The 56989-nt window shown below is 70.6% G+C and carries 53 protein-coding genes and 1 tRNA gene (2 of these 54 cut by a window edge); 18 read left to right on the top strand and 36 right to left on the bottom strand.

The genetic code is table 11. The features are described from left to right. The 6 genes from H9I49_RS13700 to H9I49_RS13725 form a co-directional block, all read right to left on the bottom strand. A protein-coding gene (locus tag H9I49_RS13700; protein ID WP_188030914.1) for a helix-turn-helix transcriptional regulator crosses the window boundary here: on the bottom strand, nt 1-966 show its 5' portion. The gene continues 663 nt to the left of window position 1, outside the view; 966 of the gene's 1629 nt are visible here — the first part of the coding sequence; it begins with the start codon at nt 964-966; its stop codon lies beyond the left edge, outside the window. A 66-nt stretch (nt 967-1032) separates the two neighbouring features. Continuing rightward, nucleotides 1033-1917: a carboxylating nicotinate-nucleotide diphosphorylase gene (nadC, locus tag H9I49_RS13705; RefSeq protein ID WP_188030915.1), complete on the bottom strand. Its 885-nt coding sequence runs from the start codon at nt 1915-1917 to the stop codon at nt 1033-1035. Next, nucleotides 1914-3689, bottom strand: coding sequence for an L-aspartate oxidase (locus tag H9I49_RS13710; RefSeq protein ID WP_188030916.1), 1776 nt, complete (start codon nt 3687-3689; stop codon nt 1914-1916). The genes nadC and H9I49_RS13710 overlap by 4 nt, the downstream gene beginning before the upstream one ends. Nucleotides 3690-3701: 12 nt before the next feature. Then, nucleotides 3702-4124 (bottom strand): aspartate 1-decarboxylase, encoded by a 423-nt coding sequence (gene panD, locus H9I49_RS13715; RefSeq protein WP_223128669.1) that lies wholly within the window; start codon nt 4122-4124, stop codon nt 3702-3704. An 82-nt stretch (nt 4125-4206) separates the two neighbouring features. Beyond that, on the bottom strand, nt 4207-5118 hold the full coding sequence (gene panC, locus H9I49_RS13720) for a pantoate--beta-alanine ligase (protein ID WP_370587569.1): 912 nt from the start codon (nt 5116-5118) through the stop codon (nt 4207-4209). Beyond that, nucleotides 5115-6023: a DUF2520 domain-containing protein gene (locus H9I49_RS13725; RefSeq protein WP_188030918.1), complete on the bottom strand. Its 909-nt coding sequence runs from the start codon at nt 6021-6023 to the stop codon at nt 5115-5117. Before H9I49_RS13725 ends, panC begins: the two co-directional genes overlap by 4 nt. Before the next feature lie 23 nt (nt 6024-6046). Between H9I49_RS13725 and H9I49_RS13730 the strand changes: the two genes are divergently transcribed. Together H9I49_RS13730 and H9I49_RS13735 are read left to right on the top strand one after the other, a co-directional pair. Further along, nucleotides 6047-7105 (top strand): SAM-dependent methyltransferase, encoded by a 1059-nt coding sequence (locus H9I49_RS13730; protein WP_370587570.1) that lies wholly within the window; start codon nt 6047-6049, stop codon nt 7103-7105. A gap of 5 nt (nt 7106-7110) precedes the next feature. After that, complete coding sequence (locus H9I49_RS13735) at nt 7111-7674, top strand: copper resistance CopC family protein (RefSeq protein ID WP_188030919.1); 564 nt, start codon at nt 7111-7113, stop codon at nt 7672-7674. Nucleotides 7675-7713: 39 nt separating this feature from the next. Here the strand turns inward: H9I49_RS13735 and H9I49_RS13740 are convergent, their stop codons facing one another. Then, nucleotides 7714-8109 carry a glyoxalase/bleomycin resistance/extradiol dioxygenase family protein gene (locus H9I49_RS13740; RefSeq protein WP_188030920.1) on the bottom strand — a complete coding sequence of 132 codons (396 nt, stop codon included), beginning with the start codon at nt 8107-8109 and terminating at the stop codon, nt 7714-7716. A gap of 111 nt (nt 8110-8220) precedes the next feature. Between H9I49_RS13740 and H9I49_RS13745 the strand changes: the two genes are divergently transcribed. After that, nucleotides 8221-9423, top strand: coding sequence for an NADH-quinone oxidoreductase subunit D (locus H9I49_RS13745; RefSeq protein ID WP_188030921.1), 1203 nt, complete (start codon nt 8221-8223; stop codon nt 9421-9423). Nucleotides 9424-9431: 8 nt separating this feature from the next. Next, nucleotides 9432-9659 carry a hypothetical protein gene (locus H9I49_RS13750; protein ID WP_223128670.1) on the top strand — a complete coding sequence of 76 codons (228 nt, stop codon included), beginning with the start codon at nt 9432-9434 and terminating at the stop codon, nt 9657-9659. Between the two features lie 6 nt (nt 9660-9665). Here H9I49_RS13750 and H9I49_RS13755 read toward each other — a convergent pair whose 3' ends face one another. The 6 genes from H9I49_RS13755 to ftsH all read right to left on the bottom strand — a co-directional run bounded on the left by H9I49_RS13755 (nt 9666) and on the right by ftsH (nt 15201). Then, nucleotides 9666-10085, bottom strand: coding sequence for a hypothetical protein (locus H9I49_RS13755; RefSeq protein ID WP_188030922.1), 420 nt, complete (start codon nt 10083-10085; stop codon nt 9666-9668). Nucleotides 10086-10201: 116 nt separating this feature from the next. Continuing rightward, complete coding sequence (locus H9I49_RS13760) at nt 10202-10684, bottom strand: DUF3180 domain-containing protein (RefSeq protein WP_188030923.1); 483 nt, start codon at nt 10682-10684, stop codon at nt 10202-10204. Beyond that, entirely contained in the window at nt 10681-11568 is an 888-nt protein-coding gene (folK, locus tag H9I49_RS13765; protein ID WP_188030924.1) for a 2-amino-4-hydroxy-6-hydroxymethyldihydropteridine diphosphokinase, read from the bottom strand. Before folK ends, H9I49_RS13760 begins: the two co-directional genes overlap by 4 nt. Then, nucleotides 11565-12470 carry a dihydropteroate synthase gene (gene folP / locus H9I49_RS13770; RefSeq protein WP_370587571.1) on the bottom strand — a complete coding sequence of 302 codons (906 nt, stop codon included), beginning with the start codon at nt 12468-12470 and terminating at the stop codon, nt 11565-11567. Before folP ends, folK begins: the two co-directional genes overlap by 4 nt. A gap of 46 nt (nt 12471-12516) precedes the next feature. Further along, complete coding sequence (gene folE / locus H9I49_RS13775) at nt 12517-13089, bottom strand: GTP cyclohydrolase I FolE (protein WP_188030925.1); 573 nt, start codon at nt 13087-13089, stop codon at nt 12517-12519. 3 nt (nt 13090-13092) lie between these two features. Next, a complete protein-coding gene (gene ftsH / locus H9I49_RS13780; protein ID WP_188030926.1) occupies nt 13093-15201 on the bottom strand; it encodes an ATP-dependent zinc metalloprotease FtsH in 2109 nt (702 codons plus the stop codon). A gap of 347 nt (nt 15202-15548) precedes the next feature. On the opposite strand from ftsH, the gene H9I49_RS13785 reads away from it, so the two are divergent. Further along, nucleotides 15549-17732 (top strand): translation factor GTPase family protein, encoded by a 2184-nt coding sequence (locus tag H9I49_RS13785; protein WP_223128672.1) that lies wholly within the window; start codon nt 15549-15551, stop codon nt 17730-17732. Between the two features lie 60 nt (nt 17733-17792). Here the strand turns inward: H9I49_RS13785 and H9I49_RS13790 are convergent, their stop codons facing one another. The 5 genes from H9I49_RS13790 to H9I49_RS13810 all read right to left on the bottom strand — a co-directional run bounded on the left by H9I49_RS13790 (nt 17793) and on the right by H9I49_RS13810 (nt 23146). After that, entirely contained in the window at nt 17793-18617 is an 825-nt protein-coding gene (locus tag H9I49_RS13790; protein ID WP_188030927.1) for a DUF1028 domain-containing protein, read from the bottom strand. A gap of 28 nt (nt 18618-18645) precedes the next feature. Next, a complete protein-coding gene (gene hpt, locus H9I49_RS13795) occupies nt 18646-19197 on the bottom strand; it encodes a hypoxanthine phosphoribosyltransferase (protein WP_188030928.1) in 552 nt (183 codons plus the stop codon). A gap of 134 nt (nt 19198-19331) precedes the next feature. Continuing rightward, nucleotides 19332-20330 (bottom strand): tRNA lysidine(34) synthetase TilS, encoded by a 999-nt coding sequence (gene tilS / locus H9I49_RS13800; protein ID WP_188030929.1) that lies wholly within the window; start codon nt 20328-20330, stop codon nt 19332-19334. A gap of 21 nt (nt 20331-20351) precedes the next feature. After that, entirely contained in the window at nt 20352-21455 is a 1104-nt protein-coding gene (locus H9I49_RS13805) for a zinc-dependent metalloprotease (protein WP_188030930.1), read from the bottom strand. Nucleotides 21456-21577: 122 nt separating this feature from the next. Further along, nucleotides 21578-23146 (bottom strand): D-alanyl-D-alanine carboxypeptidase/D-alanyl-D-alanine-endopeptidase, encoded by a 1569-nt coding sequence (locus tag H9I49_RS13810; RefSeq protein WP_188030931.1) that lies wholly within the window; start codon nt 23144-23146, stop codon nt 21578-21580. 155 nt (nt 23147-23301) lie between these two features. Here H9I49_RS13810 and H9I49_RS13815 point away from each other — a divergent pair, with 155 nt between their 5' ends. Beyond that, nucleotides 23302-23820 carry an inorganic diphosphatase gene (locus tag H9I49_RS13815; protein WP_188030932.1) on the top strand — a complete coding sequence of 173 codons (519 nt, stop codon included), beginning with the start codon at nt 23302-23304 and terminating at the stop codon, nt 23818-23820. 120 nt (nt 23821-23940) lie between these two features. Here H9I49_RS13815 and H9I49_RS13820 read toward each other — a convergent pair whose 3' ends face one another. After that, nucleotides 23941-25437, bottom strand: a complete 1497-nt coding sequence (locus tag H9I49_RS13820) for an MFS transporter (RefSeq protein ID WP_188030933.1) — start codon at nt 25435-25437, stop codon at nt 23941-23943. 7 nt (nt 25438-25444) lie between these two features. Further along, the gene (locus H9I49_RS13825) at nt 25445-25639 is read right to left on the bottom strand and encodes a hypothetical protein (RefSeq protein ID WP_188030934.1); all 195 of its coding nucleotides are present in this window, start codon (nt 25637-25639) and stop codon (nt 25445-25447) included. Between the two features lie 113 nt (nt 25640-25752). Between H9I49_RS13825 and H9I49_RS13830 the strand changes: the two genes are divergently transcribed. The 3 genes from H9I49_RS13830 (at nt 25753) to H9I49_RS13840 (ending at nt 28185) form a co-directional block, all read left to right on the top strand. Next, on the top strand, nt 25753-26418 hold the full coding sequence (locus H9I49_RS13830) for a TetR/AcrR family transcriptional regulator (RefSeq protein WP_370587572.1): 666 nt from the start codon (nt 25753-25755) through the stop codon (nt 26416-26418). Between the two features lie 79 nt (nt 26419-26497). After that, nucleotides 26498-26962, top strand: coding sequence for a MarR family transcriptional regulator (locus H9I49_RS13835; RefSeq protein ID WP_188030936.1), 465 nt, complete (start codon nt 26498-26500; stop codon nt 26960-26962). After that, nucleotides 26959-28185 carry an MFS transporter gene (locus H9I49_RS13840; RefSeq protein WP_223128675.1) on the top strand — a complete coding sequence of 409 codons (1227 nt, stop codon included), beginning with the start codon at nt 26959-26961 and terminating at the stop codon, nt 28183-28185. The genes H9I49_RS13835 and H9I49_RS13840 overlap by 4 nt, the downstream gene beginning before the upstream one ends. A gap of 264 nt (nt 28186-28449) precedes the next feature. Here H9I49_RS13840 and H9I49_RS13845 read toward each other — a convergent pair whose 3' ends face one another. Further along, nucleotides 28450-29781 (bottom strand): nitrate/nitrite transporter, encoded by a 1332-nt coding sequence (locus H9I49_RS13845; RefSeq protein ID WP_188030937.1) that lies wholly within the window; start codon nt 29779-29781, stop codon nt 28450-28452. A 16-nt stretch (nt 29782-29797) separates the two neighbouring features. Then, a complete protein-coding gene (locus H9I49_RS13850; protein WP_188031237.1) occupies nt 29798-31225 on the bottom strand; it encodes an NAD-dependent malic enzyme in 1428 nt (475 codons plus the stop codon). Nucleotides 31226-31489: 264 nt separating this feature from the next. Here H9I49_RS13850 and H9I49_RS13855 point away from each other — a divergent pair, with 264 nt between their 5' ends. After that, nucleotides 31490-32728, top strand: coding sequence for an MFS transporter (locus H9I49_RS13855; protein ID WP_188030938.1), 1239 nt, complete (start codon nt 31490-31492; stop codon nt 32726-32728). 54 nt (nt 32729-32782) lie between these two features. Here H9I49_RS13855 and H9I49_RS13860 read toward each other — a convergent pair whose 3' ends face one another. From H9I49_RS13860 to H9I49_RS23975, 9 genes are all read right to left on the bottom strand, one after another. Continuing rightward, nucleotides 32783-33277: a GNAT family N-acetyltransferase gene (locus H9I49_RS13860; protein WP_188030939.1), complete on the bottom strand. Its 495-nt coding sequence runs from the start codon at nt 33275-33277 to the stop codon at nt 32783-32785. Nucleotides 33278-33656: 379 nt separating this feature from the next. Beyond that, nucleotides 33657-34010: a fumarate reductase subunit FrdD gene (frdD, locus tag H9I49_RS13865; RefSeq protein ID WP_188030940.1), complete on the bottom strand. Its 354-nt coding sequence runs from the start codon at nt 34008-34010 to the stop codon at nt 33657-33659. 15 nt (nt 34011-34025) lie between these two features. Beyond that, complete coding sequence (locus H9I49_RS13870) at nt 34026-34433, bottom strand: fumarate reductase subunit C (RefSeq protein ID WP_188030941.1); 408 nt, start codon at nt 34431-34433, stop codon at nt 34026-34028. Beyond that, nucleotides 34430-35173, bottom strand: a complete 744-nt coding sequence (locus H9I49_RS13875) for a succinate dehydrogenase/fumarate reductase iron-sulfur subunit (protein ID WP_188030942.1) — start codon at nt 35171-35173, stop codon at nt 34430-34432. The genes H9I49_RS13870 and H9I49_RS13875 overlap by 4 nt, the downstream gene beginning before the upstream one ends. Before the next feature lie 3 nt (nt 35174-35176). Further along, a complete protein-coding gene (frdA, locus tag H9I49_RS13880) occupies nt 35177-36916 on the bottom strand; it encodes a fumarate reductase (quinol) flavoprotein subunit (protein WP_188030943.1) in 1740 nt (579 codons plus the stop codon). Nucleotides 36917-36931: 15 nt separating this feature from the next. Next, complete coding sequence (locus H9I49_RS13885; RefSeq protein ID WP_188030944.1) at nt 36932-37156, bottom strand: hypothetical protein; 225 nt, start codon at nt 37154-37156, stop codon at nt 36932-36934. A 371-nt stretch (nt 37157-37527) separates the two neighbouring features. Further along, the gene (locus H9I49_RS13890) at nt 37528-38115 is read right to left on the bottom strand and encodes a GNAT family N-acetyltransferase (RefSeq protein ID WP_188030945.1); all 588 of its coding nucleotides are present in this window, start codon (nt 38113-38115) and stop codon (nt 37528-37530) included. 444 nt (nt 38116-38559) lie between these two features. Further along, complete coding sequence (locus tag H9I49_RS23970) at nt 38560-38928, bottom strand: winged helix-turn-helix domain-containing protein (protein ID WP_370587573.1); 369 nt, start codon at nt 38926-38928, stop codon at nt 38560-38562. Beyond that, complete coding sequence (locus H9I49_RS23975; RefSeq protein WP_188030946.1) at nt 38925-39668, bottom strand: hypothetical protein; 744 nt, start codon at nt 39666-39668, stop codon at nt 38925-38927. Before H9I49_RS23975 ends, H9I49_RS23970 begins: the two co-directional genes overlap by 4 nt. 580 nt (nt 39669-40248) lie before the next feature. Between H9I49_RS23975 and H9I49_RS13905 the strand changes: the two genes are divergently transcribed. The 3 genes from H9I49_RS13905 (at nt 40249) to H9I49_RS24475 (ending at nt 41505) form a co-directional block, all read left to right on the top strand. After that, nucleotides 40249-40521, top strand: coding sequence for a hypothetical protein (locus tag H9I49_RS13905; RefSeq protein ID WP_255523932.1), 273 nt, complete (start codon nt 40249-40251; stop codon nt 40519-40521). Between the two features lie 589 nt (nt 40522-41110). Then, nucleotides 41111-41290 carry a hypothetical protein gene (locus H9I49_RS23985; RefSeq protein WP_255523933.1) on the top strand — a complete coding sequence of 60 codons (180 nt, stop codon included), beginning with the start codon at nt 41111-41113 and terminating at the stop codon, nt 41288-41290. Between the two features lie 29 nt (nt 41291-41319). Beyond that, the gene (locus H9I49_RS24475) at nt 41320-41505 is read left to right on the top strand and encodes an MFS transporter (protein ID WP_370587590.1); all 186 of its coding nucleotides are present in this window, start codon (nt 41320-41322) and stop codon (nt 41503-41505) included. Between the two features lie 257 nt (nt 41506-41762). Here H9I49_RS24475 and H9I49_RS13915 read toward each other — a convergent pair whose 3' ends face one another. Further along, complete coding sequence (locus H9I49_RS13915) at nt 41763-42854, bottom strand: LacI family DNA-binding transcriptional regulator (protein ID WP_188030947.1); 1092 nt, start codon at nt 42852-42854, stop codon at nt 41763-41765. Between the two features lie 377 nt (nt 42855-43231). Between H9I49_RS13915 and H9I49_RS13920 the strand changes: the two genes are divergently transcribed. The 5 genes from H9I49_RS13920 (at nt 43232) to H9I49_RS13940 (ending at nt 51132) form a co-directional block, all read left to right on the top strand. Then, a complete protein-coding gene (locus H9I49_RS13920) occupies nt 43232-44563 on the top strand; it encodes an ABC transporter substrate-binding protein (protein WP_188031240.1) in 1332 nt (443 codons plus the stop codon). Continuing rightward, a complete protein-coding gene (locus H9I49_RS13925) occupies nt 44563-45522 on the top strand; it encodes a carbohydrate ABC transporter permease (protein ID WP_188030948.1) in 960 nt (319 codons plus the stop codon). The genes H9I49_RS13920 and H9I49_RS13925 overlap by 1 nt, the downstream gene beginning before the upstream one ends. Continuing rightward, on the top strand, nt 45519-46406 hold the full coding sequence (locus H9I49_RS13930; protein ID WP_188030949.1) for a carbohydrate ABC transporter permease: 888 nt from the start codon (nt 45519-45521) through the stop codon (nt 46404-46406). Before H9I49_RS13925 ends, H9I49_RS13930 begins: the two co-directional genes overlap by 4 nt. A gap of 95 nt (nt 46407-46501) precedes the next feature. After that, the gene (locus H9I49_RS13935; protein WP_188030950.1) at nt 46502-48796 is read left to right on the top strand and encodes a glycoside hydrolase family 65 protein; all 2295 of its coding nucleotides are present in this window, start codon (nt 46502-46504) and stop codon (nt 48794-48796) included. A 44-nt stretch (nt 48797-48840) separates the two neighbouring features. Next, nucleotides 48841-51132: a glycoside hydrolase family 3 N-terminal domain-containing protein gene (locus H9I49_RS13940; protein WP_370587574.1), complete on the top strand. Its 2292-nt coding sequence runs from the start codon at nt 48841-48843 to the stop codon at nt 51130-51132. A gap of 1167 nt (nt 51133-52299) precedes the next feature. Here H9I49_RS13940 and H9I49_RS13945 read toward each other — a convergent pair. The 4 genes from H9I49_RS13945 to H9I49_RS13960 all read right to left on the bottom strand — a co-directional run. After that, nucleotides 52300-52806: a hypothetical protein gene (locus H9I49_RS13945; RefSeq protein WP_188030951.1), complete on the bottom strand. Its 507-nt coding sequence runs from the start codon at nt 52804-52806 to the stop codon at nt 52300-52302. A gap of 731 nt (nt 52807-53537) precedes the next feature. Continuing rightward, nucleotides 53538-53614, bottom strand: a tRNA-Thr gene (locus H9I49_RS13950). A 126-nt stretch (nt 53615-53740) separates the two neighbouring features. Further along, nucleotides 53741-55483 carry an alpha/beta hydrolase gene (locus H9I49_RS13955; protein WP_188030952.1) on the bottom strand — a complete coding sequence of 581 codons (1743 nt, stop codon included), beginning with the start codon at nt 55481-55483 and terminating at the stop codon, nt 53741-53743. After that, nucleotides 55414-56989 carry the 3' portion of an alpha/beta hydrolase gene (locus H9I49_RS13960; RefSeq protein ID WP_188030953.1) on the bottom strand. It continues 158 nt past the right edge of the window, so the window shows 1576 of its 1734 coding nt (coding positions 159-1734); the start codon falls outside the window, past its right edge — the gene reads right to left on this strand; the stop codon is at nt 55414-55416. Before H9I49_RS13960 ends, H9I49_RS13955 begins: the two co-directional genes overlap by 70 nt.

Raw genomic sequence — 56989 nt, forward strand, 5'->3', positions numbered from 1 at the left:
CGCCAGCGAGAGCAGCGCGGAACCGGGCTGGGGGTCGTAGCCGTGCTCGGCGCTCATCCGGTATGCGGCGTCTGCGCCCCGAGCGTCGCCGCGCAACCGCAGCAGGTCCCCCTGCTCGCAGGCCGCTTGGCCGATGGCGGGTGACCCGCCCCCCAGCCGGTACCGCTCGATCGCGGCCGCCAGCTCGTCGAGCGCCTCTGCCCAGGCGCCGCGGGCGCGCATGACCTGCGCGCGGTGCAGGGCGCACTGTCCGGTGAAGGTCACGAGCCCGGGCTGGTCGACGCACCAGCGGTGCAGCTGCTGGGTCCACTCGGCGACACGCCGGTAGTCCGAGACCTCCTGGCAGCCCTCGATGGCGGTGCAGTAGACGTTGCCGAGCAGGACCGGTGGGATGGTGCGGTTCGTCGCCTCGAGCATCGAGTCGTCGAGCAACGAGAGCCCGTCCGGCACGCGTCCGCCGTAGATGGCCATGCGGCCCTGGGCGCAGAGGCCCACGGCCACGAGTCCGCGGTCACCGTGTCGGCGTCCCGTCTCGGTGACCTCCTGCGCACAGGCCATCCCCTCGGCGAAGCGGCCCTGTCCGAGGTGCGTGAACATCCGCGAGAAGGTGAGGTAGCCGGACTCGAGACTCCCGGCGGGAAGGTCGGCCGCGAGGCGTTCGCCCCGTGCGAGCCACGCGGACGCCGTCGAGTGGTCGCTCGTCTGACGCAGCACCATGGAGAGGTGGAACGCGCAACGGGCCGCAGCGGCGGCGTCACCGGCGTCGCTGTGCGCGTCGAACGCGCGCCGGTAGCGATCGACGGCGTCGTCGAGCCGGGAGAGCAGCTGGGCGGCCGCGCCCGCCGCCTCGAGGTCGTCGGGGGTCAGGCCGTCCGGGTCGACGGCGGACCAGCGCTCGAAGGCGGCGGCCCACTCGCCGCGCTCGAACTCGGCCCTGGCGCGTAGCAGCTCGTCGACGACGCCCATGGCTCACCCTCCTCCAGTCGAAGGGTACGCGCGCATGCGTACGCGTGAGCCGTCAATCGCGACCGGTCAGTCGACGAGGTCGAGGGCGATGTCGACGATGGGCGAGCTGTGCGTCAGGCCACCGACGGACACGAAGTCGACGCCGGTCCTCGCGTAGTCGGCGACGACCTCGAGCGTCAGCCCCCCCGTCGCCTCGATCTCGACGGGCTCGCCTGCGGCGCGGAGCAGCTCGACCGTCTCGCGCAGCACGTCGAGCGACATGTTGTCGCACATGATGAAGCGCGCACCGGCGTCGTACGCCTCCCGGGCCTCGGCCGGTGTCGTCACCTCGACCTGCACGTCGACGTCGGGGAAACGCTCGCGCACCAAGGCGTAGGCCGCGGCGACCGACCCGGCGGCGAGCTTGTGGTTGTCCTTGATCATGGCCACGTCGTACAGGCCCATGCGCTTGTTCGTGCCGCCGCCGCAGCGCACGGCGTACTTCTCGAGCCAGCGCAGGCCGGGCGTGGTCTTGCGGGTGTCGAGGACCATCGTCGACGTACCCTCCAGCGCGTCGGCCCAGCGTCTCGTGTGCGTCGCGACGCCGGACAGGCGGCTCATGACGTTGAGGATGGTCCGCTCGGCGACGAGGATCACCTGGGTCGGCCCCTGCAGCCGAGCGATGACGTCGCCGCGTTCCAGGCGCGCGCCGTCGTCGCTGACGACCTCGACCGAGGGCACCTCGCACCGGATCCGCTCGGCCACCGCGTCGAGCACGAGCCCGATGACGGGCACGCCCGCGACGACGCCGGGACCCCGCGCGACGATCTCGGCCGTACGCATCTGGCCGGCCGGGATCGTCGCCAGGGTCGTCACGTCGACGCCGTCGGGACCGAGATCCTCGCGCAGTGCCACGTCGACGAGGTCACGCGCCCACTCGAGCGGGAAACCGCTCAGCCCGTCATTCGTCACCGGCGGCCATCCATTCGTGAGTCATCATGTGCCACAGCCTTTTCGGCCGCGGTGTGGTCGAGATCCAGCCCGTCCAGGTTGGACCGCGGCACGGGGACGAGCTCCACCGCCAGCGCACCCTCGACGGAGCGACGCAGGTGGATGTGGTGCAGGAACCGCTCGTCGTCGCGGTTCGGGAAGTCCTCGCGGACGTGACCGCCGCGGGTCTCCTCCCGCAGCGTCGCGGCGTACGTCAGCGCCTGCCCGAGGTGGAGCAGGTTCGTGGTCTCCCAGCTCTTGGGCCCGCCCATGCGCTCGGGGTCGGCCGTCGCCGCGCGTTCGGCGACGGCAGCCAGCGTCGCCTGCGTGGCGGCGAGCGACTCCGCCGAACGCACGGTGCCCGCGCCCGCCGTCATGGCCCGCTGCACGTCGAGCCGGCGCTTGCCGCGGACGAGCTCGGGGCGGCCGCCGGTCTCCGCCGGGGTCGTCTCGGGCAGCTCGCCGGCACCGAGCCGCGTGGTGAGGTCGTCGGCGATCCGGCGGGCGAACACGAGCCCTTCGAGGAGTGAGTTGCTCGCCAGGCGGTTGGCGCCGTGGACGCCGGTGCACGACGTCTCGCCGCACGCGTACAGGCCCTCGAGCGAGGAGCGGCCCTGGAGGTCGGTGCGGATGCCGCCGCTCGCGTAGTGCTGCGCGGGAGCCACGGGCAGCAGCTGCGTCGCCGGGTCGAAGCCGAGCTCGCGACAGCGCTGGACGATCGACGGGAACCGCTGTTCGAGGAACTCCGCACCGAGGTGGCGGCAGTCGAGGTAGACGTGGTCGGCGCCGGTCTCGCGCATGCGGCGGATGATCGCGCGTGACACGACGTCGCGGGGAGCAAGGTCGGCGAGCGGGTGCTGGCCCTGCATGAAACGCTCGCCGGCCTCGTCGACGAGGAACGCGCCCTCGCCGCGCACCGCCTCGGAGATGAGCGGCTGCTGACCGCGCGAGCCCTCGCCGAGCCACAGCACGGTGGGGTGGAACTGGACGAACTCGAGGTCGGCGAGGACCGCACCGGCACGGAGCGCGGCCGCCATGCCGTCGCCGGTCGCCACGGACGGGTTCGTCGTCGAGGCGTAGATCTGGCCGAGGCCCCCGGTCGCGAGCACGACGGCGCGGGCGTGCGCGGCACCGACACCGTCGACCTGGCCCTCACCGATGACGTGGAGCGTCACGCCGCAGACGCGCTGGCTCGCATCGGTGAGCAGGTCGACGACGAGGGCGTGCTCGATGACCTCGATGCCCGGGTCGTCGCGCACGCGGTCGAGGGCAGCGATGAGGGCCCGGCTGATCTCCCGGCCGGTCGCGTCGCCGCCGGCGTGGAGGATGCGGTCGCGATGGTGGCCGCCCTCACGGGTCAGCGACAGGCCCCCGCTGTCCCCGCGGTCGAACTCCGCGCCCAACGCGATGAGGTCCCAAACGGCATCCGTGCCCTCGCGCACGAGGGTCTCGACCGCGTCGACGTCGCAGAGCCCGACGCCCGCGACGAGCGTGTCGTGGATGTGCTCGGCCGGGCTGTCCTCCGGGGACATGACGGCCGCGATCCCGCCCTGCGCCCAGGCCGTCGATCCCTCGTCGAGCACCGTCTTCGTGACGAGCAGGACCCGGGCCACGCGGCGCCGCAGCCGCAGGGCCGTCGTGAGGCCGGCGATGCCCGACCCGACGACGATGACGTCGGCCGTCGTGGTCCAGCCGGGCGCGGGTGCGCGCAGCCGCCGCGGGACGGTCACGTCCTGGAGCCCACGTGGCGGCATACGGCTGGCCTCTCAGTCCTGGTACTCGTGATGACGCTCGGTGACGGCCGAGGTCAGCAGACCGAAGCCGTCCGGGACGTCCCCTGCATCGTGCCCGACCTCGACCACCCGGTTGTGGTCGTCGACGAAGACGACCTGGGGCTCGAAGGTGCGTGCCTCAGCATCGTCCATCGCGGCGTACGCGATGATGATGACCGTGTCACCGGGCGAGATGAGGCGGGCGGCCGCGCCGTTGATGCAGACGATCCCCGTGCCGCGCTCCCCCTCGATGGCGTAGGTCGTCAGCCGGTTGCCGTTGTCGACGTCGACGACGTCGACCTGCTGGCCGGGCCACAGGTCCGCGGCATCGAGCAGGTCACGGTCGATCGTCAGCGAGCCCACGTAGTGCAGGTCGGCCTGCGTCACGGTGGCGCGGTGGATCTTGGAGTGGAGCATGAAACGCTGCACGATCAGGTCTTCCTCGGGAGGTCGGTTCGTGTGGTGGAGGTCGGTGAAGGTCCTTGTGCGAGAAGAGGTCTCACGGGTGGGAGAAGATCTCGAGGGCGCCGCCGCCCGGCCCGACGAGCACCGGCAGGTTGTCGATGAGGCGAGTCGTGCCCACGCGTCCGGCCACAGCGAGCAGCGCCCCGCCCCGGTACCACTCCGGCACGTCCTCGAGCGTGTCCGGGTGGACGAGGACGAGGTAGTCGATGAGGGCGAGGGGCTCGCGCACGAGGACGGCGCGGGCGGCGCGGCGCACCGCCGAGGGGCCCTCGCTCGCTGCCGCCGCGCCGGCACGCAGCGCGGCCGACAGGCAGAGCGCGGTCTCGCGGTCGGACGGCGTGAGGTAGGTGTTGCGGCTCGACATCGCGAGTCCGTCGGGCTCGCGCACCGTCGGCACCGACACGACCCGCACCGGGAAGTCGAGGTCGCGGCACATGCGGCGGATGAGGAGCAGCTGCTGGGCGTCCTTCTGCCCGAAGTAGGCCGCGCTGCACCGCGACAGGAGCATGAGCTTGGCGACGACCGTGAGCATCCCGTCGAAGTGGCCGGGGCGGGCCTGCCCCTCGAGGACGTCGCCGAGCGGCCCGGCGGAGATGCGAACGCCCGGGTCGCCTTCGGGGTAGACGACGTCGGGCGTGGGCGCGAAGACGAGGTCGACACCCGCAGCCGTGCAGATCTCGAGGTCGGCGTCGAACGTGCGCGGGTAGCGCGAGAGGTCTTCCTTGGGCCCGAACTGGAGCGGGTTGAGGAAGATCGTGACGACGACGTGCTGGTGGGTCTTGCGGGCCTGGTGGATGAGCGTCGCATGCCCCTCGTGGAGGGCACCCATCGTCATGACGACCGCGACGTCCTCGTCCTGCAGCGCGGCCCGGGCCTCGCGCAGCTCCTCGCGCGTGCGAGCCACCACGGGTCTCGCGGTCGCGGTGCCGCTGGGATGGTCGGTCACGTTTCGTCCTCCTCGTGCGCGAGCAGCTCGAGCAGCGGGTCTGCGACCGAGGCGCGGAGGCGTCCGCTCAGCAGGGCCCGCTGTGCCGTCGCGCGAGCCAGCGCGAGGTAGGTCGGGAGGATGTCCGGGGCGACCTTGCGCAGCATCGCGACGTGCCCGGCCACGGTACCGGCATCGCCGCGCGCCACCGGCCCGGTGAGGGCTGCGTCACCCCGCTGCAGGGTGTTCGCGACCGCGGCCGACAGGAGCGGCTCGAGCACTCGCGCCGGGTCCTCGACGCCGGCCTCGCCGAGCAGCTGCATCGACTGGGCGACGAGCGTGACGAGGTGGTTCGACCCGTGCGCGAGGGCCGCGTGGTAGGCGACGCGGTCCTCCTCGGCGATCCACACGGGGTCGCCGCCCATCTCGATGACGAGCGCCTCCCCGACCGGGCGGGCGAGGTCGGAGGTGGTGACCCCGAAGCAGCAGTCGGCGAGCCGCTCGAGGTCGAGCGCCGTGCCCGTGAACGTCATGGCAGGGTGCACCGCGAGCGGCACGATGTCGCTGTCGGCGGCCGCCTCGAAGACCGAGATGCCGTGGGCCCCGGACGTGTGCAGGACGAGCTGGCCCGGCGTGAACGTGCGGGTGGCGCTCAGCCCCGCCACGAGGTCCTGGAGGGCGTCGTCGGGCACGGCGAGCACGACGAGGTGGGCACCCGCGACGACCTCGGGCACCGGCTTGACGGGCACTCCGGGCAGCAGGGTCGCGGCGCGTTCGAGGCTCGCCTCGCTCACGGCGGAGACGCCACTGACGGCGTGGCCGGCGCGGATGAGGGCGGCCCCGAGGACGGCTCCGACGCGTCCGGCGCCCACGACGCCCACGTCGAAGCGCGCGGGACGCTCGTGCGGGGTGCTCACCCACGGCACGCTATCGCCTACAGTCCGTGGGCGTGGATCCCGTTCCCTGGCGTGACGCGTGGCACGAGGCGCTGTATGCCGTCGACCGCGGCTTCTACGTGGTGCGCGGTGGCCCGGCGGCGCACTTCACGACGGCCGCCCACGGCCCCACCGGGGCGGCGCTCGCCCGGGCGCTGCTCGCGTTGCCCGACCACCCGGTCCGGGTCGTCGTGGACCTCGGCGCCGGCCGCGGCGAGCTCGCCACCCATCTCGTGGCCGCCCTCGAGTGGTCAGTTCCGCACGCGCCTGACCGTACGGAACCGACCACTCGACCGGCAGGTGACCTCGAGTGGTCACTTCCGCACGCGCCCGGCCGTACGGAACCGACCACTCGAGTGGTGGCGGTCGACGTCGTCGACCGGCCGGAGGGGCTCGACGACCGTGTCGAGTGGCTCCGCTCCCCCGGTGGCGCCGCCCTGCCGGACGCGTTGCACCACCTGGACGACGCCCTCGTGATCGCCCACGAGTGGCTCGACGTCGTGCCGTGCACCGTCGCGGAGGTGGGCCCCGACGGAGTCCTGCGTGAGGTCCTCGTCGACGCGTCGACCGGCGAGGAGCTGCTCGGGCCACGCCTGTCCGGCGCGGACCTGCGCTGGGTCGAGCAGCACTGGCCCACGAGCCAGCCGGGCGACCGCGTCGAGGTCGGGCTGGACCGCGACCGCGCCTGGGCCGACCTCGTCGCTCGCGTCGGTTCGGGCACGCTCGTCGCCGTGGACTACGGCCACACGGCACCGGGCCGGCCGACCCGGGGGACGCTCACGGCATACGCCGGCGGTGGGCTCACCGTGCCCGTGCCCGACGGATCGTGTGACATCACCGCGCACGTCGCGATGGACACGCTCGACGCGGACGTGGTGCAGACCCAGCGCGATGCCCTCAGGGCGCTCGGCCTGAGCGGCGCCACGCCCTCGCACGAGCTCGCGACGTCCCAGCCGCTCGCCTACGTCGCGGGTCTCGAGCGCGCGAGCGCCGAGGCGCGGCTCCTCGACCCGGACGGATTCGGGGGCTTCTGGTGGGCTGTGAAGAGCATTCAGCGAGCAGTCGTACCCTGACCGTCATGCGTCGTCTCGCCTCCACGCTGCTCGCCCTCGGACTCGCGACAGGACCCGCCGCCGGGCTCGTCATCGTCGACGGAGGCGTGGCGGCCGCCCACGACGTCCTCGAGCGGACGAGCCCTGCTGCCGGCACGACCGTCGACCGGATGCCGCAGACGGTGAAGCTCACGTTCTCCGAGGAGCCGCTCGACATCGGCACGCAGGTCGTCGTCAGCGGGCCGGGGGGACCTGTGTCGTCCGGCGCCCCGAAGATCGACGGTCGCGACGTGACGCAGGCCGTGTCACCGAGCTCGCCCGCCGGCGACTACACCGTGTCGTACCGCGTCACCTCCGACGACGGCCATCCGGTGACCGGCACGTTCGGCTTCCACGCCACCGTCGGCCTCGACGGCTCGACGGCGACCGCCGGGCCGAGCGTCCACGTCAGCCCGGACTCCGCCGGCGCGGACGAGGCCAAGGGCTCGCCGTTCGTGCCGATCCTGCTCACGATCATCGGCACGGTGGTGCTTCTCGCGATCGCCGGCTACCTCCTGCTCCGAGGCCGCGAGGCGGACCAGCGGGCCTGAGCCTTCAGCCGCCGATGAGGCTTCAGCCGTGCACGAGCCTCAGTCAGGCTCGGGCAGCGGCTGGTTGAGGAACCAGCGGTGGCCGAACGGGTCATGGAACACCGCGAGGCGCCCGATCGGCGGGTTGTCCTCCGGTCCCCGGTCGAGGCTCGAGCCACCCTGCTGCACGCGGCGGCACACGGCGTCGACGTCGGACACGGTGAGGTGCAGCGTGACGGCGTTGCCGCGGGACGGGTCCGGCGGTGCGACACCGGCCGACTCGAACTCGTCGGACATCATCCAGCTGGCGCCGTCGACGGCGAGCTCGCAGTGCCCGACGCGGCCGTCGTCCATGACGATCGGCTCCACCGTCACCTCGGCTCCGAGGTGCCGGCGGTACCACTCGATCGCCGCTCGTGAGTCGGCCACGCAGATGTACGGGGTCAGCTCGCTCATCGTCCCTCCTCCGTCGGACCGGGTGCTCGCCTGCCCACTCTGCCGCACGGACGACCCGGCCGCGCGCTGCCCGGATCGGACCGCCGGCCACCGACACGGCATACTCGGGGAATGCCCGACCAGCTGACCGAGCCTCCCGCGGCAGCACGTCCCGAGCGCCAGCGTGCCCTGACCGTCGGCGTCGGTGCGGGCGGGCTCGCGACGGCCGACATGGTGCTGAACATCGGTCCGCAGCACCCAGCCACGCACGGCGTGCTGCGCTTGCGGATCGTCGTCGACGGCGAGCGGATCGTCAGCGCCGAGCCGATCGTCGGCTACATGCACCGCGGCGCGGAGAAGCTCTTCGAGGTGCGCGACTACCGGCAGATCCTCGTGCTCGCCAACCGGCACGACTGGCTCAGCGCGTTCTCCAACGAGCTCGGAGTCGTCCTCGGCGTCGAGCAGATGCTCGGCATGGAGGTGCCGGAGCGTGCCGTCTGGGCGCGGACGGCGCTCGCCGAGCTGAACCGGGTGCTCAACCACCTGATGTTCCTCGGGTCCTATCCCCTCGAGCTCGGCGCCATCACGCCCGTCTTCCATGCGTTCCGCGAGCGCGAGGAGCTCCAGGCCGTCATGGAGGAGGTGTCCGGCGGGCGCATGCACTACATGTTCAACCGGGTCGGCGGCCTCAAGGAGGACCTCCCGGCCGGCTGGATGGGACGCGTCGACAAGGCCGTCGCCAACGTGCGCAAGCGTCTTCCCGACCTCGAGCGCCTCATCGTCGGCAACGAGATCCTCGAGGCGCGTACCCGCGGGGTGGGCGTGCTGCCGCGCGCCACCGTCGAGGCGTACGGCGTTTCGGGTCCCATCGCGCGCGCGAGCGGCCTCGACGTCGACCTGCGTCGTGACGCGCCCTACCTCGCCTACGGCGAGCTGTTCGGTGACAAGGGTCCCGGGCGCGTCGTGACCCGCACCGCCGGCGACTGCCTGTCGCGCCTCGAGGTGCTGCTGGAGCAGGTGCACGTCTCCCTCGACCTCGCGGAGGCGTGCCTCGACCGGCTCGTGCAGCTGCCGCAGGGGCCGATCAACGTCAGGCTCCCCAAGGTGCTCAAGGTGCCCGAGGGCGAGATCTACAGCGCGACGGAGAACCCCCTGGGCTTCAACGGGTACTACCTCGTCTCGCGCGGCGAGAAGACCCCGTGGCGGCTCAAGCTGCGCTCGGCGTCGTTCAACAACATCTCGGTGCTCAGCGAGATGCTGCCCGGCCAGCTCATCGCCGACATGGTCGCGATCCTCGGCTCGATGTTCTTCGTGGTCGGGGACGTCGACAAGTGAGCCGACGTATGCCGTCCGCTCACCTCTCGCGCGAGAGCGTCCTCCGCGCCGTGGCGGTCACCGTCATCACGGCGACGATCACGCTCGCTGCGGCGTGCTCCGACGAAGACACCGTCGACACGATCCCGCCGCCGTGGCCGACCCGCACGACGACGCCGGACGGCCCACCCCAGCCGCCCTCCGTGGAGACGACGACCGCCCCGACGTCGACGATCTCCGTCGCCGCAACTACCTGAGCCGGTTCAGTACGACGGAACTCCGACGACCATGTCGTCCAGCTCGACCACGTGGGCCGTGAGGGCCTCCCCGCATGCGCCTCCGCCGATCCCGATCTCGATGGTCGCGCCGTCGACGCCGATGAGCCTGTCGGCGGCGTTTAGTCCGATGGGTGGTTCCGGTAGTCCCGGAAGCGGCTGGACCGGCGCCGGCGCGCGCCACTCCAGCACACCGTCCGCGGCGGCGATCACAGAGATCGGGTGCGAGAGCCTGTCGATGGTGAGTCGCCAGACCGGCAGCGTCACGGCGCCGTCGTTGGTCTGTACGAGTGCCTCCGACTGCACCGCCTTCGTGACCACGAGCCGGGACTTCGCTGCCGGGACTTCGCCGCAGCTCCCGGCAGCATCCGAGTCGGCGCCCAGGGCGCGGTCGAGCGCCGCCTGCACGCCGATGACGTCGAGGGCCGGGCTCCATCGCTTCCGGTCATCCTGCCCGTCCCGGTGTCATCGCCGGCACCCCGGCCGCGATCTCGAGAGATCGCGCCCCTGTGGGGGCGTGGCGTTCAGACCAGGTCGGCGTCCTTCTCGTCTCCGTCGTCGCGGGGGCGCAGTCGGCACCACGTCTGCACGAGCATGCCGGTGGCCGACAGCAGCAGGGCGACGACGGCGTGCAGCACGAACGGCCAGATGCGTGCCCGCTGCGAGTCGACGTCGGCGTCGGGCAGCAGGACGAGCACGTTCGCGACGTACCACCCGACGAGCACGGCACCGGTCAGCGCGCCGGCCTGCCCGAGCACGAGGGTTCGCGCGGCCCGTAGGGGCGTGATCCCGGGGTTGGGTGAGCCGTCGCGCACTTTGCGCACCTGTCGGCCGGCGACGAGCAGCCCGCCGCCGAGGAAGAGCATCGCCGCCGCACCGATCCAGCCCGGCTCGGGCACGCCGCTGCCCCCAGACGCGAGCCAGCGCAGCGCGAGCCACGCGAGCACGGTCATCGTCATTCCCGCGAGCACGAGGGCCGTGACGCGGATGCCGGCGTGTGGTCTCACGGGTGCTCCCATCGGGGACCGGGACGCACGCCCGATCGGTCGAGATCGGCCACAAGGTCGGCCACCGGTCGTATGCCGCCGTCCCCGGCTCCCACGCGCAGCGTGGCCCTCGGGTCGGCATCGGCCCACGGCACGAGGACGAACGCCCGCTCGTGGGCGCGGGGGTGTGGGAGCGTCAGCTCGGGGTCGTCACTGACGACCTCGCGCGGACCGCCGGGAGTGCCGTACTGGATGAGGTCGAGATCGAGCGTCCTTGCACCCCAATGGACTTCGCGGGTGCGGCCATGCTGGGACTCGATCCGGTGGAGGGCGTCGAGGAGCGCCTCCGGGTCCGTCGTCGCACGTCCGACGGCGACGGCATTGAGGTAAGGAGGCTGCTCGGGCCCGCCGACGGGGTCGGTCTCGACGATCGACGAGACGGACGCGACGGTCAGGCCGGGCAGGTCGCGCAGGGCCTGGACTGCAGCGGCGAGGGTCTGCCCGCGGTCGCCGAGGTTGGAGCCGAGCGCGACGACGACGTGGGCCGCGTTGGTGCGCTCGAGGCGTACCTGCACGTCGGTGAAGGAGTGTCCGACGGGCGCCTCGGGCTTGTGCACGACCACCTCGACCGACTCGACGAGGTCGTGGCGAAGGACGTCATCGGCGATGACCTCGGCGAGCCGTTCGATGAGGTCGAACGACGGGCCCGTGATGCGGGCGACGACGTCGTCGGCGACTGCGGCGTAGTTGACGGTGGCGGCGAGGTCGTCGGTGCGTCCGGCGCGCTCGAGGTCGCACAGCATGGTCAGGTCGACGACGAAGGTCTGCCCGTCGCGCTTCTCGAAGTCCAGCACGCCGTGGGTGCCGCGGGCCGAGACGCCCTGCAGCACAATGCGGTCGGTCATCGGGCGAGGTCCTCCGGTTCGTCGGCGGGGGCGTGGTCGAGGGCAGCCTGCACGACCGCGAGGACCCGTACCGTCGAGGCTACGTCGTGCACGCGCACGCACCACAGGCCCGCCATCGCCGCCATCACTGACGTCGCCGCGGTCTCCACGTCACGCTCAGCCGCCGGGCGTGGTGCGGCACCCTCCTCGCGACCCAACCGGCCGAGGAAGGTCTTGCGGGAGGCGCCCAGCAGGATCGGGTGGCCCAGGTCGTGCAGCACCGGTAGGGCCGCCATGAGGGCCCAGTTGTGGTCGGCGTTCTTCGCGAAACCGAGGCCCGGATCGAGGACGAGGAGGTCCTCGTCGATCCCGGCACGGACGAGATCGTCACGACGCGACCCGAGCTCACGGCACACGTCCTCCACGACGTCGTCGTAGGACGCGCGCGACTGCATGTCGGTGCTGTGCCCGCGCCAGTGCATGGCGATGTAGGGCAGGCGGTTGGCCGCGACCCACGGCACCATGTCGGGGTCGGCGAGGCCCCCGGAGACGTCGTTGACCATCGCGGCCCCGGCGTCGACGGCCGCGCGCGCGACCTCGACCCGCATCGTGTCGATGGACACGACCGCCCCGTCGCCGACGAGTGCCGTGACGACCGGGACGACGCGGCGCAGCTCCTCGTCGACCGACGGCCGCTCGGCGCCCGGTCTGGTCGACTCGCCGCCGACGTCGACGATGTCGGCGCCGGCCGCGAGCACCTCACGGCCGTGGGCGATCGCAGCGTCCTGCTCGAACCACTCACCGCCGTCGGAGAACGAGTCGGGCGTGACGTTGACGACGCCCATGACGAGCGTTCGGTCGCGCACCCGCAGAAGGGTCGACGCGTCGAGTGCGGTGCGGTCTCGTGGAGCGGGCGCGGTCATGGGCGCCATTGTGTCGCGGGTCGGGTCGCGGTCGGCTCGCCCGAGGTCACTTGTTGCCCTCGAGCATGAGCGCCATGGCCTCTGCTCGAGTGGCCGGGTCGCGCAGCTGCCCACGAACGGCCGACGTGATCGTCGAGGCGCCCGGCTTGCGGATGCCGCGCATCGACATGCACAGGTGCTCGGCCTGGACGACGACGATGACGCCGCGCACGGACAGGTGCTCGACGAGCGCGTCGGCGATCTGCGAGGTGAGGCGCTCCTGCACCTGCGGGCGCCGCGCGTACACCTCGACGAGCCGAGCCAGCTTGGACAGGCCGGTCACGCGACCGTGCTTGTCGGGGATGTAGCCGACGTGCGCGACCCCGTGGAACGGCACCAGGTGGTGCTCGCACGTGCTGTAGAGCTCGATGTCGCGGACGATGACGAGCTCCTCGTGGTCGATCGAGAAGGTGGTCCGGAGCACGTCCTGGGCGGTCATCTCGAGGCCGGCGAAGATCTCCGTGTAGGAGCGCGCGACCCGGGCGGGCGTGTCCTTGAGCCCCTCGCGGTCGGGGTCCTCGCCGATGGCGAACAGCAGCTCACGAACGGCCGCCTCCGCGCGCGGCTGGTCGATCGCCACGGGTCAGCTCTTCTCGCCGGGCGTGACCGGGCGGTCGTCGGGCACCTCGATGATCTCCTCCGGCGGGTGCTCCTCGGCGAGCGGGTGCGCGCCGACCGAGGCGGCCTCGTCGATCTTCTCCTCGATCGCCTTGTCGGCAGGCACCGGCGGCGGCAGGTGGCCGTGCGGGCCGCTCGCGCCGTTCTGGCCGGCCGCGATCTCGGCGGGCGTCAGGACGGGCGGTCGGTCGCCCGGCACGCGTGCCTGCGACGAGAGCCAGGTCGGGCGCGCGGGCGTCTTGGCGACGGGCTTGAAGATCTCGGCCAGCTCGTGCTGGTTGAGCGTCTCCTTCTCGAGCAGCTCGAGCACGAGGTGGTCGAGGATGTCGCGGTTCTGGTTGATCGCGGCATAGGCCTCGTCGTGCGCGGCCTCGATGAGGTTGCGCACCTCCTCGTCGACGATGCTCGCGACCTCCTCGGAGTAGTCGCGCTGGTGGCCCATGTCGCGGCCGAGGAAGACCTCGCCGTTGGACTGGCCGAGCTTGATGGCGCCGATGCGCTCGGACATGCCGAACTCGGTCACCATCTTGCGGGCCATGCCGGTGGCCTTCTCGATGTCGTTGCTCGCCCCGGTGGTCGGCTCGTGGAAGACGATCTCCTCGGCGACGCGGCCACCGAGGGCGTACGACAGCTGGTCGAGGATCTCGTTGCGGGTCGTGGAGTACTTGTCGTCGACCGGCATCACCATCGTGTAGCCGAGGGCCCGGCCGCGCGGCAGGATGGTCACCTTCGTCACCGGGTCGGTGTGGTTGAGCGACGCGGCGACCAGGGCGTGGCCACCCTCGTGGTACGCGGTGATCTTGCGCTCCTTGGCCGACATGATGCGCGAGCGCTTCTGCGGGCCGGCGACGACGCGGTCGATGGCCTCGTCGAGCGCCTTGTTGTCGATGATCTTCTTGTCGGTCCGGGCGGTCAGCAGCGCCGCCTCGTTGAGGACGTTGGCGAGGTCGGCACCGGTGAAACCGGGCGTCCGGCGAGCGACGGCGAGCAGGTCGACGTCGGTGGCCATCGGCTTGCCCTGGGCGTGCACCTCGAGGATGCGGTGGCGGCCGATCATGTCGGGCGCATCGACGGCGATCTGGCGGTCGAAACGCCCGGGACGCAGCAGGGCCGGGTCGAGGATGTCGGGACGGTTGGTGGCCGCGATGAGGATGACGTTGGTCTTGACGTCGAAGCCGTCCATCTCGACGAGCAGCTGGTTCAGGGTCTGCTCGCGCTCGTCGTGACCGCCGCCGAGGCCGGCGCCGCGGTGCCGGCCGACGGCGTCGATCTCGTCGACGAAGACGATGGCCGGCGCGTTGGCCTTGGCCTGCTCGAAGAGGTCACGGACGCGGCTGGCGCCGACACCCACGAACATCTCGACGAAGTCCGAGCCGGAGATCGAGTAGAACGGCACGCCCGCCTCGCCCGCGACCGCGCGGGCCAGCAGCGTCTTGCCGGTGCCCGGCTGGCCGTAGAGCAGGACGCCCTTGGGGATCTTGGCGCCGACGGCGAGGAACTTGGCCGGCTCCTGGAGGAACTCCTTGATCTCCTGGAGCTCCTCGATGGCCTCGTCGCAGCCGGCGACGTCGGAGAAGGTGACCTTCGGGGTGTCCTTCGTGGCGAGCTTGGCCCGCGACTTGCCGAACTGCATGACGCGGTTGCCGCCGCCCTGCATCTGGCCCATGAGGAACCAGAAGAGCGCGAGGATGATGATGATCGGCAGGATCGAGAACAGGAGCGAGCCGAACCAGCTGGGCTCGTCGATCTGGTCGTTGACGCCCTTGGCCGGAGGCTTGTCGTTGAGCGCCTTCACGACCTCGCCGCCACGCGCGTCGACGTAGAAGGCGTAGACCGACTTGGCGTCCTTCACCGTGCCGTCGGGCGAGGTGTAGGGCGTCTTGAGGGTCAGCTCCATGCGCTCGTTGTTGAGCAGCTTGGCCGACTCGACGTTGCCGTCGGCGATCTGCTTCATCGCCGCCGAGGTGTCGATCCGCGGGGGGCCGGACTCGGAGAACATCATGCCGAAGACGAGCGCGCTGATGAGGACCAAGATCCACAGCAGTGGTGTGCGCAGAATCCGCTTAGCGTCCATGTACGTACGGGGCCCTACGGCCCCGGTCCTCCTGCTCGTCCGGTGAGTTTGTCCACCGGCACAACGTCCGGCGAACTACCAGTGTTCCGCATGCGCGGCGCCCGTGACCAACCAGCCTGCGCCCCGTTCCACGCACCGGGCACACCCTCCGTATGCCGTCAGGCGAGCCTGCGCGCCCGATAACCGGTTGCCGGGCTCCCCTGCGACTTGCTGCACTGGACCCGTCGGCCACCAGGTCGACACCGCCGTCCCGGCAGACGCCCAGAGGAGAGAGGAGAGCCGGATGCGCCGCAGCTTCATGTCACCCGAGCAGGTCACCCACACCTACGCACAGGACATGGAGCACGTTGGACACCCCACTCACCTCACCGGTGCGCCCACGCACCACCAACCTCGGGATCCTCGCCCACGTTGACGCGGGCAAGACGAGCCTGACCGAGCGGCTGCTGCTTCACGCCGGCGTCATCGGCGAGCTCGGCAGCGTCGACGACGGCAGCACGCAGACCGACACCCTCGCGCTCGAGCGCGCCCGCGGCATCACGATCAAGGCGGCCGTCGTGTCGTTCGAGCTCGCCACCGTGGATCCCGGCCGCCCACTCACCGTCAACCTCGTCGACACCCCGGGCCACTCGGACTTCATCGCGGAGGTCGAGCGCTCGCTCGCGGTGCTCGACGGCGCCGTGCTCGTCGTGTCGGCCGTCGAGGGGGTGCAGGCGCAGACCCGCGTCCTCTTCCGGGCGCTGCGACGCCTGCGCATCCCGACGCTCCTGTTCGTCAACAAGGTGGACCGCGCCGGCGCGTGCACCGAGCAGGTTCTGCGCCAGGTCGTGGAGCGCCTCGGAGTGACGCCCGTGCTCCTCGCCCACGGCATCGACGAGGGCACACGCTCGGTCACGGTCATGCGGGACGGCCTCGAGGCCGTCGGCCTCGGTCGCCGTGTCACCGGAACCGGCAACGATGCCGGGACCGACCCGCACTCGGCTGCTCGGGAGCGCGTCGTCGAGGCCCTGAGCCGGGCCGACGACCGGCTGCTCGAGGACTGGCTCGACCGGCCCGAGCGCGTCGACGAGCGCCGGCTGCGTCGGGTCCTGACGGAGCAGACCCGGCGGGGTCTCGCGTGCCCGGTCCTGCTCGGCTCCGCGATGACCGGTGCGGGCGTGGAGGACCTCGCCCATGCCCTGCCGGCGCTGCTGCCGACGACGGCGCCTGACCCGGACGCGCCGCTGGCCGGGACGGTCTTCGCGGTGCAGCGTGGCCCCGCCGGCGAGAAGGTCTCCCTCGTCAACGTCACCTCCGGATCCCTGGCGGTGCGTGACCGGGTGGCCGTCCACGACGGCCGTGCCCTCGAGGTCGCCACGCCCGAGGAGGGCGCGGAAGGCGTGGAAGGCGGGAAACGCGCGGGGACGGCATACGAGGACACCGCCAGCCGGGACGAGCGGGTCACGGCCCTGGCCGTGCACGCGTACGGCGACGTCAGCCGGGTCGCTCGCGTCCCGGCGGGCCGCATCGCCCGGGTTGTCGGGCTCGAGCGGGCCCGCATCGGCGACCTGGTCGGCGACGTCCGGCTGGCGCGGCCGCTCGTTCACGAGTTCTCGCCGCCGACGCTCGAGACGGTCGTCGAGCCGAAGGACCCGAGCGACCGCGCCCGGTTGCAGACGGCCCTCACCCGGCTCGCAGAGCAGGACCCGCTCATCGACCTGCGCCACGACGAGGTCCGCGGCGAGACGCACGTCTCGCTCTACGGCGAGGTGCAGAAGGAGGTGATCGGCGCGACGCTCGAGGCGGAGCACGGCGTCCCGGCGACGTTCAGCACGACGACGGTCATCTGCCGCGAGCGCGTCACCGGCTCGGGCGCGGCGTTCGAGCTCATCGGCGTCGCCCCGAACCCGTTCAACGCCACCGTGGGGCTACGCGTCGATGCGGCGCCCGCGGGCACCGGGGTGCGGTTCGCGCTCGAGGTGGAGCTCGGCTCGATGCCGCCGGCCTTCTTCACGGCGGTGGAGGACACCGTGCACGCGACGCTCGGCCAGGGACTGGACGGGTGGCCGGTCACCGACTGCGTCGTCACCATGACGCACTCGGGCTACTGGCCGCGGCAGAGCCACATGCACCAGAAGTTCGACAAGACGATGTCGAGCACCGCCGGCGACTTCCGCAACCTCACGCGGCTCGTGCTCATGGAGTCGCTGCGCCTCGCGGGCACGGTCGTCGAGGAGCCGGTGCACCGGTTCGACCTCGAGGTGCCGAGCGACGTGCTGGGTGCGGCGCTGACGATGCTCGGTCACGTCCGGGCGACGCCGCGCGAGACGGAAGTGCTCGGGCATGTGACCCGGGTGCGGGGCGAGGTGCCCGCCGAGAGCCTGCACGAGCTGCAGCAGCGGGTGCCGGGCCTGACCAGCGGGCTCGGTGACCTCGTGTGCACGTTCGACGGCTACCGGCCGGTGTCCGGCCCGCGTCCGTCACGTCCGCGCACCGACCTCGACCCGCTCCACCGGCGCGAGTACCTCCTCCGAATCGCCGGCAAGCTCTAGCCACTCCTCTCCCAGTGCACCGAACGCCGCGTTCGAGACCGAACGCGGTGTCCGGGTGGGTCAGGAGGTTGCGGCGCGGAGCGCCTCGAGGACGCGCCGGTCGATGCCCTCCGGGCTGAGCCGTGCTTCGTAGTTGGCGTTGCCGGCCCAGTCCGCGAGGGCCTTGGCCACGTCGTCGTGCACGTGGCCGGCGGTGGCCAGACGACGGCGCACCTCGTCGGCGAGCGCGCCCTCGAGCGGCTGCACGTCCTCGGGTTTGCCGAAGTACATCTCCCACTCCGCGAGCAGGCGCGCCAGCTCGGGGACCGGGTCGGGATGCTCGTCGACACGCAGGTCGGCGAGCACGCCGCACGCGTCGTAGCCGGCACCCGGCTCGACGGCATACACCGCGGCGCTCTGGCGTCCACGCGAGTCGCCCCCTGCGCCGTCGCCGGCCACGAGGGCTGCCAGCAGGCGCCGCGGGAGCGGCTCGCCGGTCGTGTCGTGCCAGGCGCGCTCCATCGCCTCGACGACCTCGGGCCCGGTGAGGATGTTGCCCTGGATGGCGTATGCCGTGTCACCGTCGTCGCGCGCGACGCCGCCCGCCCAGGCGTTGCACTCGGACCCGCTGAAGGTTGCCGCGCCGGCGGCTCCGACGACCCCGAGCTGCCGGGTCTCGCGACCCTCGTCGAGCGCTGTGGCCGCAGCCACGGCCTCGGCCGCCGCCTCACCCGCGGCCAGCCGGCCGAGCAGCTCCTCGAGGTAGGCGACACGGGCGTACGACTGGGTCGCGACCGCACCCACACCCGTTCGCGCAGCCGGGACGACCGCGCCGACGGCGAGGAACTTGCTGGCGACCGCGACGCCGTACGCCTCGCTCTGGCGCGCGACGATCGAAAAGGTCATGGGACGGGCCGTGCTCGTCCGGCGATGCTCACGCGTAGACGTGCGGCGCGAGGGTGCCGACGCAGCGCAGGTTGCGGTACTTCTCTGCGTAGTCGAGGCCGTAGCCGACGACGAACTCGTTGGGGATGTCGAAGCCGACGTACTTGACGGGGATGTCGACCTTGACGACGTCGGGCTTGCGCAGCAGCGTGCAGATCTCGACCGAGGCCGGCCTGCGCGACTCGAGGTTGGACTTGATCCACGACAGCGTCAGGCCCGAGTCGATGATGTCCTCGATGATCAGGACGTGACGGCCGGTGATGTCGGTGTCGAGGTCCTTGAGGATGCGCACGACGCCGGAGGACTTCGTGCCCGAGCCGTAGGACGAGACCGCCATCCAGTCCATCGGCGCGGTGCCGGGCAGGGCGCGCATGAGGTCGGCCATGACGACGACGGCGCCCTTGAGGACCCCGACGAGCAGGAAGTCCTTGTCCTCGTAGTCCTTCCAGATGTCGGCGGCGAGCTCGGAGAGCCGGGTCTGGATCTGGTCCTCGGTGAGCAGGACCTGCGCCAGGTCGTCTCCCATGTGCTCGTGGTCCACGAAGGCTCCTCGATGTGGTGCGTGCGGCGTCGTGCGGGCGGGGTCCATTCAACCGCACCCGTGCGGTCGTCGGACGGTGGAGGGCTGTCGCGGCCCGGGCCGCATGACCCGTCCACGACGGTCCGGGCCGTCGGTCAGGCGATGACGTCCTCGCGCAGCGGGCTGAAGCGGATCACCCCGCCGACGCGGGCGACGGCGATGCCGCCCGGCACGTGGAGCGGTCCCTGCCCGTGCCACGACGTGAGCAGCGCGTCGAGCGACTCGACGTGCGCCGCGCTCACGTCGGCCAGCGGCGCCCCGGCCTCGGCCGCGAGCAGTCGCCAGACACGGGTGCGGATCGCGCGGGGCAGGGCGGCGAGCGCCTCGAGGTCGACGCCGTCGCCGTCGGGACCGGCGGGCAGCTCGGCCCGGGCCTTGATGGCCAGGCCCTCGAGGTAGTCGGCGTCCTCCCGGAGCAGGTCGGCGCTGCGCGCGAGCGCCGCCCCGAAGCCGGGCCCGAGGTCGGCCTCGAGCGTCGCGAGGAGGCGGCGGGCGCGCACCCTGCGGAACGACTCGTCGCTGTTGTGGGGGTCGTCCCAGGGGTCGATGCCGTATGCCGCACAGGCCGCGAGCGTCGTGGCGCGCGGCAGGGCGAGGAGGGGACGCACGAAGCGGTCGCGGCGTACCGGCATACCGCTGAGAGACCGGGCGCCCGAGCCTCTCGAGAGGCCCAGCAGCACCTGCTCCGCCTGGTCGTCGCGGGTGTGACCGATGAACACCATGGTCGCCCCCAGACGGTCGGCCACGCCCTCGATGGCGGCGTAGCGCGCCGAGCGGGCGTCGGCCTCGAGCCCCGCGCCGGTCGTGCGCACGTCGGCGCGGACCACCTCGACGGGCACCAGCCCCATGTCGCGGCACAGGTCGGCAGCCTGCTCAGCGACCTGTGCCGACCGCTCCTGGAGGCCGTGGTCGACGATGACCGCCCCGGCCCGGATGCCGGCACGGGTGGCCTCGAAGGCGAGGGCCGCAGCGAGCGCGACGGAGTCGGTGCCGCCCGAGCAGGCGACGAGCACGACGCCCCCCTCGGGCACGTCGGACAGGTGCTGGCGCACTGCGAGGCGCGTGGCCGCGACGGCCGGATCGGGACCTGGCATCCCTGAGGAACCTCGCATGGCTCAGCCGTGAACCCGACGCACCCAGGCGTCCGGCTCGAGGATCTCGTTGGCCCGGGGCAGCGTCTCGGGCGACGTCCACACGGCGTTGAAGCCGTCGCGGCCCACCTGGTCCTGCACGGCCCTGACGAACACCGCACCGTCGCGGTACTGGCGCAGCTTGGCCTCGAGGCCGAGCAGCTTGCGGAGCAGCCGGTCGACGCCGACCGCGCTGTTGCGGCGCTCGTCGAACTTGCGGCGGATCTCGTCGACGCTCGGGATGATGCGGGGACCGACCGCGTCCATGACGACGTCGGCGTGGCCCTCGAGGAGCGACATGACCGCGGTCAGCTCCGCGATGCGGGCCCTCTGCTCGGGCGTCGCGAAGAGCTGCCCCAGGCCCTCGCCCGAACCGATCACGTCTGGCAGGTTGCGGGCCAGCTGCTCGAAGCGGCGCCCGAGGTCCTCCGGCGTCGGCGCGAGGTCGACGGCGAGCGCCTGCGTGCGCGAGACCATGTGGTCGCGCAGCCACGGCACCGCCGTGAACTGCACGCGGTGGGTCTCCTCGTGCATGGCGACCCAGCGACGGAAGTCGGTCGGGTCGACCTCGAGGCGACGCTCGGTGGCGACGATGTTGGGCGCGACGAGGAGCAGCCGGGGCGTGCCTCCTGGCGCCAGGTCGTACTGGCCGAGGACCTTGCTCGACAAGAACGCCAGCAGGCCGCCCATCTCGGCGCCGGTGACCTTGCCGCCGATCGCCGCGGCCGTGGGGTTGGGCGGCGACTTCTTCGTCGCGTTGAGCTTGTCGACGACGGGGTCGAGCAGCGCCCGGAACGAGTCGACGTTGGCGTCGATCCAGCCCGGCCGGTCGACGACGAGCGGCGCGGGGGCGTCCTCGGGGGCGGACAGCTCGCTCGTCTCGGCGACGGGCGCGACGGCGGACGCCGCCGCTTCGCGCAGGTCGGCGACGATGGCCGCCGCCTCCTCGCTCGAGACCTGCGGGCCGGGGTTGACGATCGCGCGGCCCGTCCGCTTCGCGAACTCGTAGTCGACCTGGGCTGCCGGCGCACCTCCCTCACGGTCGGGACGACCTGCGTCCACAGGGGGCGGGAGGGTGGTGTCGGTCATGCCAGCCCTTTCGGTGCCGTGACGGTGTCGGCGTCGCTCGAGGTGTCTGGGAGGACCGGCCGGCCACGCGGAGGGGTTGCGACCACCGTCGCGAACGACGCCCCGAACAGCCCACCGGCCCGTCAGCGGCACCCGCACGAGGCGAGTGTCGCTACGAAACGGTCCAACGCCGCACGAGCGTCGTTGGTTCCCACTCCCGCGACCATACCCGCGAAGACGAGGAGTCGGCCGTCGTCGTCGACGACGCTTCCGGCGAGAGCGTTCGCCCCGGTGAGCGTCCCGGTCTTGGCTCGGGCCCGCCCGGCGGCGTCGTGGTCCTCGCCGGTGAACCGCTTCTCCAAGGTGCCCGTGAGCCCACCGATCGGCAGCCCGTCGAGGGCGCGTCGCAGCACCGGGTGGGTGCCGTCGTAGCCGAGCACGAGCACGTCGGCGAGCAGCGAGGCCCGCACCCGGTTCTCCCGGGAGAGGCCGCTCGCGTCGGAGAGCCGGACCCCGGAGACGTCGAGGCCCAGCGTGGCGACGCTGGCGACGACCCACGCGCCGACCTCGGCGAACTCCGTGCCCGCCCCCGAGCGGTATGCCGCCTGGCGGGCCAGGATCTCGGTCAGGGCGTTGTCGCTGTCGGTGAGCGCGAGGGCGAGCTGCTCGCGGACGGGCGCGGACTCGATGCTGCCGAGGACGGAGCCGGGTCCGCTCGCGGGAACCGTGGACTCCGGCGAGGCCGTCCCGAGCGAGGTGGAGATCGCGGAGGCCTCCGCCGACGCCGTCGGCGGCGTTCCCGATGTCGAAGGCCCCGGGAGTGGTGAGCCGGCGACGCCGGGCGCGTCGCCCCGAGGCGCCACCCGCACGTCGATGCCGCGGGCCTCGAGCTGGCGCGCGAAGAGGTCGCGCACCGCGGCGACAGGGTCGGCGGGTCCGGGCGCGCCGCCCTTCGCCCGCTGGCTCGAGAGCCCGAGCATGGCGACCGCGCCCGTGATGCCCGAGCTGCGGAACGTCGGGCTCCACGTGGGCGCCGTCGTAGGGCCGTCGGCGTACGTCTCGTCGACGAAGAGACGGACCGAGTCGACATCCTGGTCCTCGAGGGCGGCTGCGACCTGGTCGGACAGGTCGCGCAGCCCAGCCCGGCCGGCGACGGCGTCGGGATCGCCCGTGCCGGGGTTGATGAGCGAGTCCCCACCCGCGACGAGGACGATCTCGTCGGGCCGGTCACCCTGGCGGACGACGGTGCGCAGCGCCTCGTCCGGCGCGAAGGCCTGGCCGATGGCGGCCGCGGAGAGCAGCTTCGTCGTCGAGGCCGGGATGCGCAGCTCGTCGCCGCCCTGGTCGAGCAGCACCTGGCCGGTCTGGCCGTCGCGCACGACGAGCGCCGCGTCGCGCAGGGCCGCGGCCGCACGGACCCGCGTGAGAGCGGTCTCGACACCGGCCGGCGACGGGGCGGCGGTGTCACCGACCAGAGAGGGCAACGGCATACCGACGGAGGTCGACAGGCTCGGCTGCGGCACCTCGGGCAACGTCCGCGTCGCGACCGTCTCGGTCGGCGGGGGCGGCGGGAGCGGACGCACCGTCAGCGCACCGGGCGCGGCGTCGGCGACATCGAGGACGGCATACCCGAGCAGGACCGCGACGACCGACCACGCGGCCGCCATCGCGTACGAGAACCGCGGCCGAGGTCTCCACGCCGAGCGCACCATGGCGCGTCACCCCCGTCCGTCGTCTGTCGCTGTTTCGCGCAAGGACTGCCCTTGCTGCCACACTGTCGCGGACGATTCTGTCAGCCGACGACCGGTGCAGAAGCACCCCAGGGTCCACCTCGGTGGGCACCCGAAGACCTTGCGAAGGGAAAGACGTGGAGTTCGACGTCACCATCGAGATCCCGCGCGGACAGCGCAACAAGTACGAGATCGACCACGAGACCGGGCGCATCCGGCTCGACCGCTACCTCTTCACGCCCATGGCCTACCCGGCCGACTACGGCTACATCGAGGACTCCCTCGGCGAGGACGGCGACCCGCTCGACGCCCTCGTGCTGCTCCCCGAGCCACTCTTCCCGGGTGTCGTCGTCGAGGCCCGCCCGGTCGGGATCTTCCACATGGTCGACGACGCGGGCGGCGACGACAAGGTGCTCTGCGTGCCGGTCGACCCGCGCACGGCCCACATCAAGGACATCGACGACGTCAGCGAGTTCACGCTCAAGGAGATCCAGCACTTCTTCGAGCGCTACAAGGACCTCGAGCCGGGCAAGTTCGTCGAGGCCTCCGACTGGGGCAACCGCGAGGCCGCCGAGAAGATCATCGGCGAGGCGTTCGACCGCGCCAAGGAGCAAGGCGTCTCGACCGCACGCTGGGCGATGCCGCAGGGACACTGATCCACAGCCGTATGCCGTGAGCCGACCCCCGCGACCCTCTGGGACGCGGGGGTCGACGTATCCAGCGCATGTCCTGCGCGGCGCCGGTATGTCGAACCGTGGCGGTGGTTCAGGGCTCGGTCAGCCGAGGTCCGCGGCCTCGACGCCCGCCACGGTCTCGCGGTCCGGCTCGTCCCGCCGGGTCGCCCCGCGCTCCGGCCCGCGACGCGGACGCAGCACCAGCGCCGCCACCCCGAGCGCGACGAGCGTGAAGGTCGCCGACGTGAAGAAGGCCGGCTCGACCCCCGGCACGAACTGGCCCGGCACCGCCTGCGAGGCGTACACGCTGACGATGGCCGCGAGGCCGACCGCGCCGCCCAGCTGCTGCGCGGTCTGGAGCAGCCCCGAGACCGTGCCGGCCTGGGCCCGCTCGACACCGCTGAGCACGACGACGGTGACCGGCATGAAGACGAGCGCGGCCGAGACCCCGTTGAGCATGAGCGCACCGAGGAGGTGGGCGGCATACGTGCTCGTCGTCGAGATGCCGCTCAGCCACACGAAGCTCGCGGTGAGGCCCAGCGTGCCGACGAGCATGAGGGGCCGCGGACCCACCTTGGCGACGAGGCGCGCGCTGACCCGCGAGGTCGCGAAGATCGCGAGGCTGAGCGGGAGGAACGCGGCGCCCGTGGCGACGGGACTGAATCCGAGGACGAGCTGCAGGTACTGCGTGACGAGGAAGAAGGTCGAGAACTGGGCGCCGACGACGAGCGCCATCAGGACGAGTGCTCCGGCACGTGAGCGGTCCCGGACCAGGGCCAGCGGCAGGAGCGGCGACGCGACGCGGCTCTCGGTGCGGACGAACGACGCGAGGAGAAGGGCACCGGCGGCGAACGAGGCGAGCGTCAGCGGCGCGGACCAGCCGCGCTCCGCGGCGCTGATGAAGCCGTGGACGATCGCTACGGACCCGAGAGTCGCGGTGACGGCGCCGACGACGTCGAAGCGACCGCGCACACGCGGAGTCTCGGCGACGAAACGGCGGGCCAGGACGAGCACGACGGCACCGATGGGCACGTTCACGAAGAGCGTCCAGTGCCAGCTGACGAAGTCGGTGAGGACGCCGCCGAGAAGCAGGCCGATGGACGCACCGGCCGAGGACACGGCGGTGAAGAGGGCCAGCCCGCGGTTTCGGGCCGCCTCGTTCGGAGCGCTCGTCGTGACGAGGGCGAGCACGCCGGGTGCCGCGAGCGCGGCACCGACGCCCTGGAGCGTGCGGGCGGCGACGAGCCAGCCCGGTGTCGTGGCGAGACCTCCGAGCAGGCTCGCAACGGTGAAGACCCCGAGACCGATCTCGAAGCTGCGGAGCCGTCCCAGGACGTCACCGAGGCGTCCGCCGAGGAGCAGGAGGCCGCCGAAGGCGAGGGTGTAGGCGTTGAGCACCCACGACAGTCCGGCCGGCGAGAACCCGAGGTCGGTCTGGATGTGCGGGAGCGCGACGTTCACGACGGTGGCGTCGAGCACGAGCATGAGCTGGGCCACGAGCACGATGCCGACGCCGATCGCCGCGCGTCGGGCGGCGCGGTCTGGCGTGGGTGCGGCGGTGGGTGCGGCGGTTGGTGGTGTGGTGGTGCTGGTCGACATCTGGGCCTCAGGATTCGTAGGTCTGTGACGGGTGCGGGGACGTCTCGCGGGCCAGCGGGTCGCGGGCCATCGGGGTGAAGGCCGAGGCGCGGGCGCGGCCGGCGCCCGGGGCGCGGTTGACGAGGGGTGCGCGGTGCGTCGTCGCGAGGTGCGAGCGGTGCAGGCGCAGGGCCTGTCGAGTGGGCTGGATCGTGGTGTGCATGGCTGCCTGACTCCTCTGTGGCGACGGTCGGCGCTAGGATTAGCGGAGAACCACTCCGGTTCTGCCTGACCCACAATACGGAGACAGTCTCCGTTTCCGCAAGGAGTTTTCTCGTGACGCCTGCCGACGCCGGCAAGGCGACGCTCGATCCGTCGCCGGGATCCGTTGCCGCCCAAGGGAGCTCGGCAGCCACAGACGCCTCGGAAACTCACGAGAAACCGGTCCGGCCGATGCGTGCCGACGCCAGGCGCAACTACGACAAGATCCTCGCCACCGCCCGCATCGTCTTCACCGAGCGCGGCACCGACAGCTCCCTCGACGAGATCGCCAAGCGCGCGGGCGTCGGTCCGGGCACGCTCTACCGCCACTTTCCCACCCGCGCGGCGCTCGTCGACGCCCTCATGCAGGACTGGACCGACCGTGTGGCCGCCGACGCCGACGCCGCGATCGCAACGGGGCAGCCTGCCCGCGAGATGCTGCTGGGCTGGTTCGAGCACTTCATCGACCACATCACCCTGCACCGCGGCGCCGCGAGCAAGATCTGCGCGGCCATGGACGACCCCGCCTCCCCCATGTACCGCAAGTGCCGCGTCATGGGCGATGCCAACCGGCGCGTCATCGAGCACCTCGACGCCCGCGGCGAGCTGCGCACCGGTGTCGATCCGGCCAACGTCATGCGCCTCGTGAGCGGCGTGGCGAGCGTAGCCGACACGAGCCACGCCGAGCTCGACGTGCGGCCGATGCTCGAGGTCGTCGTCGACGGGATCGTCCGCGCCTGACCCGGTCGAGTGGGCACCTTCCACTGGTCGGGCTTCAGCCGACTTGAAATACATAGATTCTCTATCTAAAGTCGAGCGGGTGACCGAGACGACGACCCTGGGCAACGACCTGCTGCGTTCGGCTGCGCGCCTCTCGCGCTGGGCCAGCCGGCACGCCTCGTTCGACGTTCCCTTCGCGCAAGCCCGGCTCCTCGCCCTGCTCGACGAGCTCGGCCCCTCGCGGGTCAGCGCGCTGGCGGCCGCTGACCACAGCAGCCAGCCGACGACGACGACCCAGCTCCAGCGCCTCGAGGCCTCGGGCTGGGTGCACCGGGGAGCCGACCCCGACGACGCGCGTGCCTCGCTGGTCTCGCTCAGCGACGAGGGTCGTGCCGCGCTCGAGGACGTGCGTCGCGCGCGCCTGGCCGTCCTCTCCCCCGCGCTCGACCGGCTCGACGGCCGCGCGCTCGAGCGGGTGCGCATCGCCATCGACGTCATGGACGAGCTCCTCGCCGCGGCCGCGGCCACGCCCTTAACCCCATCGCACCCCGGAAAGGACGGATGACCACCCTCATGTGGCGCCAACCCAAGACTGTCTGGTCGATCGCCTTCGCCTGCGTGATCTCGTTCATGGGCATCGGCCTCGTCGACCCCATCCTCAAGCCCATCGCCGACGAGCTCGGCGCCGGCCCGTCACAGGTCTCGCTCCTCTTCACGAGCTACCTCGCGGTCATGGGCGTCGCGATGCTCGGCACCGGCTGGGTGAGCAGCCGGGTCGGCGCCAAGCGGACCCTGCTGCTCGGCCTGGCGCTCATCATCGTCGGCTCCGCGTTCGCGGGCAGCCAGGACACCGTCGCCGGAATCGTCGCCTTCCGTGCCCTCTGGGGGCTGGGCAACGCGCTCTTCATCGCCACCGCCCTCGCGACGATCGTCAATGCCGCGAGCGGCTCGGTGAAGCAGGCGATCATCCTGTACGAAGCCGCACTCGGTGTCGGCATCGCCACCGGTCCCCTGGTCGGCGGCTGGCTCGGGGGCATCTCGTGGCGCTGGCCCTTCTACGGCGTCGCCGTCCTCATGGCCGTCGCCTTCACCGCCACGGCGACGACGTTGCCGAGGACGCCACGCGCCGACAGCCCGACCTCGATCAGCGCTCCACTGCGCGCCCTCGGCCACCGCGGCCTGCTCACCGTCGGCGTCACCGCACTGCTCTACAACTTCGGCTTCTTCACGCTGCTCGCCTTCACCCCGTTCCCGCTCGCGATGGGAGCCCATGACATCGGCTTCATCTTCTTCGGTTGGGGAGTGCTCCTCGCCATCAGCTCCGTCTTCGTGGCGCCGCTCGTCCAGCGCCGGGTCGGCACCCTGGCCGGCGTCGTCGGAGCGTTGCTCGGCTTCGCCGTGATCCTCGCCGTCATGGCGGTCGGCACCGAGAACAAGACCGTGCTCGTCGTCGGCGTCATCCTCGCCGGTGCGTTCCTCGGCGTCAACAACACCCTCATCACCGAGACCGTCATGAAGGTCGCGCCGGTCGAGCGCGGCGTCGCGTCGGCGGCATACAGCTTCGTCCGCTTCAGTGGCGGCGCCGTCGCGCCATGGCTCGCCGGCACCCTCGGTGAGCGGTCGACCCACCTGCCGTTCTGGGTCGGGTCGGGCGCGGTCGTGCTGGCGGTCGTCGTGCTGCTGACGGCGCGTCGCATCATCGGGTCGCTCGACGCGGCCCCGGACCACGGCGCTGATCCCGTCGCCTCGAGGGCCGAGGCCGAGGCCCTCACCGTCGGCGACGCCTGACCCTCACTCCACCGTCCAGACGCCGGGAGCGGGGCGATCGTGCGCCCACGATCGCGAGGTGAGGCGCTACGTGGTCGACGCCCGCGCTCTGCTGCACCTCGTCGACGAGGGCACGGCCCCCGACGTTGCGCACCAGCTCGTCGCGCCCGGCTGGCTCCGCTCGGAGGTCCTCCAGCGTGCCGCTGGCTGGCGGGGGTGGGCGACCTCCTGCGCCCCTGACGCCTCACGGCCCCACCCCGAAGCGGTATGCCGTGTGCCGCGGGGTCAGTGGAAGGTGACCGACGAGCCCGCCTGCATCGCGGCATACGCCTCGGGGTCCGCCTCGAGCATCGCCCGGCGCGCCCGGCGGCGGTAGCGCAGCACCTGCACGATGCCGAGCGCCCAGACCGGGTACTGCACGGCCATCGCGGCCCGGAACGCGTCGACGTCCCACGTCGACGGGCCGGCCGGTGCGACCCGGTCGAGCACGACGCCGACGAGCGCCACGGCAGTGAGCGTCGCGACGAAGCCGCCGGTGTTGACGATGCCCGACGCGCTGCCGATGCGGGTCGGCGGGTTGAAGGTGCGCGCGACGTCGAAGCCGATCATCGACCCCGGGCCGCCGATCGCGATGAGCACGACGAGGGCGACGAGCAGCCACAGCGGCGCCCGACCCGGCCACAGCAGCACGACGGTCCACGCGACGATGGCCGCGGCGACGATCCACAGCACCAGCGTGCTGCGCGAGAACGGGTAGCGCATCGTCAGCGTGCCGATGACCGGGCTCGAGATGACCGTCGTGACGACCATGACCATGAGCATGACGCTGGCCGTGCCAGGCGACAGCCCCTGGCCGGCGACGAGGAACGGGAAGCCCCAGAGCATCGTGAACATGTTGGCGGCGAACTGGGACGTGAAGTGGGTCCACAGGCCGAGCCGCGTGCCGGGCACGAGCCACGCCGCCCGCAGGGTGCGGGCGATGGCCCGCAGCCGCAGCTCGTCGCGGTGGTGGTCGGTGTACGGGCTGTCGCGCACGACGAGGACGAGCGCGACGCCGGTGAGGATGCCGAGGGACGCGGCGACGGCATACGACGGCGTCCACCCGAAACGGTCGAGTGCGGCGGCGAGCGGCCCAGCGGCGGCGAGCGCACCGATCTGCCCGAGCACCCCCGTCAGCTGCGTCACCATCGGAGTGCGCCGCGGCGAGAACCACACGGCGACGAGACGCAGCACCGAGATGAACACCATCGCGTCGCCCATGCCGAGCAGCACCCGGCAGACGAGCGCGGCCGGGAACGAGTGGACGAAGGCGAAGCCGAACTGTGCTGCCGTGACAAGGGTCAGGCCGACGCCGAGCAGCCGCTTGCTGCCGTAGCGGTCGAGCAGCGCGCCGACGGGCAGCTGCATGGCGGCGTACACGAACAGCTGGACGATCGTGAAGGTCGACAGCTGCGCGCTGCTGATGCCGAAGCGCTCGGCCGCCTCCAGACCGGCCACACCGAGCGAGGTGCGGTGGAAGACGGCGAGGACGTAGACGCCGATCGCCGCCACCCAGACCGCCCGGGCGCGACGTCCGTCGAGGGCGAAGCGTTGGCCAGGCTGGGTGGTGCTCGTCATCCGGTCAGCGGGCTCCTCAGTTCGTCCCCGTCGCGACGTTCTTCGCCGCCGGCGCCTTGGGCACGCAGTCGACGATCGCCTTCGCGACGGTCTTGCTCATGTCCGGCTGGAAGACGCTCGGGATGATGTAGTTCGGGTTGAGCTGCTCGTCGGTGACGACGGAAGCGATGGCGTCGGCCGCCTTGATGAGCATCTCGGTCGTGACGTCGGTGGCGCGCGCGTCGAGCAGCCCGCGGAAGACGCCGGGGAAGGCGAGGACGTTGTTGATCTGGTTCGGGTAGTCGCTGCGGCCCGACGCGACCACGGTCGCGCGCTGCGTCGCCTCGTGGATGTCGACCTCGGGGTCGGGGTTGGCGAGCGCGAAGACGATGCGCTTGTCGGCCATCTCGTCGATCCACTCAGGGGCCAGGATGCCCGGCGCGCTCACGCCGATGAAGACGTCGGCGCCCTGGAGTCCGTCGCGCAGCGAGCCGGTGAGGCCGCGCGGGTTGGTCTTCTCCGCGAGCGAGCGCCACGCCGGTGTCAGCGTCTCGTCCGCCTTGTTGAGCAGGCCGACACGGTCCGAGACGGTCACGTCGATCGCACCGGCCGCGAGGAGCAGCTGGACGATGGCCGAGCCGGCCGCACCGCCGCCGGAGACGACGACCTTGGCGTCGGGCAGCTTCTTGTCGATGATGCGCAGCGCGTTCTTGAGGGCGGCGAGCACGACGATGGCGGTGCCGTGCTGGTCGTCGTGGAAGACCGGGATCGAGAGGCGCTCGCGCAGCTTGGCCTCGATCTCGAAGCAGCGGGGCGCCGCGATGTCCTCGAGGTTGATGCCGCCGAATCCCGGGGCGATGAGCTCGACGGTGCGCACGATCTCGTCGACGTCGGTCGTGTCGATGCAGATCGGCCACGCGTCGATGTCGGCAAAGCGCTTGAAGAGGGCCGCCTTGCCCTCCATGACGGGCAGCGCCGCCATCGGGCCGATGTTGCCCAGGCCGAGGACCGCCGTCCCGTCGGTGACGACCGCCACCGAGTTGCCCTTGATGGTGAGGCGCGGCACGTCCTCGGGGTGCTCGAAGAGGGCCTGGCTGACCCGGCCGACGCCCGGCGTGTAGGCCATCGCGAGGTCCTGGCGGTTGCGGAGGTTGACCTTGCTCTCGACGGAGATCTTGCCGCCGAGGTGCAGCAGGAAGACGCGGTCGGAGACCTTGTGCACGCGCACGCCCTCGAGCGTCTCGACGGCCGCGACGATCTCGGTCGAGTGCTCAGCGTTGCTCGCGGAGCAGGTGAGGTCGATGACGAGGCGGTCGGGGTGCGAGTCGACGATGTCGAGCGCCGTCGTGATGCCCCCGCTCTCGGCGACCTTGACCGCGAGGGTGCCGATGACGGCTGGGTCGGTGCCGGTGTGGATCCGCATCGTGATCGAGTAGGAGGCGGTAGTGGCACGGGCACGCTGCATCGACTCAGTCACCGCGCCATCGTCCCACGATCCGAGAAACCCGCCTGCCATGGTCCGAGGACCGATCAGTAACAACATCCGTCTGCCGTGCCTCAACCCCGCGCCGGCGGCACGTTCGCGATCACCGAGACACCCCTGCCGGACGCGTAGACTGGGGGTGCACAGGGTTCCGGCGTGGCCTGTTGGGCGGGGAGGCACGCACCCGTTGTCGCGCACCCCGCGACCAGAGCGTCGCGCACCCGCGACCGGATCCGGAGCAGCCCTGTGTCCCCCATCGACTCGTACCGTCACCTCTTCGGCCTGACCGGCCGCACGTACATCGTCGTCGCCTTCCTCGCCCGGATGCCGCTGGCGATGAGCCAGCTCGGCGTCCTCCTGCTCGTGTCGGACGCGACGGGCAGCTTCGGTGCCGGCGGCTTCTGCGCCGGCGCGCTGGCCCTGGCGAACGCCGTCGGCGCACCCTTCTGGGGCGCGCGGGCCGACCGCCTGGGGCAGCGACGAGTCGTGGCCTTCCAGTCCCTGGCCGGGGCGGCCGGCCTCCTCGGCATCCTCCTCGTCGCCGGGGCCCACCTCCCGTGGGGGGCGGCCGCGGTCGCGAGCGCCGTCGCCGGGGTGCTGCTGCCGCAGATCGGTCCGCTGGCCCGGGTGCGCTGGCGGCCGATCACGGCCGGCTCGGGCAGCCGTCAGCACCGGCTCGTCGACGCCGCCTTCTCGTACGAGGGCGCGGCCGACGAGGCGTCCTTCGTGCTCGGGCCGGCGCTCATCGGGCTCGGGGTCTCGGCCGCGAGCCCCACGGTCGCCCTGGCCCTCGCCGCGACTGGCCTGGCAGTCTTCGGCACGTGGTTCGCGCTGCACGAGACGGCCACCGTCACGCACGCGGCGACCATCCAGTCATCCGGCGACGTCGGCCGGCTGCTCACGCCGGCGCTCGTCGTGCTCTGCCTCGCGCAGCTGCTGGTCGGCAGCGTCTTCGGCTCCGTGCAGACCGGTACGTCGGTCCTCGCGACCACGGCCGGCTCCCCCGGGCTCACCGGCTACTTCCATGCACTGCTGGGGGTGGGCAGCGTCATCGCCGGGCTCGCGGTCGCCGCGCTACCTGCGTCGATCTCGCTTCCGGCGCGGCTGCGCTGGTTCGCCGCCGGCCTGCTCGTGCTGTCTGCGCCCCTGCTGGTCGTGGGTTCGCTGGCCGCACTCGTCCCGGTGCTGCTCGTCCTCGGCTGCACCGTCGCGCCGTACATGATCACGACCTTCACGCTCGCGGAGCGGGTCACCCCGGCGTCGCGCACGGGCGCCGCGATGACGGTCCTCGCCGCCGCGACCGGCCTCGGCTACGCCGTCGGTGCAGCAGCCGCCGGACGGCTGGCCGACTGGGGCGGCCATACCCCGGCGTATGCCGTCACCGTCGGCGCCGGTGTCGCCGCGGTCGTCGTGTCGTGGGGGTGCGGCCGCGTCCTCACCCGGGCGAGCACCGAGCCGTCCGCCGAGCAGGTCCCGACCCCCTGACACCACCACACCCGCGCCACGGCGCCCCAACCGCACGTAACCCGGACGCGGGGGTCAGTCGACGGGCGACGGAGGCGAGCCGAGTCGGAGGCGCATCGCAGGCCACGCGGTCGGCGTGAAACCGAGCTCTTCGTAGAGTGCTGCTCCCTCGCCCGTCGCGAAGAGCTCGACGACGGTCGCGTCCGTCTCGTCGCGGAACCAGTCGAGCACCCCGGGGACGCACGCCCGGGCGAGGCCGCGGCGCCGCGCCTCCGGCTGGGTCGCGACGTTGTTGAGCAGACCCCAGACGCCGTTGGGGTTGACGGGCGACGGCGTCTCGAACCGCAGACCACCCATCGCGCCGGCGACCACCCGCCCGTCTGGGCCCTCTGCGACGACGACGCACGCACGCGGACCGCCGAGCTCGCGCTCGAACCACTCGACGGCCCCCCGGCGCCACGCCGCGTCGTCGACACCGGCGACACCCATCGACGAGAACATCAGGGCACGCAGCTCGACGACGGCCCCGCTGTCGCCGGCCGTCGCACGACGAACTGTCCACTCGCTCAACGCAACCCACCGCCGACCCGTGCGATGACGCATGGGAGGTCGACGACGGCGGACGCCAGGAGCGGCTCGGCACAGGTCACGCGAACCACTGTGCCAGAGCGTGTGCGCGACATGCTGCGAGACGGTGCTTGTCATCCGCCCGGCGGGACGGTTTGATCCTCCCGACCCTTCAGGCCTCGCCACGGCGCGCGAGCCGACCGGGCGGCTGGAAACTTATGGCACATATTTCGCGAAACCGCATACAGCGGGGCAGAGCACTACTACTGTCACATCTGTAACACCCCCACGGCTGGCACGCACCCCCCCATCCGCACCAGCCTCGAAGGAGCCCGGCCTGCGCGCGCAGGCGGGCTCCTTCGTCATTCTCGGGCAACCGTCCTCAGCCGCTACGTGCTGCGACCGCCTGCCACAGCACGACGGCCGCTGCCGCCGACCCGAGCAGGGCCAGTGCGTAGACGCCGACGTTGATGGGCCGCTCGTGAGCCTTGAGCCTCAGGCCGTCGAAGAGCGTGTAGCGGAAGCGCTGCGCCCAGTGCAGCAGGGAGAGCACGCAGATGCCGAGCAGGACCAACGCGGTCAGTGGGTGGCCGAGCAGGCCCAGCAGACGGTCACGGCCGGGCTCCTCGATCCAGCCCAGGGGTACCGCGAGCGCAAACAGGAAGACCAGGACCGGCAGGAACAGGGCCGACACCACGCCGCCCGCGCTGAACAGCAGCCACAGAACTGGCTCCATGGTCCGCCTGGCCACCTAACGGGTCACCACCAGCACGACGACCAGCGCGGTGACCGCCACCCAGGCGGCATACGCGCCGCCGGCGATCGCCCTGGGAGGCACCCGCCGCCCCCGCAGCTTCACGACGGTGGCGGCAGGGGTGAGGTTGAACCACGTGACGGCGTGGAGCACGAGGAAGGCCAGCGTGAGGACGTCGAGCGCCACGACCCAGGGGCCGGCCGCCCAGTCGAGGAAGGCGCGGAACTGTGCCTCGCCCTGGGCGAGCGCGCGGACCAGGAGGAGCAGGAAGACCACGGACCACGCCACGAAGATGCTGCTGAGCTCGCGCAGCACGAAGAACACGTAGCTGCGACGACGCAGCCACCACAGCCGGCTGATCTCGGGGCGGTAGGGCCGCTGGGTCTGCTGGGCCGGCTCGCTCATCGAGGCCCCCGCGGGAGGACGAACGACTTCAGGGACTGCAGGGCGGCAGTGAGCTTGTACCGCTGGATGGCTCCGGCCGGGTCGACACCCTTCGGGCAGGCGCGGGTGCACTCGCCGACGAACGTGCACCCCCAGATGCCCTCGGGGTGGATGAGCAGGTCCATCCGGACGTCGGCGCCCTCGTCGCGCGAGTCGAGGTTGTAGCGCTGGGCGAGGGCGATGGCGGCCGGACCGACGAATTCCGGGTCCAGCCCGTAGACGGGGCAGGCGGAGTAGCACAGCATGCAGTTGATGCACATGCTGAACTGCGAGTAGTCGGCGAGCTGCTCCGGCGTCTGCAGGTACTCGCCCTCCTCGACCGACGTCCCCTCGCCGCGCACGATCCACGGGCTCACCTCGGGCAGCTTGCGCATGAAGTCCCCGATGTCGACGACGAGGTCGCGGATGACGGGGAAGTTGGCCAGCGGCTCGACGCGGACCGGTCCCGGCGCGTAGTCCACGAGGAACGTCGCACACGTCAGCCGAGGCTCGCCGTTGACGGTCATGCCGCAGCTCCCGCAGATGCCCATCCGGCACGACCACCGGTAGGACAGGCTCCCGTCGAGGTTGTCCTTCACGTGGTTCAGGCCGTCGAGCACCGCCCAGTCCCGGCGCAACGGGACCTCGAACGCCTCGACGGTCGGCTCGGTCTCGCGGTCCGGGCGGTACCGCGCCACCTCGAGCGTGATCGTGTCAGCCATCGCTCACCTCCCATAGACCCGTTCTCCGGGCGGCCATCGGGTGACGGTCACCGGCAGGTACTCGACCTTGTGCGCGCCTGTCTCGTCACGGTGGACCAGTGAGTGGGCGAGGTAGCTCTCGTCGTCGCGGGCCGGGAAGTCCAGCCGTTGGTGCGCCCCCCGGGACTCCTCGCGCCTCAGGGCGGCGGCGATGATCGCCTCGGCCACGTCGAGCATGTTCGACAGCTCGAGGGCCGCGAGGACCTGGGTGTTGAACGCACGGCTGTGGTCGTCGACGGCCATCGACTCCGACCGCTCCTGCAGCTCTCGCAACCTCGCTGCACCCCCGAGGAGGGACTCCTCGGTGCGGAAGATCCCGGCGCTGTCCTCCATCGCCTGCTGCATGCCGGTCCGCAGGCCCGCGATCGACTCGCGGCCGTCCGTGCGGTCCCTGAGCCCACTCGTGAGGCGACGCTCCTCGTCGCGGGCCAGGGCGGCCACGGACGGTCCGGGGTCGGCTGCCCCTGCGGCATACAGGGCGGCTGCGCGGCCGGCACGGGCCCCGAAGACCAGGCACTCGGGGAGGGAGTTGGAGCCCAGGCGGTTGGCCCCGTTGATGCTGACGCAGGCAACCTCGCCAGCGGCGTACAGGCCGGCCAACGGCGTCGCTCCGTCGATGTCGGTGTGGACCCCGCCCATCATGTAGTGCACCACCGGGCGCACCGGCACCAGCTCGCGCACCGGGTCCAGGTTCTCGTACTTGAGGCAGAGCTCGCGCACGAAGGGCAGCTTGTCGTCGATGAGCTTCGCGCCCAGGTGCCGCAGGTCGAGGTGCACGACCGGGCCGTACGGCGTGCCGATGGTCCGGCCCTTCTCCTCCTCGTGCACGAACGCCTGCGAGAGGCGGTCACGGGGGCCGAGCTCCATGCTGCGCAGCTCCGGCTCGGGGGTCGGCTTCCCGAGGTCGTAGTCCTGCAGGTAGCGGTAGCCGTCCTTGTTGAGCAGCCAGCCGCCCTCGGCGCGTGCGGCCTCGGTGATGAGGATGCCGGTGAACGGCAGGCCCGTCGGGTGGTACTGCACGAACTCCATGTCCTTGAGCGGCACCCCGGCACGCCACGCGAGGGCCATGCCGTCACCGGTGTTGATGTTGGCGTTGGTGGTGAACGGGAAGACGCGCCCACAGCCGCCGCCCGCGAGGATGACCGCCTTGGCGGTGATCGGGGCGATGCGGCCCGTGGCCAGCTCGAGGGCGACGACACCCTGCACCCGGCCGTCGTCGACGAGCAGCTGGGTGACGAACCACTCGTCGTACCGAGCCACCTCGGAGTACTTGAGCGACGTCTGGAACAGCGTGTGCAGCATGTGGAAGCCGGTCTTGTCGGCCGCGAACCAGGTCCGCTTCTTCTTCATGCCGCCGAACGCGCGCACCGCGATGTGGCCGTCCGGTTGCCGGCTCCACGGGCAGCCCCAGTGCTCGAGCTGCAGCAGCTCACGCGGCGCCTCCACCACGAAGGCCTCCACGGCGTCCTGGTCGCACAGCCAGTCGCTGCCCGAGACCGTGTCGTAGGCGTGCTCCTCGAGGCTGTCGTCGCTCGCGAACGCACCTGCGGCGCCGCCTTCGGCAGAGACCGTGTGGCTGCGCATGGGGTAGACCTTGGACACGACCGCGACCCGGAGCGAGGGGTCCAGCTCGGCGATCGCAATGGCCGCCCGCAGGCCCGCAGCTCCGCCTCCGATGACGAGGATGTCGTGGTCGGCGCGCATGTCCGGTCCGCCGCCTCACTCGCCGCGGAGCTCTTCGTCGAGCAGGACCTTGCCGCTGTGGTGGGTCACCCGGCGGTGCGTGCTGCCGTCGTGGAAGTCGTCGCGGTAGTCCAGGCAACCGCACCCGTAGTGGACGTGCTCGACACGCATCCCCTCGTCGTCGTCGTCGTGGTAGCGCGTGCCGTCGACGACGGAGCCGCACGGGGCCGTCTCACCGGTGAAGCTCGTTCTCGCCGCCACCGCGCACCGCCCTTCGCGCATCTGTCTCCAGAATGCTCCCGACGTCGCAGGATGGGAAGGGTTCGTATGCGTCCCCGAAGACACCGTGTGCCGCGCTGGCGCGGACCTGCTGACTGATCCCACCATCCGCCGGTACTCCTGGACCCGGCTCACCCGACAGCGACAGATCGGGGCGGCGACGACCAACGTGCCTCGGCTGCGCGTTGACGCCCTCGGAGGTTGGTGCTTTGTCTGCTCACATGGAGCCGATCCGGTTCGCCGCACGCGGTCCCTGTGGGCGACCAGACCGAGATCGAGATCCGCGCCGTTTGCCGCGAATGACCAGGCGGGGTGTGCGGGTGGTTGTCGTCCGAGCGTTGACCGATGGGCGGTCAGCCGCGCGGGCTCGGGGCCACCTCGCGCACCATCACGCAGTTGCCCTGGCCTTTGGGCCGGTCGTACGCGAACCCCTCACGCTCGTACATCGTGCGGGTGCCGTTGTAGAGGAACGACGAGTTCTTCTTGCGGACCCCGCCGGTGTCCTGCGGGTAGCCCTCGACCAGGCCGCCGCCGGCCTGCGCGATCAGCTCGACGGCCCCGCGCAGGGCGATCGCCGCCAGACCCTGACCGCGAAGGCCGCGCTCGACCAGGATGCAGGTGACCCTGTAGTCGGGCAGTCGCTCGGCGGTGGCGAGGTACTCCTTGCGGTGATGGATGCCGGGCAGCTCCTCGGGTGATCCGTACTCCGCCCAGGCGACGGCCCGGTCGCCGTCGTAGACCAGTGCGGCGTGCGCGAGCCCATCGGCCACCAGACGCTGCTTGAGCGCCCGGTTCCCTTCGGCGCTCTGGCCCTTGTCCGCGCAGTCGGGGTGGAACCACGTGCACCAGCAGCTGGCGAACATGCCCTTGTTCCGCTCGACGAGAGCGGCGAAGTCGTCGAACGTCTCCGGCGTCAGGGCCTTGATCGAGAAGTTGGACATGCCTGCGAACGTACTCGGGATCGCGGGACGTTCGGCGCCCGATGCGCAGGGTTGGGGCATCTCCGCCACCCAACCGAAGGCGCCGATCAACTCGGCGGCGGTGAGGATCTGCAGGAACGGCGTCCGCCGACAGCGGCATGGCCGGGCCTACCTTCTCCGCGCGGCATGAGCGAGCATCTCGTTTGCCCGTCCGGCACTCACCGGCGGAGCAGCGGGCAACGTCGGCCACATCGCGCCCAAGGCGACCACGCACGAGGGCTGGGTCACCGTCCGCCTCGACTCCGACGAGGCCCCTCGCGGCGCTGCCGCCATGCTCAAAACGTTGGGGCTTTCGTTCGACCACCTGCGCGGCCGCAACCTCGACCTCATCCGCAACCACCGCGAGAACCTCGAGCGGCCGGCCGCCTGACCCGGGACACCGCGCACGCGTCAGCCCGGTTACGCTCAGCCGCCCTCGAAGCGGCGCAGCAGCTCGCGGATCGCGGCCATCTCCTCGGCGAGCGCGTGCCGTCCTGCACGGGTGATCGTGACCCAGGTGCGCGGCCGCCTCCCGGCGTAGCCCTTCTCGACGTGGACGAGTCCGCTGCCCGCGAGCACCTCGAGATGCCGGCCGAGGTTGCCGTCGGTGAGGCCGAGGTTCGACTTGAGGTACGTGAAGTCAGCACGCTCCGCCTCGGCGAGCACTACGAGGATGCCGAGTCGCGCCTTCTGGTGCACGACGTCGTCGAGCCGGCTCGTCGGGTGCGGCTCGTCCCGGCCCGACGCGTTGGTGGCCTGCACCTGATCGCCGGGCGACGCGTCGGGCGGGGTCACGAGACCTCCGGCTCGTCGACGCGTCGGGTCCCTTCCCCGGCGCGGCGGTCGCGCACCGCGGCTCCGATGAGGACGAGGCCGACGACGGCCAGGACGACGAGGTCGGCCTGCACCACGACGTGGACGTCGACGGAGTCCGCCAGGCCGGTGACCCGAAGGAGGTCGCCGAGCCGGTTGGTGAAGAAGCCGAGGTGGGCCAGCGTCACGACGACGCCGAAGACGACGGTCCACACGGCGAGCCTTCGGTCGCGTCGCCGCCCCGCGATGAGGAGCAGCGCGATGCCGATGAACGCGGTGGGCGCCATGAACCCCACCATGCCGACCATCACACCCAAGGGCGAGAACGGCAGCCCCACGGTCGCCAGGAGGAGGAGCCCGACGCCTCCGGCGACCCACGCACCGGCGCCCGCTCCCGCGCCGAGGCGCCGGCTGCGGACAGCCAGCCAGAGGCCGACGACGAGCAGGCCTGCGGCGCCCACGAGGCCCCAGTAGGTGTCGGCGATCTGGCCGAACTGCAGCTCCGCGTCTGTTGCGGCCCTCGACTGGCCGGGACCGAGGTCCGAGGCGATGACGTTCAGCTCGACGTACGACACGACGGCGTACCCGAGGGTGAGGACGCCGAGCACGAGCAGCGGCACGGCCAGTCCTTTGGTGTCGCGTCGGGCGGCACGGCGCAGCTGCTCGGTACGGGCGAGCACGGCCTTGGCGGCGGCGACGTCGTCGGGCTGGGTGTCGTTCATGGGCGGCCCTTCTCCTGGTGAGCGCCCCTGTGCGCCCGATACGGCTTACTCTGTATGACAGAGTGATCGCGCGTCAAGAGTTCTCGACGAAGCCAAGCGACTGGCGAGGCGTCAATCGATCAGGGCCAGGTGCGCACGTTGCTATCGCAGATCGGCGCGAACCCGTCGCTGCGGCTCGGCAGGCACTCGCAAGTTCCAACGAGCGCTCATCGGCTACTTAGAGAATCGAGTCAGGTTCTGGCCTGGCCGGGCTGGGGCTCAGGTGCCCGGGGTTGTCGCTCTCACATCGGCTGCCCCCCGTCCGCGGTGTGGCTCTCATTTGGTTTGCGCAGCCTCGGGCATCGCCAGGGCCGGGAGAGGCTCAAGAGAGGAATGCGCGCCTGAAGTAGCGGAGCCCTCCCGCGTCCGACATCCGTCTTGGGCAAGGGAGGAACGCTGATGAGCAGTACCGCATCCCCAACGGCTGTGGTGATCGGGATGGACCCGCACAAGCGGTCGGTCACGATCGAGGTGATGGGCCGCCGACGAGTCGGTCCTGGACAGAGACCGGTTCGACACTGACCCGGCCGGCTTCGCCGCGATGCTCGCCTTCGCTGGCCGGTTCGGTGAGCGGGTCTGGGCGATCGAGGGCTGCGCCGGGATCGGGCGCCACGTCGCGACCCGTCTGATCGCCGAGGGGGAGCGTGTCGTCGATGTTCCGGCGAAGCTGTCCCACCGGGTCCGGCTGTTGACCTCGGGCAATGGCCGCAAGACCGATCACGCCAACGGGCACTCCATCGCCCTGGTCGGGGTTCGCCGGAGGCTTAGCCCGACTGGTGGTGCTCGGCGGCGAGAGTTCGCCAAGCGAAGCTAGATGGACGTAGATGGTCACCCGGAGGAATTCGCCGCCGAGCGGAGCCCCGCGCCGGGCTGGCGACGTCCTCCCCAATCAGGCAGTGCAAGCGTCTGACCAGCAGAAACGCCCCCGGCAGAAGCCGGGGGCGTTGCTGGAGCCGCTTATCGGAATCGAACCGATGACCTATTCACTACGAGCGCTGCGGATCCAGTTGGACAGCAATGGAATTGGGCAACCGCATCGTCCACGGACGTCCACAGTCGACCACCCCGCGACCTTGCGCTGGATGGTCAGTTGGATGGGCAGTCGACCACGGCTTGCAGATCCGCCACACAAACGCCGGACGACTCCCCGGGTCGCTCAGCGTCGGTTACGTGGGCGCCACCACCACTTCTGCGGCGACGGCGACGCAGCGCCGATGTTTCCTGGACGGGGTCCGCCGGGCCATGGCCGCAGGCGGCGCCTCGCCTCCGCCGCCGCCGAGCACAGCCTCACGGATGGCGTCGAGCTCTCCAGATGTCTTCGACCTCGAACTGCCCCTCGACCAGGCCGCCGCCGGATACCAGGCCATGGACACCCGGCAGGCCACCAAAGTCCTGCTCCGCCCATGACGGACCGGACAACGACAGCCATGCCGCACCTGGGCTACGCCCCGGACTGCGAGTACCTGGGCGACCAACCGGACACCGAGCCCCGCCTCGACCAGCCGCGGGCCCGGCTCACGTCCGGACTTATTGCGACCGTGGTCTTCCTGACCGCCATCGCGCCGCTGGCGACCGACATGTAGGGCCGGCCTTTCCCGCGGTCGCGCGTGACCTGACCGGAACCGCGACCCAGGTCCAGCTCACCCTGACGACCTTCTTCGTCGGCATGGCCCTCCGTCAGCTGATCGGCGGGCCCGTCTCCGACCAACGCGGCCGACGCCGACCGCTGCTCGCCGCGATCGTGGTCATGACCGTGGCGTCGATCGCGTGCGCGGTCAGCCCCACGATGGGGTCATGATGGCCGCACGGTTCGCGCAGGGCTTCGCTGGCGGCAGCTGCGGGCCCGACCCTACGGCCGCGGCTGTGCGGCATCCTGACCAAGTGTTGGCACAGCCGCAGCGCACAGGTGCGTTCGACATACTCGGGCGGTGCTGACTCAGGGTCGATAGGGACCGACTGCTTTGCGCGGGATGCGTCGACCTCCTGAGCGCCTCCCACCCGGTCCCAGCGCGTCGAGACGGAAGCGGGCTCCAGCCGCGAAGCCTGGCTAAGGACTCAGAGAGGCACGGTGCTTTCCCGGACCACAAGGCTCGGCCGGAGCAAGACCTGCTCGGGCTTGGCGCCTGTGTCCCTGAGTAGCTCGAGGAGAAGGCGCACGGTGTGTCGTGCGGCCAGATCGAGTGGCTGGGCGAGGCTGGTCAACCCCGGGGTGACGACGCGTGCGCCGACGCTGTCGTCGAATCCCACGACGCCGACGTCACGGCCGGCGACAAGGCCCCGCTCGCGGCAGGCGTTGAGCGCGCCGATGGCGACCGTGTCGCTGACACACACGAACGCGGTGGGTGGTGTCTTCCTGTCGAGCAGTCGACCTGCGAGCTGCCTGCCGCTGCCGATGTCGTCGGATCCGCGGACGGCCAGATCTCGGGTCGAGAAGCCGTGTGCGCCCATGGCACGACGCCAGCCCGACTCGCGGTCGTCACCGATGCCGCTGGGCCTGCCCCAATCCAGGTAGGCGATGCGCCGGTGACCATGTTCAGCGAGGTGGTCCACGGCCTGCTCCATACCGGCGGCGCCATCGACGTCGACCCACCACGTGTCCGACATGGCGTTTCCCCAAGGGCGCCCGAACGAGACGAAGGGGACGCCTCGTTCGAGCAGGAAGGTGATGCGAGGGTCGTTGCTCTGGGTGTTCGTGATCACGAAGCTGTCGACGGTATTCGTGCTGAAGATCTCCTGGATCACCCGGATCTCTTCCTCGTCGGTGGCGGCGGCATGGCAGAAGACGGCGTGGTCCGCCTGCCGCGCCGCCAGGGAGAGCTCGTAGAGGTAGCTCGCGAGTATCCCGCCGGACTGAGACTCACGATCCGTCGGCAGCAGCCGAAAGCCTACGGCTCGCGGGGACTTGGTCGAGAGCGAACGCGCAGCCTGGTTCGGTCGATAACCCAGTTCTTCCACGGCTTTGAGAACCCGGCGCACCGTTGCTGGGCTGAGACGCTCCGGGGCGTTCAGCGCATAGTGAACGGTCTGCTTGGAGACTCCCACCCGGGCCGCCACCATGGCCATGGTGGGCCTTGACGACCCAGCCGTTCGCTCAGCGGCCGGCCTGCGCCCGCGCGCCTGATTAGCTGGTGAATCGGTAAAACCCATGGGCTCATTCTCCGGGCCGGTGGGTGTGCCGTCAACAATGCCTGACCGGCTCGCCCGTCGCAAGGTGGCAAGATCGGATCGGGACCGCCGTCGCGCGTCCTACGTAAGGTGAACGTTGGCGCTACCTCGCGAGCAGCCTGTCCTTGCAGGCCTTTCGGCGAGAGGGACGTCGCGGTGGGGCGCGACAGGCACGGATCGCCCGCCGCCTTGTCAGCTGCGAACACCCCCTTGACTTGCCGTGACCTGCGCCACTACCGTCTTGCTTTACCGGTAAACCTCCCCTCGCGTAGCGGTGCCCCCCACTCGACCAAGTGCCCTGACGCGGAAACAACCAAGAGCAGTTCTACGGCGACGTGCCGCCAGCGGAAGGAACGACGATGTTCAGTCACAGCAACGTGATCACGGGGGTGGCCGCCACGACTGTGGGCCGCCGCAACCTCCTCAAGGCGGGCATGCTCGCCGGCCTTGGTGTGGCCGCCGGGCCGACGCTTGCGGCCTGCGGCGGAGGCTCCTCCTCGGCTGCACCTGGGTTGACGTGGGCGGGCTGGGACGGGCCGCCGCAGTCTGATCGGTTCCGTCAGTTCTCCGAGAAGATGACCAAGCAGCTCGGGGTTCAGGTGACCTACCAACAGGTCGTGGGTGACTACCTCTCCAAGCTGATGTCGCAGCTGTCCGCCGGCGCTGCGCCGGCCGCGTTCTACGTCGGTGACATCTACATGGCCAAGCTCATCGAGACCAAGCAGGTGCTCGACCTCACCAGCTACCTGGGCAGCAACGGCGCCGCGGTCAAGCAAGACGACTTCTACGAGGGGCTCTACGAATGGTGCCGCCCCGCCGATGGCGGCCCCGGGCTGTTCGGGCTGCCGGTGGACTGCAACCCGGCCGTGTTCTGGTTCAACAAGGACCTCCTGGCCCAGGCAGGTGTCAGCACCGACCCGGCTGCCCAGTTCGAAGCGGGCACCTGGACCCAGGACGCACTGACCGAGATGTTGGACAAGATCCGCGCCACCAAGAAGAAGGGTCTGTTGATCGGTGGCGGCTGGTACGACTGGTTCGGGTGGATCTCCACCTTCGGCGGAACGCTCTTCGACGAGTCCGGTAAGGCGGTGTTCGACACCGACCCCAAGGCCCTGGAGGCCTTGTCGTGGTTGCTCGAGCAGCTCAAGTCAGGGAACATCACCTACACCGGTTCTCTGCCCCAGGGACAGAGCGGTGACGTGCTGTTCTACGCGGGCCAACTGGCCACCATCGCCACCGGCCGCGTGATTCTGCCGAACGTCAAGAAGCTCAAGTTCGGCTACGACATCGCCCCCTTCCCCTCCCCGTCGGGCAAGGACATCATGCCGGTGCCGGTCAACACGGCAGCGCTCTCGGTCAACGCCAACGCCAAGAACCAGGCCAAGGCGCTGGAGTTCCTCGGCGCCTACGTGAACGCCGAAGGCCAGAAGTTCCGCCTGGCGGACGGTGGCAACGCGGTGCCATCGGTCAAGGGTCTGGACCAGATCGTCACCGAGGGCAACGATCCCGCGCACGGCAAGCTGTTCAACGACGTGGCGGCCAAGGGCTACGCCGTGCCCAGGGCGATCGCCAGCAAGCCCAAGGTCCTCACCGAGCTCCCAGTGCTGGTGGACAAGATGTTCAAGGCGGGCAACGAGACGCCGGAGTCCTTCAGCCGCAAGGTGGTCCAGTTGATCAACGGCGCCTCCTGATGGCCGTGCTGACCACCGGATCCCCGACCCGGGCGCAGGGCGGGTCGGAGATCCCGGATCTCCACCGAAGTCGGGCGCGCCGGCGCCGGCGACGCGCGGACACAGTCGCGGCCTACCTGTTCCTGACCCCACAGCTGGTTGGTCTGGCGGTGTTCATGGTCGGCCCCCTGCTGTTCGCTCTGGTGCTCGCCTTCTACCACTGGGACGGGTTCGGCACCCGCTCCTTCGCCGGACTGTCCAACTTCGGGGACGTGCTGTCCGACCCGCGCATCCGGCACTCGGCGATCAACACCCTCTGGTTCACAGTGCTGCAGGTGCCTGGGCTGCTCCTCACCGGCTTCTTCTTCGCGGTGCTGATGCAGCGTGCCGGCAAGTTGACCCCGGTGTACCGGCTGGCGTTCTTTGCCCCGGTGGTCACCTCCTCGGTCGCGGTGGCGGCGATCTGGCTGTGGCTGTTCAACCCCGACATCAGCCCGGTCAACCACGCGCTGAGCGCGATCGGTCTGCCGACGCCCAACTGGCTGCAAGACGCCCGGTTCGTCATCCCTGCATTTGCGATAGTCGGGATCTGGCAAGGCCTGGGCTACCAGCTGGTGATGTTCATGGCCGGGCTGCAGAGCATCGACCGGTCGTTCGTGGAGGCCGCCGAGCTGGACGGCTGTTCGGAGTGGCAGAAGCTTCGGCACGTCACCGTCCCGCTGCTGTCCCCGACGATCCTGTTCTTGTCGATCACCGGCATCATCGGCTCGTTCCAGGTGTTCGACTACATCTACGTCTTCTTCGGCAGCACGGCCCCGGACGCCTCGCGCACCATCGTCTACGAAGTCGTCCAGATCGCCTTCGGCGAGTTCGACTTCGGGCAGGCATCGGCTCTCGCCTTCCTCCTGTTCCTGGCCCTCCTAGTGGTCACCGGCTGCCAGCTCGCAGCCCAGAAGAGATGGGTCCACTACACAGAATGAGTACCTTCTCCGACACCAACAGGCGCGCGGTCAAGGCCGCCAAAGCGCCCTCTGGCTCCGGCCGCCCCGCGCATCACAAGCTGCTGCTGCACGCGATTCTTCTCGTCGGCGCAGTCGCCATGGCGCTGCCGTTCGCCTGGATGCTGTTCTCCTCGTTCAAGCCGCTCGGAGAGATCTTCATCCAGCCGCCCAAGCTGTTCCCCGAACAGTGGAATCTCGAGGGGTACAGAACCGCCCTGAGCGGCGCCGACTTCGTCCGCGGGTTCTGTAACAGCACCTACATCGCAGTGACGATCACGGTCGTCTCCCTGCTCACCTCGGCGATGGCCGCCTATGCGTTCGCGCGGATCGACTTTCGCGGCCGCCGTGGACTCTTCATGGTCTTCCTCGCCACCATGATGGTTCCTGGCCAGCTCACGATCATCCCGCTGTACCTCATCATGGGGTGGCTGGGCTGGGTGGACACCCACACCGCGCTCATCGTGCCCCCCGCACTCTTCAACGCCTTCGGTGTCTTCCTGCTGCGTCAGTACATCAGGGGCATCCCCCTGGAGCTGGAGGAAGCCGCTCAGCTCGACGGCGCCAGCCGGATCCGCACGTTCGTGACGATCATCCTGCCGCTGCTGCGCACCCCTCTCACGGCGCTGGGGATCTTCACCTTCCTCGGCCAGTGGAACAACTTCTTCACTCCGCTGATCTTCCTCAACAGCTCCGACAAGTTCACGCTGCCGTTACTGGTCAACCAGTTCAAAGGTCAGTACACCTCCGACTGGCCTGCGCTGATGGCCGCCACCACCTTGTTGGCGGCACCCATTCTCATCCTGTTCGCGGTCGCGCAACGCCAAATCGTCGAGGGCATAGCGCTGTCCGGCTCCAAGTCCTGAGCGGAAGAGCTTCAGGTGAACCCGGGTAGAGGCCACCAGTCAACGATGCCAGCAATTGAGCCCCACCCCCGATACCCATCCGAGAAGGGCAACGCATGACCTCCCACGGCGACCCCGCCGCGAAGCAGGATCCCACCCACGACACCGCAACAACATGGTCCGAGCACGCCACCGCTTGGACGCTCAGTACCACCCAGACGAACGACAACTATTTGCCGACCTTCCTCGGCAACGGCTACTTCGGTGGCCGGATCCCCGCAGCGGGGATGGGCTACGCGACAGAGCCGATCGAGACTCAGGCGCACCTGGCCGGGTTCTTCGCCCAACACGGCCCGGTCGAGAGGGACGCGAACATCCCGACCTGGTCCACGCTGGCGTTCTCGGACGAGTCGGGCACCTACGGACGGTTGCCGACGCCTGGAGGTGAACAAGACGGCCGCGAGAACGGCTCGGTGAGCCACTACCGGCAGTCGCTGGACCTGCGGGCCGGACTGCTGACCACACACGCGACGTGGACCTCGCCGGCGGGACACAGCACCGATCTCACCTATCAGGTGCTGGTCCATCGGGCGCGTCACCGGGTGGCCGCGGTGCATCTCACCTTCACCCCACACTGGAGCGGGCGCGCGCGCGTCACCGGGATCTTCGACGGCACCAGCGCCGGGCTGACCGAACGGCCGAGCAAGGGTTACGACGGTGAAGCGGCGGAGTCGTATGAGACGGTGACGACGCTCGGCACGAACATCAGCGCAGCGCTCGCCTCGCGGCTGGAACTGCCCACCGGGGTGGCGGCACAGACCGACCAGTTCGAGACCGACGAGCTCAGGTCGGTCGGCGTGCAGGCAACCTTCGATGTGACAGCCGGAACCACGTACACGGTCACCAAGTACGTCGGGATAGCCAGCTCCCAGGACGCCGAGGACCCCTTGTCCGCTGCTCGCGCCGCCGCGGCGGCCGCGGCGGATACCGGGTACGTCGACCTGCTGGCCGAGCACGAGAGGGCATGGGCCGAGCTCTGGCGCGCTGACATCGAGGTCCTGGGTGATCCGGAGCTGCAGCTGCAGGTCCGCGCGAGCATGTTCTACCTGCTGCAGAGCACCCGTGCCGGGGTGAACTGGAGCCTGTCCCCCTGCGGCCTGTCCGGTGATGGATACGGCTACAACGGGCACATCTTCTGGGACACGGAGACCTGGATGTATCCAGCGCTGCTCGCACAGCATCCGGATATCGCGGTGGGCGCGAACACCTATCGGCAGCAGCGTCTGGCGGAGGCACGCAGATATGCGACCCTGACCGGGTTCGCAGGTGCCAGGTTCCCCTGGGAGAGCTCCCTGCGAGGAGACGAACAGACCCCACCCGGCTGGGAGATGGGCGAGCTCGAGCACCACATCACCGCTGACGTCGCCCTCGCCCAGTGGCAGTACTACCTCGCCACCGGCGATCGCGGCTGGCTCGCGGAGAAGGCCTGGCCGGTACTGGAGGGGGCCGCCGACTTCTGGGTGAGCTCCGCTGTCGCCAATGAGGCCGGCGGCTACGACATCAACAAGGTGATGGGTCCGGACGAGTATCACTTCCCTGTCGACAACAGCGCGTACACCAACGTCGCGGCCGCCGAGACCCTGCGGATCGCCACCCGCGCGGCGAAGGTGGTTGGCGTGGCCGCGGACCCGAACTGGACCCGGGTCGCCGATGGACTGCGGGTGCCGTTCGACGAAGATCGGAACATCCATCTGCAGTACGACGGCTACGACGGCGAAACCATCAAGCAGGCCGACGTGGTCATGCTGCAGTATCCCTGGGAACACCCCATGCACCCCGAGGTGGCGCGCAACGACATCGACTACTACGCGCCGCGCACGGACCCGGACGGACCGTCCATGACCGACTCCATCCACTCCATCGCCCACGCAGCGCTGGGTACCCCAGGGTCCGCCTCCTACGACTTCATGCGCCGCAGCGTGGAGCCGTTTCTGCGCGGACCGTTCAACCAGTTCGCCGAGGGACGTCACGCAGGCGTGTTCACCTTCACGACCGGACACGGGGGATTCCTGCAGATCTTCCTGTACGGCTTCAGCGGCATGCGCTGGCGTGAAGACCGAGTCAGGCTCGACCCGATCCTGCCACCTCAGCTGCTCGGCCTCACGCTGCGCCGGATCTTGTGGCAAGGACGCGCGTTCGACGTCGCCATTGGCCCGGAGCGCACGACGGTCACGCTGACCGGAGGCCTCCCGATGACAGTCGAGGTCGCGGGCAAGACCTTCCCGCTGCACCAGTGCGAACCGGTCACCGTGCCCACCCGACGGCCTGGCCAGGGGCCTACTGGCGACCCCACCCGGTGTGTCGAGGCCGCGAGCTCGCCCATCCCGACCACCTCTCCTCAGGTGCCGTGACCGGGAACGCGCCGGCATCTCCCCAGAGTTCACCGGGAGCTTCCGTGACCACGACTTCGCCGCCCTTCCGGGACGCCTCGAGACCGCTCGAGGAACGCCTCGAGGATCTGCTCGCCCGTATGACGCTGCAAGAGAAGATCGGGCAGATGCTGCAGCTGGACGCCCGGGACGACCTGGATTACGTCGTGGCGAACAAGCTGGCTGGGTCGATCTTGCACGCCTCGCCCGAGCGCATGCTTGCCGCCATCGAGCTGTCGGCAGCCACCAGGCTGGGCATTCCACTGCTGACCGCCGACGATTGCATCCACGGCCACTCGTTCTGGCCCGGTGCCACGATCTTCCCCACCCAGCTGGGGATGGCCTGCTCCTGGGACGCCGAGCTTGTCGAGCGCATGGCCCGCGCCACCGCGGTGGAAGTCGCCGCGACGGGTATCCACTGGACCTTCTCGCCGGTGCTGTGCATCACCCGCGACCTGCGATGGGGCCGCGTGAACGAGACCTTCGGGGAGGACCCACTTCTCATCGGGGAGCTGGGTGCCGCCATGGTCCGTGGCTACCAGGGAGCTGGACTGCACGACCCGACAGCAGTCCTTGCCTGCGCCAAGCACTTCGCGGGCTACTCGGAGACGCAGGGCGGACGCGACGCCAGCGAGGCGGACCTGAGCCGGCGCAAGCTGCGCTCGTGGTTCCTTCCGCCGTTCGAAAGGGCCGCCCGCGAGGGCTGCCGCACGTTCATGCTCGGCTACCAGTCGATCGACGGGGTCCCGGTCACCGCGAACAGGTGGCTGCTGAACGACGTCCTCAAGGACGAATGGAAGTTCACCGGCACGCTCGTGACCGACTGGGACAACGTGGGCCGGATGGTGTGGGAGCAGCGGGTCTGCGCCGCCGACGTCGAGGCGGCAATGGTCGCCGTACGCGCGGGAAACGATCTGGTGATGACGACCCCGAGCTTCTTTGAAGGCGCCCAAGAAGCGGTGCGCCGAGGCCTGCTCGGTGAGAAGGAGATCGACGACGCCGTACGCCGCATCCTGCGCCTGAAGTTCGAGCTCGGCCTGTTCGAGGACCCGCGTGCGCCCGACCCCGAGCGACAGCGGGCCGTGATCGGGTGCCGCGAGCATGCCGAGCTCAATCTCGAGATGGCCCGCCGTTCCTTGGTGCTGCTGCGCAACGACGGCGTGTTGCCCCTCGAGGGAGGGCTCACTGCGGACGACCGCGGGCGCGCCCTCGCGAACGGTCAGGTCCGCACGATCGCGGTCATCGGCCCCAACGCCGACGACCCGCAGGCCATGCTGGGCGACTGGGCCGGCGCGTCGGGTCAAGTGGACTGGATGCCGGACGGGCACCCGCGCGAGACCGTCACGACGGTGCTCGACGGGTTCCGCTCAGCCGTTCCCGACGGGTGGACTGTCACCTACGCCCGCGGCACCGACATCGAACGCCTCGTGCCAGACCCGGAAGGGCCGGAGTACCTCGACGGGCAACCACGTCCGCCCCTGTTCACGCCCGCGCCAGTCGACGACGCCCTGATCGCGGAGGCGGTGAGCGCCGCGCGTACCGCTGACTACGTTGTCGCTGTTGTCGGGGACACAGTCGCGTTGACGGGTGAGGGTTGCTCCACCGCGACCCTCGATCTGCAGGGCGGACAGGTCGCCCTCCTCGAGGCGCTCGTCGCCACCGGAACACCCGTCGTCGTGGTGCTGCTCCACGGCAAGCCCTCGGTACTCCCCGACGCCGCGCTGGCGGCGACAGCGCTGATCGAGGCCTTCAACCCAGGCATGAGAGGAGGCCAGGCGTTGGCCGAGCTCGTGCTCGGTCTCATCGAGCCGTCGGGACGCCTGCCCCTTTCAGTGCCACGGCATGTCGGGCAGCAGCCCGTCTACTACAACCAGGTGCGGGGCCAGCATGGTGAGCGTTACGCCGACCTGACCCAGGAACCATTGTTTGTCTTCGGAGAGGGCCTGTCCTACAGCGCGATCGAGTACACCGATCTCGCCATCATCGACGAAGTCGTGGCATTGGACGGCGTGGTTCGCGCCGAGGTGACCGTCTCCAACACCGGCGCCCGACCGGTGCTGGAGACCGTGCAGGCCTACATCAGCGACCTCGTGACGAGCGTCACGTGGGCGAAACAGGAACTGAAGGCCTGGCAGCAGGTCACAGTCCCACCCGGTGACAGCGTACGGGTCCAGCTGAGAATCCCCGCCGCCGCCTGCTCCCTGGTCGACGCCGAAGGGCGCCGGGTCGTCGAGCCAGGCGCCTTCGACCTGCTCGTCGGACACAGCTCACGGGCGGCCGACCTGCTTCGCGCCCGCTTCATCCTCAGTCAGCCATGACCTCCCTCCCCCGCCAAGTTTCAACGACCAGAGGTCAAGACGCAGACGCTTCCGTTTGCGCCGCGTGGTGGATGCGGGCGAGGAGCGGTCGCCACCGGTCGGCGCGTTTGGCGGCCTCGATCTCTGCGGACGTGAGGCGCACCGAACTGGCTCCTCGGTGATCTGCTTCTCGCGATGTTGGGTGTGGATCGCCGCGCCTTCGGCCTCGAGCCGGGTCGGGTTCGTGGCCGCGCTGGCTTCGTCGCGGCGGGTTTCGATGGCGGACTGGTCCGCGCCCTCGTGCGCGAGGGACCTGATTGAGAACGTCGACGGCGTGGACCTCGACGGGCTCGTCGGGGGCGGTGGCGAGGTCCGGGGTCGTACCTCCTGTCGACATAGAGCCGGTTGCTATCGCGTCCCAGCTGCACGCCTACGCTGGCGACGCCAGGGTGGACAGCCATCAAGCGACGCCGGCCGTCGGCAGACCGCTCTCAGCTGGCAGGGACGGCGCCCATCCGACCTGAATGCTCTCGACAGGCGCTCCGCGCGCAGAGACCCGTTTCAACCACGAAGGGTCGCTGCGGCCTTGCTGACCTGCGTCTGCCAGGAGTTGACGAAGAGAGGTAGATGGTCACTTAGATGGTCACCCAGTCATGCACCGCTGAGCAGAGGCTTACACCGAGTCGGCGATAACCTACCGAACAGGCGCGGTAACAGGCGCCTGACCAGCAGAAACGCCCCCGGCAGAAGCCGGGGGCGTTGCTGGAGCCGCTTATCGGAATCGAACCGATGACCTATTCATTACGAGCGCTGCGAATCCAATTGGACAGCAATGAAACGGGCAACCGGCATCGTCCACGTACGTCCACCGTGGACCGCACCGCGACCTTGCGGTGGATGGTCAGTTGGATGGACAGTCGGACCACGGCTCGCATATGCGCCACACGCCCCGAACGCCTTGGCACGGTTGGCCGCGAAGTGAGCCGGCGCCGGCACGCGCGCAGTCAGGCGCGGTCCCTCTCAGTGAAGGCGAAAGTGAACCACAAAGCAGCGGCCACGAGCAGTGGGATTCGCCAAGCTGGAGCTTCGAGCCAGAACGTGACAACACAAAAGGCGAACAAAGCCCCGATCGCGAGAAAAAGGTTGACAAGACTCTTCTTGCCTAGATGCATGTCAGTGCTCCCATGTTCAATCCCAGTATGCCGCGTTGCGCCTCTTGGCAGCCGCCTTCTTGGCCGCCTGGCGCCTCGCATAGTCTCCATCGCTGCTTGGCTTACGGCCGTGCCAGTCGTAATCGTCGTGGGGACGGTACTTGGGCGGCGTGCCCCACCCATTGCAGCTCCGAGTCCCGTACAAGCCAACGACCGCTCCAGCGAAGCCGGCGAGGCGGCCGCCAGAGAACGCGAGGATGCCCAGCCTCCCCTCGGCGTCGGCGTCGGCCCACTCGTCGGCATCGTAGGTTCTCTCGACATGCGCGGCCTCGACGGCCCACGCGGTAGAGCGGTCCGTCCCGACCCGGTGCGTCCGCTGACCGCGCTTCGGCAGTATCCGGCGCAACGCAGCGACCACCTCTCGCCCGGTCGCACGGAGGGCGTGGTCGGTGGCTGCGGGGTTAGCCAGCAGCGCGCCCCACACCGCTAGGGCGACCCCTAACCAACGCGTCCAGTCCTCGAGGGCTGCAGCACTCCCCGTCACCCGACAAGGGCTATCACAAAAAGGGGGCCTTGCCGAGTCGTGTGCCGCGGTGGGCTGCCGCCACTTGGACGCGTTCCCTCTGAGCCTCGGACGGCTGCGAGTCTTCGAGCGCGTCGACCTGGCGGACGTGACGCACGCTCATCGGCATGTGGGGACGTCCCGCACCTTAGAAGTGATCGTTTCCGAAACGTGCTGGCGCGGGGTATGGGTCCCGTGCAGGCTCGCTAGCGAGTTGGAGGAAGAGCGTCCCGCTCTCCCCAACGCAGCCAGCGCCGTCGGCGGCCGTACTGACCCCTGCCGAGCCGGATCACCCGTGGCCGGACGAGGTCTCTTCCAACCGATTCGGATCCTCTCGGGACAAGGTCGCTCTGACGAAAGTTCAGCCGGACATCGTCGCCGAGGTGAGCGCCGACCGGGCCACGCACGCTGGCGCCTTCCGGCACGCGGTCCGGTTCATCCGGCACCGTCCTGACCTGGATCCGGACCTGAGGTCACACACCTAATCCCGCGCCGCGCACCCCGGTGCCACGCGCCACAAGGGGCTCCGCGAGGTTGCTTCGACCTGCGTCTGTCAGGACTTCGTGAAGGGAGGTAGAGGAACACTTAGAGGGACACCCCAGTCAGCCGCCGCCGACCAGAGAGCCATACGCGGGATCCTCGATGACCTACCGGGTAGGCAAGAATCAGCGCCTGACCAGCAGAAACGCCCCCGGCGTGGCCGGGGGCGTTGCTGGAGCCGCTTGTCGGAATCGAACCGACGACCTATTCATTACGAGTGAATCGCTCTGGCCGACTGAGCTAAAGCGGCTGGCCGTGATCGGCGCGACAGGCGCGACCGAGCACGGAGGTTGAGTATACGCACGACCCCTGCCGGAGAAAAATCGCCCGCTGGACCCGCGTCAGACCACGCGTCGGGCCCCTTGCCGGTGGCCCGTCAGGAGCCGCATGTGTACTCGTCCTCGGGCGCGAGGAACCGGCCAAGGTAGTCCTCGACGACGTCGTCCGCGCAGTCGTTGCCGGTCCCGTAGGCCCCGTGCCCCTCGGTCGAGACGGTGACCAGCCGAGAGCGCACGATCTCGCCGGCGAGCGCCTCGGTGTCCTCGATCGGGGTGGTCCGGTCGTCCTCGTTGCCGATGACGAGGACCGGTGTGGCGACGTCCGCGCCGACGAGCAGGGTCTCGCGCAGCGTGCCGGTCCACCCTTCGCACGGGTCGGGCCCAGGTGGCTCGATGCGCGCCCAGAGCGGGTGGTTGTCGAGCACGTCGCGGCTCGGGACGACGGAGTCCCACGGCGTCGGCGGCCAGTCGGCGCAGGAGACCAGCAGATGCGAGCGCCCGAAGGTCGTGGCGGGGTACGTGCCGTCCTCATCGCGCTCGGTGACGACCATGGCGAACCATGCGAGGTCCTCGCCGTCGTCCTCGTTGATCGCGAGGTCGAGCGCGTCGACGAGGGCGGGCCACGAGCTCGGGTCCTGAAGCCCGAAGCCGATCGCCGTGCTCGCCCAGCCCTCGGTGAGCAGCGGCAGGCTCTCGTGGCCGCTGGCGAGCGGCCTGCGGTCCAGTTCGTCGAGGAACTCGACGAGGGTGCGGGTGACGGCGTCCGTGTCCTTGCCGAGCGGGCACTCGATGCTCGAGCCGCAGTCGGTCGCGAAGTCGTCCACGACATCGTCGAAGTCGTACGCCCAAGCGCGCGCCGCCGCGTCGACCTCCTCCTGGGTCGGCTCCTCCTCGCCGAGCGCGTCGGGCAGGACGGCGGAGTCGAGGACCATGAGGCCGACCCGCGAGGTGAAGAAGTCGGCGTAGACGGCGCCGATCATCGTGCCGTAGCTGACGCCGTAGTAGTTGAGCCGCTCGTCCCCCACGGCCGAACGCAGGATGTCGAGGTCGCGCGCGACCGACTCGGACCCCATGTTGGCCGCGAGCACCCCTCCGCGGGCGAGGCAGCGGCGGTTGCGCTCGGCGGGAGCACGCCGGTACGCGGCGCGCTCCGCGGCCGTGTCGGGGGTGGGGTCAGCGGCATACGCGGCATCGAGGTCGGCGTCACTGAGGCAGTCGACTGCGTCGGACTCCCCCATCCCCCGCGGGTCGAAGCCGATGACGTCGTAGCGCTCGCGGACTGCGTCACCGAAGAAGGACGGGGCCTCGCTGACGAAGTCGATGCCGGATCCGCCGGGACCGCCCGGGTTGATGAAGAGCGAGCCGATCCGCTCCTTCGGCACCGAGGCCTCGAGCCGGCGCAACGCGATCGACGTCGTGCCACCGGCTGGGTCCGCGTAGTCCACCGGCACCGTGACGGCGCCGCAGTCGAAGAGCTCGTCGTCGTCGCACGAGTGCCACGAGACGGCCCTGCCGTAGAACGCCGCCAGCTCGGGCTGCTCGGGCGCCTCGGCGACGACTGGTCCCGGGAAGGAGATCCTCGTCGTCGCCGGCCGGTCAGGGTCCGCTCGCTTGCCGTCGGCGTCCCCCGGCCCGGAGGACGCAGGGCTCGGTGTGGCGCTGCCACCGGACGCGATCGGCGGTGGCTCGGCAGGCCCGTGGGACGGGGCGACGGCGAGCAGGAAGAGCGCGGCGAGGACCGCGGCGGAGAGGAGGGGCGCGAGCAGTCGGCTCAGCAGGTCGTGCCGTCGGCCGGCGCCGTCCCCCTGAGCAGGTACCCGTCCACGGCGGAGTCCACGCACGAGTTGCCAGCGTAATAGGTGCCGTGTCCGTCGTGGTCGGAAGTGAGAAGAACGCCCGATGCGAGGTCGTTCGCGAGCTGTTTGGTGCCGCCGATGGGTGTCGCGGGATCGCGTTCGTTGCCGATGACGAGGATCGGGTCGGCGCCGACGGCGAGCGTCGTGCCCTTCGGGGTGCGGCCGGCCGTGGGCCAGGTGCGACAGTTGTCGTAGAGCTCGCCTGTCATCCGCGCCCACAGGGGGTGGTCGCGCCTGGCCCTCGCCTGGGCGGCGGCGAGCGACGGGTCCGACGACGCGCGAGGCCAGTCGGCGCACCGCACCGGGATCATCGCCTGCAGGTAGGTGCCGGGTGCGTAGGCGCCGCTGATGCTGCGCTCGACGACCGACATTCCCTTGGCGAGCAGGATGTCGCCCCTGCCGGCGAACGCCTGGGCCAGGCCCTTGTTGAGTGTCGGCCACGAGGTGTCGGAGTAGAGGCACATGAAGATGGAGAAGCCGACCCAGCCCTCGCCGATGCGGGTCAGACCCGGCTTGTTCGTCGTGAGGCCGTGGCGCTCGACGTCGTCGAGCAGGTCGACGATCTTCTGCCGGGCTCCGGCCTTCTCCCTGCCCAGAGCGCAGTCTGGGCGGCCGACGCACCAGTCGATGAACGCGTCGATCGAGGACTCGAAGCCCTGGATGTCGTAGGTCATCTCCTGCGCCTCGGTCTGGTTCGGCGACATGGCCGAGTCGAGGACCATCCGGCCGGCCTTCGCGGGGAACAGGTCGGCGTAGACGGCGCCGAGGAACGTCCCGTAGGAGCCACCGAAGAAGTTGAGCTTCTCGTCGCCGACGAGCACGCGCAGGACATCCATGTCGCGGGCCACCTCGGTCGTGCTCATGTGCCGGGCCCGGTCTCCGCCGCGCTCGGCGCAGCGCTTCGTCACGCCGTCGACGTCGGCGAGCAGCTCGGAGCGCTCGGCCGCGGAGTCGGGCGTCGGGTCGGCGCTGAAGAGCAGGTCCATGTCCGAGCTGGTGAGGCACCCGACCGGACTGGACCCGCCGATGCCGCGAGGGTCGAAACCGACGACGTCGTAGGCGGCACGCAAAGCCGGCGAGAAGACGAACGACGCGTACTGTGCGTACTCCACGCCGGAGCCGCCGGGACCCCCGGGGTTGATGACGAGCGAACCGAGTCGCTTGGCGGGGTCGGTGGCCGGGGCCTTGCGCAGCGCGAGGGTGAACCGGTCGCCCGTGGGCCGGGCGTAGTCGACCGGGACCTCCATCGTCGCGCACTGGTGCCTGGCGTTGTCGGAGCAGGATGACCAGTCGAGCTTCTGGGTGTAGAAGGTGGCGAGCGCTGCCGCGTAGTCCTTCGTCACGGGGCGGCTCGGCGTCGACCCTGGCGACGTCGACCCGCTCGCGCCCGGCGCCGTCACGCGGACCTGGGGCTGCGCGACCGGCGGAGGGCTGCCGATGCGCCACGCCGCGAGGACCACGGCGAAGACCACCGCGAGGACGGCGACCGAG

It is taken from the genome of Terrabacter sp. MAHUQ-38, assembly GCF_014518425.1.
Lineage (GTDB): Bacteria > Actinomycetota > Actinomycetes > Actinomycetales > Dermatophilaceae > Terrabacter.

Coding starts and splice junctions, on each gene's coding strand:
- H9I49_RS13710 (WP_188030916.1), bottom strand. CDS start 3,689: ATGCCGCCACGTGGGCTCCAGGACGTGACCGTCCCGCGGCGGCTGCGC.
- panD (WP_223128669.1), bottom strand. CDS start 4,124: ATGCTCCACTCCAAGATCCACCGCGCCACCGTGACGCAGGCCGACCTG.
- H9I49_RS13735 (WP_188030919.1), top strand. CDS start 7,111: ATGCGTCGTCTCGCCTCCACGCTGCTCGCCCTCGGACTCGCGACAGGA.
- H9I49_RS13740 (WP_188030920.1), bottom strand. CDS start 8,109: ATGAGCGAGCTGACCCCGTACATCTGCGTGGCCGACTCACGAGCGGCG.
- H9I49_RS13745 (WP_188030921.1), top strand. CDS start 8,221: ATGCCCGACCAGCTGACCGAGCCTCCCGCGGCAGCACGTCCCGAGCGC.
- H9I49_RS13750 (WP_223128670.1), top strand. CDS start 9,432: ATGCCGTCCGCTCACCTCTCGCGCGAGAGCGTCCTCCGCGCCGTGGCG.
- folK (WP_188030924.1), bottom strand. CDS start 11,568: ATGACCGACCGCATTGTGCTGCAGGGCGTCTCGGCCCGCGGCACCCAC.
- folP (WP_370587571.1), bottom strand. CDS start 12,470: ATGACCGCGCCCGCTCCACGAGACCGCACCGCACTCGACGCGTCGACC.
- ftsH (WP_188030926.1), bottom strand. CDS start 15,201: ATGGACGCTAAGCGGATTCTGCGCACACCACTGCTGTGGATCTTGGTC.
- H9I49_RS13790 (WP_188030927.1), bottom strand. CDS start 18,617: ATGACCTTTTCGATCGTCGCGCGCCAGAGCGAGGCGTACGGCGTCGCG.
- tilS (WP_188030929.1), bottom strand. CDS start 20,330: ATGCCAGGTCCCGATCCGGCCGTCGCGGCCACGCGCCTCGCAGTGCGC.
- H9I49_RS13805 (WP_188030930.1), bottom strand. CDS start 21,455: ATGACCGACACCACCCTCCCGCCCCCTGTGGACGCAGGTCGTCCCGAC.
- H9I49_RS13810 (WP_188030931.1), bottom strand. CDS start 23,146: ATGGTGCGCTCGGCGTGGAGACCTCGGCCGCGGTTCTCGTACGCGATG.
- H9I49_RS13820 (WP_188030933.1), bottom strand. CDS start 25,437: ATGTCGACCAGCACCACCACACCACCAACCGCCGCACCCACCGCCGCA.
- H9I49_RS13825 (WP_188030934.1), bottom strand. CDS start 25,639: ATGCACACCACGATCCAGCCCACTCGACAGGCCCTGCGCCTGCACCGC.
- H9I49_RS13840 (WP_223128675.1), top strand. CDS start 26,959: ATGACCACCCTCATGTGGCGCCAACCCAAGACTGTCTGGTCGATCGCC.
- H9I49_RS13845 (WP_188030937.1), bottom strand. CDS start 29,781: ATGACGAGCACCACCCAGCCTGGCCAACGCTTCGCCCTCGACGGACGT.
- H9I49_RS13850 (WP_188031237.1), bottom strand. CDS start 31,225: ATGCAGCGTGCCCGTGCCACTACCGCCTCCTACTCGATCACGATGCGG.
- frdD (WP_188030940.1), bottom strand. CDS start 34,010: ATGGAGCCAGTTCTGTGGCTGCTGTTCAGCGCGGGCGGCGTGGTGTCG.
- H9I49_RS13870 (WP_188030941.1), bottom strand. CDS start 34,433: ATGAGCGAGCCGGCCCAGCAGACCCAGCGGCCCTACCGCCCCGAGATC.
- H9I49_RS13875 (WP_188030942.1), bottom strand. CDS start 35,173: ATGGCTGACACGATCACGCTCGAGGTGGCGCGGTACCGCCCGGACCGC.
- frdA (WP_188030943.1), bottom strand. CDS start 36,916: ATGCGCGCCGACCACGACATCCTCGTCATCGGAGGCGGAGCTGCGGGC.
- H9I49_RS13890 (WP_188030945.1), bottom strand. CDS start 38,115: ATGTCCAACTTCTCGATCAAGGCCCTGACGCCGGAGACGTTCGACGAC.
- H9I49_RS23975 (WP_188030946.1), bottom strand. CDS start 39,668: ATGAACGACACCCAGCCCGACGACGTCGCCGCCGCCAAGGCCGTGCTC.
- H9I49_RS13905 (WP_255523932.1), top strand. CDS start 40,249: ATGCTCGCCTTCGCTGGCCGGTTCGGTGAGCGGGTCTGGGCGATCGAG.
- H9I49_RS23985 (WP_255523933.1), top strand. CDS start 41,111: ATGACGGACCGGACAACGACAGCCATGCCGCACCTGGGCTACGCCCCG.
- H9I49_RS13915 (WP_188030947.1), bottom strand. CDS start 42,854: ATGGGTTTTACCGATTCACCAGCTAATCAGGCGCGCGGGCGCAGGCCG.
- H9I49_RS13920 (WP_188031240.1), top strand. CDS start 43,232: ATGTTCAGTCACAGCAACGTGATCACGGGGGTGGCCGCCACGACTGTG.
- H9I49_RS13925 (WP_188030948.1), top strand. CDS start 44,563: ATGGCCGTGCTGACCACCGGATCCCCGACCCGGGCGCAGGGCGGGTCG.
- H9I49_RS13930 (WP_188030949.1), top strand. CDS start 45,519: ATGAGTACCTTCTCCGACACCAACAGGCGCGCGGTCAAGGCCGCCAAA.
- H9I49_RS13935 (WP_188030950.1), top strand. CDS start 46,502: ATGACCTCCCACGGCGACCCCGCCGCGAAGCAGGATCCCACCCACGAC.